The organism is Amycolatopsis sp. ATCC 39116 (genome assembly GCF_000231075.2).
In the GTDB taxonomy this organism is placed as follows: Bacteria; Actinomycetota; Actinomycetes; order Mycobacteriales; family Pseudonocardiaceae; genus Amycolatopsis_E; species Amycolatopsis_E tucumanensis.
The window spans coordinates 55060-109465 of sequence record NZ_AFWY03000019.1 but is presented as its reverse complement, the minus strand read 5'-3'; the positions used below and the strand labels follow the sequence as shown (position 1 = coordinate 109465).

Below are 54406 nucleotides of genomic sequence, written 5' to 3'. Positions count from 1 at the left end.
TCGGTGGTCCCGGCCACCACGAACGCGCGGGCTGGGCCGCCGAGGCGCAGGGTGGTGTGCTCGGCCAGGGTCGTCTGGGTCGGTGTTTCGAGACGGCTCACGAGCACAAACGGTACTGTCTGGCCTCATGGCATCCCGTATCGAGCACCGCGCGGAGTACCCCAACGGCGTCTCCGAGGTGTTCCGGGCCGAGACGAGCGAGGAGGCGCTGACCGCCCGCCTCGCCGAGATCGGCGGCAAGAACAGCGCCCTGCTCAGCCATTCCGCGGACGACAACGGCGCCAGGTACACGCTGCGACAGGGCATCGAGGCGGACAAGCTCCCGCAGATCGTCCGCAAGCTGCAGCCAGGCGACCTCTACGTCGACCGCGAGCACACCTTCACCCGCGACGGGGACGGCTACACGGGCACGGCGCGGGCCACGGTGAGCGGGATGCCCGGCGAGATCACCGCCCGCACCGAGCTGCGTCCCCGTGGCGACGGCTCGGTCGTCGAGACCCGCGGCGAGGTCAAGGTCAAGATCCCGCTGGTCGGCGGCAAGCTGGAGAGCTTCGTCGCGGGCGAGCTGACCAAGCTGCTGGCCCGCGAGGCCCAGTTCAGCCGCGAATGGCTGGCGCGCGCCCGGTAGGCGCGCCGACCCGAGGAACCACGAACCCCAACCGCCTGCGCCGCGTCGACCGCTGGCTGGCCGGCGCCCCCGAGGTGTCGGCCGCGCTGCGCCGCGCGCCGGACCCGCTCGTCGTGGACCTCGGGTACGGCGCGTCCCCGGTGACCACGGTCGAGCTGGCCGCGCGGCTGCGGCGGGTCCACCCGCGGGTCCGGGTGCTCGGGCTGGAGATCGACCCCGAGCGCGTCGCGGTCGCGAAACCCGCCGCGCGGCCCCCGTCGCTGGACTTCCGCCAGGGCGGTTTCGAGCTCGCCGGGACCCGGCCGAACCTGGTGCGCGCGTTCAACGTGCTGCGGCAGTACCCGGAGGACGAGGTCGAGGGTGCCTGGAAGCTGGTACTCGACCGGCTCGCCCCTGGCGGGCTGCTCGTCGAGGGCACCTGCGACGAGATCGGGCGACTGTCCACCTGGGTCACCCTGGACGCGGACGGCCCACGCACGCTCTCCTTGTCCTGCCACCTGGATTCGCTCGACCAGCCGTCCACTTTGGCCGAACGACTGCCGAAGGCGCTGATCCACCGCAACGTGCGGGGCGAGCGGATCCACGACCTGCTGTCCACACTGGACATCTGCTGGGCGACCGCCGCACCGCACCAGGCCTTCGGCGCCCGCGCCCGCTGGCTGGAGACCGTGCGGCTGCTCGCCGCGCGTGGCTGGCCGGTGCTGACCCGGCCGCGGCGGATCCGGCTCGGCGAGCTGACCGTGCCGTGGGCGACCGTGGCACCCGGAAGCAGGTAGGGACAACCCCACCAAAGTAGCGGGGGCGGCACGTACGGGCGTTCCCCGGGTTGTCCCTGATCTTGCCGGAAGTTGCTGGCTCAGGCGGTGTGCGCGGCGACACGATCGCCCCATGACCGCAACCCTCAGCAGGCAGTACGAGGCCGTCATCACGACGGACTCCGACATCGTCCAGGCGTGCCAGCGACTGCGGCACCGCGTGTTCACCACCGAGTTCGGCGCGGCACCGCACCCCAGCGGGCTGGACGCCGACGAGTTCGACGACGTGTGCGAGCACCTCGCCGTGATGCACGGGGGCGAGGTCGTCGGCACCTACCGGCTGCTGCCGCCCGGCCGGTCGGCGCGGCTGTACTCGCAGTCGGAGTTCGACCTGGACGGCCTGGCGCCGCTGCGGCCGCACCTGGTCGAGACCGGCCGGTCGTGCGTGCACCCGGACCACCGCTCCGGCGGGGTGATCAACCTGATGTGGTCGGCGATGGCGCGGTACGTCGTCGGCCACGGCTACCGCTACCTCGCCGGGTGCGCGTCGGTGTCGCTGACCGACGGCGGGGCCGCGGCGGCCGCCACGTGGGCGCTCGCGCAGGCCAAGCACCGCCCGCCGGGCGAGCTGCGGGTCGAGCCGCACCGGCCGTGGATCCCGCTGCCGCGCACCGAACGCCCGCCCAGCTACGCCCAGGTCCCGCCGCTGCTGCGCGGCTACCTGCGCCTGGGCGCGTGGGTCGGCGGGCCGCCCGCGCACGACCCGGACTTCGCGGTCGCCGACTTCTTCACCGTGCTGGCGGTCGACGAGATCGGCGAGCGCTACCGCAGGTTCTTCCTCGGGGAGAATTCATGAACCCGTGGGACGTGACTTCACCTTGTACCCCTCGCTGCGTCACCCACCGGCTGCCTGAGATCAGCACACTGCGGACCGTGCGACGGTGGCTGGCGCTGGGCTCGGTCCTCGCCGGCGTGCGGCGGGGGAACCTGCGCCCGCACGCCCGCGGGGTGCTCGACGCCCTCGGCGTCACCCTGGACGCGAACACCGACCTCCTGCGGGTGCCCGCGGGCACCGGCACCCTGATCGTGGCCAACCACGTGTCGTGGCTGGACATCGTCGCGCTGCTGGCCGTCGACCCGGTCGGGTTCCTGGCCAAGCGCGAGGTGCGCTCGTGGCCGGTCATCGGGTCGCTCGCGCAGGCCTGCGGGACCCGGTTCATCGCCCGGCGGGAGCTGCGGGAACTGCCCGCGGTGGTGGCCGGGCTGGCCGACGCGCTCCGCGCCGGCGAGTCGGTCGTCGTGTTCCCCGAGGGCACGACGTGGTGCGGCGGCCAGGGCGGCACGTTCCGGCGCGCCGCGTTCCAGGCCGCCATCGACGCCGGCGCGCCGGTGCGGCCGGTGACCTTCGCCTACTCCCAGGGCGGGCAGCCGAGCACGGTCGCGGCCTTCGTCGGCGACGACGCTCTTCTGCCGTCGCTGAGCCGCGTCGCGCGCGCCCGCGACCTGCGGATCGAGCTGACCGCGCACCCGCCGCTGGAGCCCGCCGGCGACCGGCGCGAGCTGGCCGCGCGAGCCCAGGACGTCGTCCGGTCCACCCGGGTCCCGGCGCATGCTTGACTTCCTGAACCACCTCGGTGAGCTGCTCCAGGGCGCCCTCGGATCGCCCTGGCTGTGGCTGATCGTGTTCGCGGTGGCGGGCCTGGACGCGCTGCTGCCGTTCATGCCGAGCGAGACGACGGTGATCACGGTCGCCGTGCTGCTCGGCACCGACGTGCCGAAGCTGGCGCTGCTCGCGCTGCTCGCGGCCGCCGGAGCGCTCGCCGGGGACTGCCTGTCGCACGCGGTCGGCCGGGGTGCGGCGCCCGCGCTGACGCGGTGGCTGCGCGGCGGGAAGCAGGACCGCTACGAGTGGGCTCGCGGACAGGTCGACCGCAACGCCGGGCTGCTGATCGTCGCCGGCCGGTACATCCCGGGCGGCCGGGTCGCGAGCGGGCTGGCGACGGGCAGCATGGGCGTGCCGTGGGCGCGGTTCATCGCGCTCGACGCGCTGGGCGCCGGGATCTGGGCCGTCTACAGCGTGATCATCGGCGCGATCGGCGGCGCGAGCTTCGACGGGCAGCCCGCCAAGGGGCTGCTGTTGTCGTTCGGCATCGGGTTGATCATGGTCGGTGTCATCGAGGTGGTGCGGCGGTTACGCTCACGGCATGCAGCACGCCGAGTACCTCGCGATGATCGAGGCGCAGTGCCGGGCCCTGCGCGCGGCCGCGGTGCGGACGGGACCGGAGGCGCCGGTGCCGACCTGTCCGAAGTGGACTGTCCAGCGCCTCGTCGACCACCTGGCGAAGGTCCACTCGTGGGTCCGGTCCGCGCTCGCCGATCCCACCGGCGCGAACGTGACCCGCGGGCAGCCGCCCGCCGACTGGACTGAACTGCTGTCCTGGTGGGACGAGCAGCTGCAGGGGATGCTCGCCGGACTTGCCGATCCCGCGGCGCCGGCGTGGCTGCCGTGGACCCGCTACGAGCAGACCACGCGGTCCTGGGCGCGGCGGCAGGCGCACGAGACGGCGATCCACCGGCTGGACGCCGAGCACGCGCTGGCAGGCAGCGCGGAGGCGTCCGCGGTTCCATCGCTCGTGTTCGACCCGGAGTTCGCCGCGGACGGCGTCGACGAGCTGCTCGCCTGGATGCTGCCGACGCGCGCGAAGTGGGACCAGTTCGACTTGTCCGGTTCGGTGCTCGTGCACGCCGCCGACGCCGGTCGCATGTGGCGGGTCGTGCTGCACCCGGGGCAGCCCGGGACGATCGAGCCGGTGACGGCCGCGTTCGAGGCCGACGTGACGGTCGCGGGCACCGCCGACGCGGTGTACCGGCGCGTGTGGGGGCGGCCCAGCCACGCCTCGGTGACCGGTGACGTGCGTCTCCTGGAGCCCCTGGCCGCGCCGTGACGGGGAGCGGCGGGGAAGATGGGGCCGTGTCCGAACGACGTTATGTGATCACCTTCGGCTGTCCCGACCGCACCGGCATCGTCGCGCGCGTGTCGTCCTTCCTCGCCGACGCGGGCGGCTGGATCGTCGAGGCCGCCTACCACACCGACCCGGACACCGGCTGGTTCTTCACTCGCCAGGAGGTCAGGGCGGACTCGCTGCCGTTCGGTGTGGACGAACTGCGGTCGCGCTTCGCCGAGGTGGCGACGTCGCTGTCGGCCGAGTCGAACTGGCGGGTCGAGGACACCTCCGAGCGCCGCCGCGTGGTGATCCTGGTGTCCAAGGAGGGGCACTGCCTGTACGACATCCTGGGCCGGGTCGCCGCCGGTGAGCTGGACGTCGACGTGCGTGCGGTGATCGGCAACCACGACAACCTCGCGGACATCACGCGGGCGCACGGCATCCCGTTCCACCACGTGCCCTTCCCTGCCGGCGACAAGGCGGAGGCGTTCGCCGAGGTGCGCAAGCTGGTCGACGAGCACGACCCGCACGCCGTCGTGCTCGCGCGGTTCATGCAGATCCTGCCGCCGGAGCTGTGCCAGGCGTGGTCCGGCCGGGCGATCAACATCCACCACAGCTTCCTGCCGTCGTTCATCGGCGCGCGGCCCTACCACCAGGCGCACCGCCGCGGCGTGAAACTGGTCGGCGCGACGTGCCACTACGTGACCGCCGACCTGGACGCCGGGCCGATCATCGAGCAGGACGTGATCCGCGTCGACCACGGCGACACCGTGCCCGACCTGGTGCGCAAGGGCCGGGACATCGAGAAGATCACGCTCGCCCGCGGCCTGCGGTGGCACCTGGAGAGCCGCGTGCTGGTGCACGGCAACCGCACGGTGGTGTTCTAGGCCGCGAGCACCGCGCCCGCGATCAGCAGCGTGTAGACACCGACGGCGGCCTGGATCGCCTTGGTGCGGCGGCGTTCCGGCGCGTGCCGCAGCAGCCAGGCCAGCCCGGGGACCACGAGGACCGCGTGCATCGTGACCGCGTGCACGAGCTTGAGCGAACCCGCGGTCGTGTAGGCGAGCTGCGGTTGTCCGCCGCGGGCGAGGGTGACGCCGTCGGCGATCATGATTGCGCCGACCACCATGGCCGCGAACAGCACGACGAGCCCGAACCGCAGGGCCAGCGTCATGCTCGGGCTGAGGTTCGTCGTCCGCCAGGCCGCCACGGCGAAGGCCAGCACGGTCACGATGATCACCGCGCCGCCCGCGGCCAGGCTGTAGGAGACGGCGGTGTCGAAGCCGGTCTCGAAGTTGAAGTGCGACGGCACCCCGCGCCAGACCTGCAGCGTCACCAGGGCGACCTCGACGACGCTCACCGCCGTGAGCGCGCCGAGGAGCGGGGTGCGGCGGCGGACCTGGAGGAAGCTCGTCGCCCAGGCGACGCTGGCCAGGGTGAGGCCGAAGGACAGGCCGAACGTCATGGCCTTGCGGTAGGACAGCGGCCCCTCCCACGTGGTGCCGCTCGCCACGAGGACCACCAGGTGCACGAGGCCGCTGGTGAACAGGACGGCGGCCACCACGTAGGCCACGCGCTCGACTGGCCGGGCGCGGGTCCAGAGGCTTTCGCGAAGTGCGAGGGTCATGCCGACGATGGTCGGCGTTCGGAGCTCTCGCGGCGTCTGCCTGGCAGCGTCTCTTCGCCGTACGTCGGCGGGCGTATCAGACGCGCACGAGCATCTTACCGGTGTTGGCGCCCGCGAGGAGGTCCAGGAAGGCCTGCGGGGCGTTGCGCAGCCCCTCGACGATCGTCTCCTCGTACTTGATCTCGCCGGAGCGGACCAGCGGCGCGACCTCCTCGAGGAACTTCGCCTGCAGGTCGTAGTGGTCGCTCACCAGGAACCCGCGGATGTCCAGCCGCTTGCCGATGATCTGGCCGAGGTTCCGGGGCGCGGCGGGCGGCTCGGTGGCGTTGTAGATCGAGATCATCCCGCACACGGCGATCCGCGCGTGCACGTTCGCCGAGTTGATGGCGGCTTCCAGGTGCTCGCCGCCGACGTTGTCGAAGTAGACGTCGATGCCCTCCGGCGCGGCCTCTTCCAGCTGCTTCGCGACCGGCGCGTTCTTGTAGTTGAACGCGGCGTCGAAGCCCAGGTCGTCGACGAGGTGCCGGACCTTCTCGGCCGATCCGGCGCTGCCGATGACCCGCTTGGCGCCCTTCACCTTCGCCAGCTGGCCGACGACGGACCCGACCGCGCCGGCCGCGCCCGAGACGAACACGGTGTCACCCGGCTGGAACCGCGCGATCTCGGTCAGCCCGGCGTACGCGGTGAGGCCGGTCATGCCGAGCACGCCGAGGTACGCCTCGCGCGGCGCCGCGCCCGCGTCGATCTTGGCCGCCTGCTTCGGGGTGACCACGGCGTGGGAACGCCAGCCGAAGCCGTGCAGCACCAGGTCGCCCGGCCGCAGGGCGTCGGTGTTCGACTCGACGACCTCACCGACCGCGCCGCCCAGCATCACCTTGCCGACCTCGTACGGCGGCGCGTACGACTTGGCCGAGCTCATCCGGCCACGCATGTACGGGTCGACGCTGATCTCCAGGTTGCGGACCAGGGCCTCGCCGTCGCCGGGCCGCGGCACCTCGACGTCGACCACGTCGAAGTTGTCCAGCGTCGGCGCGCCGTGCGGACGGGAGGCGAGCCGGATCTCGGTCGCGGTGGTGCTCATCATGCGCTCCAGTGGGTGTCGGAAGTGTGTCTCCACGGCTGCCAACACACTAACCGGGGCGCTGATTCCGCTTTGTGGCTGAGGCTACAGCCACCGCACCGAGCGGCGCGGCTAGACGAGCTCGGCGAGCTTGCCCAGCACCCCGTCGTAGATCCGGCGGAGCCCGGCCGGCGCGAAGGTCTTCTCGAAGAAGCCCCCGATGCCGCCCGCGCCCTGCCAGGTGGTCTCGATCCGGACGGTGCTGCGCTCGCCCGCGGGCCGCACCGTCCAGGTCGTGACCATGCTGGAGTTGGCGTCCGTCTCGACGAGGGTGCCCGCTTCCGGCTCGGACACACTCGCCGCGACGTCCCGCACCCGCTTGGAGGTGGCCTGCAGCTTCCACTTCGCCTTCGTGCCGGCGCCGGTGCCGCCCTCGACCACCTCGTAGTCGCGGTAGTGCTCGGTCAGGATCTTGGGCCGGGTCTCGGCGTAGTCCGCGACCAGCGCCCGCACCTTGTCGGCCGGTGCGTCGATCGTCCGTTCCGCGCTTGCGGTGACCTTCGCCATAACCCCTCCTGATCTGCTCGAACGCTGTCGCCCGCGACTCTATCGATCAGAGGAGGCCCTGCTGCGACAGCCAGTCCTTGGCGACGTCCGCCACCTGGTCGCCGTCCTCGTCGACCTGCTTGTTCAGGTCACGCAGCTGGTCGGTGGTCAGCTTCGCGCTCACCGCGTTGACCGCCGCGGCGAAGTCGGGGCCGCGCTCGTCGAGCACCTTCTGGTTCACCGCGGGCACGATGTTCTCGGTCGCGACGATCTTCTGGTCGTCCTCCAGCGCGGTGAAGTCGGGGTTGCCGACCAGGGGGTTCACCGAGTCGAGCGGGATCACCGTGACCGCGCCCGAACGCAGCTGCTCGACCCGCGGGCCGGACTCCTGGATGCTCGAGAACGTGACGTTCAGCTTGTAGACGTCACGGAAGCCGATGAAGCAGTTGGCCCGGGTGCCGCACTCCGGCGGGCCGCCCAGCACGACCTTGTCCAGCTTCTTCAGGTCGCTGATCGTCCGCAGGCCCTGCTGCTGCGCGAGATCGGACTTCACCACGTAGGTGTTCTTGTTCTCGGCAGGCGCGTAGTCCAGCAGCCCGACGCCGGACGGCTTGAACAGCTCGGCGAGCTTCGCGTGCTCGGACGCCGCGTCGTTCGGCGCCTGCTCGTTGAACCCGGAGCTGATCGCCGCGCCCTGGTACTCGGGGATGAACTGCAGCTCGCCCGACTTCAGCGACGGGTACACCAGCTCCCGCGAGCCGATGTTGAACTTCCGCTGGACCGGGTAGCCCTTCGCCTCCAGCGCCTGCGCGTACACCTCCGCCAGGATCTGGCTGTCCGTGAAGTTGAACGACGCCACCACGATCGGCGCGCCGCCCTTGCCCGGTGCGGCCGTGCCGCCGTCGTCCCCGCCGCCGCAGGCCGTGAGCCCGAGGACCGCCACCGCGAGAATCCCGGCCGCCCGCAGGCTCCGTGTCCACCGCATACCTGTTCACCCTCCCAGTGCTGTTCGTCGCCAGCGACCCTATCCGCGGGCACCGACAGAAACCACATAGTGAGATCGTCCGCCCGTCAGTGTCGGTCACCGCCCGTATGCTCGCCCGGTGAGCGAGTACGTGCTGGCCGCGACCGACCGGCCGCTGTTCGAGTGGCGCTGGGTGGAGCGCAACGCGGACGAGATCGCGCAGCGCCTCGGCGAGCACCTGGCGCTGACGGCGGCCGCGCTCGCGATCGGGCTCGTCGTGTCGGTCGCGCTGGCCGTGTTGTCGCTGCGCTGGCGCTGGTTCTACGCGGTCGCGCTGGGTGCGGCAGGCGCGCTGTACGTGATCCCGAGCCTGGGGGCGTTCGCGCTGCTGGTGCCGTTCTTCGGGCTGTCGTTCACCACGGCCGTGATCCCGCTGGCCACGTACACGCTGCTGATCCTGCTGCGCAACATCGTGACCGGCATCCAGCAGGTGCCCGCGGAGGTCCGGGAGGCCGCGATCGGCATGGGCTTCACGCGGCTGCGCCTGTTGCTGCAGGTCGAGTTCCCGCTGGCGCTGCCGGTGGTGATCGCCGGGCTGCGGGTCGCGGCCGTGACGACGATCGGGCTGGTCACGGTCACCGCGATGCTCGGCATGGGCGGGCTGGGCTTCTTCATCCGGCAGGGCATCCAGACGACCACGCCGAACCCGACGGCGATCATCGTCGGGATCGGGTTGTCGATCGTGCTGGCGGTGCTGGTGGACGCGCTGTTGTGGCTGAGCGAGCGGGCGCTGGCCCCGTGGGCGCGGAAGGCGGGGCGGGCGTGAACGCGTTCGAGCAGGCGCTGGACTGGCTGGGGCAGCCGGGCCGGTGGAGCTGGACCGACCCGGCCGGAATCCCGTACCGCACGCTGGAGCACCTGGGCTTTTCGGCGTTGTCGCTGGTCATCGCGGCCGCGCTGGCGGTGCCGCCCGCGCTGGTGCTGGCGCACTACCGCCGGGGCGCGTTCCTGGCCAGCAGCGCGGTGAACATCGGCCGCGCCATCCCGAGCTTCGGGTTGATCATCCTGTTCTGGTACCTGGCGAGCCGGTGGGAGGTGAACACGTCGTTCTGGCCGCTGCTGCTCGCGCTGGTGGCGCTGGCCCTGCCGCCGTTGTTCACCAACACCTACGCCGGGGTGGTGTCGCTGGAGCCGGAGGCCGTGGACGCGGCGCGCGGCATCGGGCACACCGAGGGGCAGATCATGCTGCGCATCGAGCTGCCGCTGGCGTTGCCGGTGATCCTCGCGGGCGCGCGGGTGGCGTTCCTGCAGCTGGTGGCGACGGTCGCGATCGGCGCGATCGTCAACGACGGCGGCGGGCTGGGCCGGTTCATCGTGGACGGGTTCGCGCAGGGCGCGGGCGGTTACGGCGAGATCCTGGCCGGCGGGCTGGCCGTCATCGTGCTGGCCCTGGTGTGCGAGGGCGTGTTCGCGCTGCTGGAGCGGTTCGCCGTGCCGCGGGGCCTGACGTTGTCGCGCCGGGCGACGATGTCTACGCGACCGGTTTAGCCAGGCCGTCGATCACCTCGGCGCCGGGCAACGACGCGAGCAGGTCGCCGGTGACCAGGAGTTTCCCGCCGCGGATGCCACTGCCGATGACGAGTTCCGGCGAGTCGGCGACGGCCTTGTCGACGAGAATCGGCCAGTCCGCGGGCAGCCCGACGGGCGTGATGCCGCCGTAGGCCATGCCGGTGAGGGCGACGGCCTCGTCCATCGGTGCAAAGGAGGCTTTGCGCACGTCCAGGCGGCGCTTGATGACGCCGTTGACGTCGGCGCGCGTGGTGGCGAGCACGAGCGCGGCGGCGAACCGGACCTCACCGGCGCGCTTCCCGGCGACGACGACGCAGTTGGCGGAGGCGTTCAACGGTGAGCCGTAGGCCTCGCAGAACGCGGCGGTGTCGGCGAGTTCGGGATCGATCTCGACGGCGCCGACGCTGTCGGCGTCGAGGGCGGCCAGTGCTTTGGCGACGGGCTCGGCGAGCAGGTCGGTGCGTTCGGCGGCCGGGTGGACGGTCAGCGTCCCGGCGATGCTCCAGGTCCTCACGCCGCCAGGATAGGGAATCGCCGGTTCACCAGTTCTTGCCGCCGCGCTGAACCTCGATCAGCCGCGGCCGCACGTCGACGAGGTAGACGAGGACGGCGACGATGCCGGCCAGCCAGAAGAGGCTGCCGGCGCCACCGAAGCCGAACAGCCCCATCGCGGCCGTGCCGGCGCCGGTGATGGCGAGCCAGATGGGCTTGGTCTTGCGGTCCGCGGCGTGGTAGGCGTCCGCGCGCTGGAGAAGGGCGTGCACGAACGCGCCGAGGCCCACCAGCGTGCCGGCCCAGCTGATGACCTGCATGATCCAGTACGCGATGAACGGCACGTCCCTAGCCTACGTCCCTTCGCCCCCGCCGTCGGATCCCCGGTGTCCAGAATGCCACGAACGCCCGGGCCCGTCACCGCCGTCCCCGGCGGGCCGCCCCTGGCTCACCACGCCGCCGAGCACACCGCACACAGCCAGCGGTTGGCCGAGCACACGCGGCACACCAACGAGCCCACGCACCGCCCAGCCCCGCTAGGCACCCCGTCACCACGAGCAGCCCCGCACAGCAAACCCTTCCTCGCCCACGCCCCACGCCCGGGGCAATCGCCACACAACTTCCCTCCCCTGAACACCCGCCCCCCGGGGCAACCGCCGCACCAACCGTCCCTCCCCGAGCACCCCCACGCCCCGCGGCAACCGCCACACAACAAACCATCCCTCCCCCCAAGCACCCCCCCGAAGCAATCGCCGCACAACAAAAGCCCACCGGCCGCGCCGAGCGGTGCTCGGCGCGGCCGGTGGGCTTTGCGAGTTGCCTGCGGTGGCTGCCGAGCCATGCGCCTCGCGCATGGTGGCCGCCCACCCGGGCGTGCGGCTTGGCCTACTTGGTCGTCTTCGGCGTGGTCGCGTTCGCCGGGCGCTTGGCCGGCGTCGTGCTCCGGCGGGTGGCCGGGGCCTTCGTCGTGGCGGTCTTGGGGGCCGGCTTGGCCTGCTCCTCCTTGACCTCGTCCTCGATCCGGTCCGCGACGTCGTCCGCCGCCTCGGCGACCTTCTCGCCACCGGCGCGGGTCCGCTTCGCGACCAGGCCGAGCACGTCCTCGACCTTCTCGCGCGCCTCGGTGCTCACCTCGCCGACCCGCTCCTGCGCGGTGGTCAGCGCCTCCTCGACCTGCTCGACCACGCTCTTCACGCGCGGCTCGGCCAGGAACTTGTCCCACGCCTGCTCACCGGTCTCGGCCAGCTTGTTGTACAGCTTGAGCGCGGCCTCGGTGTACTCGTCGATCAGCTTGCGCAGCTCGGTCGGGTCGAGCTTCTCCCGCAGGGTGGTCACCTCGGTCGGCAGCTCCTCGATGTTCTTCCGCGCCACCTCGCTGCCCTCGACGACCCGCTCGCGGGCCTTGCCCACGGCGTCGACCACGGCCTGGCCGGCCAGGTTGCCGGCGCCCAGGGCGGCCAGCAGCGGGGTGCGGAGCTGTTCGATGGCGGTCTTGGTGCTGGGCATTGTGCTCACTCCTTGGCGATGACGGTTGCTTGTCCTCGATCGCCGCCCGCCGCCGCGTTCTCCCGGCGGAACGACTCGTACACGTCGAGCAGGACCTGCTTCTGCCGCTCGGTGAGCTCGGCGTCCGCGCGGATCGCGTCGGTCACCGGTCCACCGTTGGGCAGGTCGAGGATTCCGGCCTGCACGTAGAGCGCTTCCGCGGAGATCCGCAGCCCCTTGGCGATCTGCTGCAGGATCTCCGCGCTGGGCTTGCGCACCCCGCGCTCGATCTGGCTCAAGTACGGATTGGACACTCCGGCGAGCTTTGCCAGCTGCCGCAAGGAGATCTTCGCGTTGTTGCGCTGCTGGCGGATGTACTCGCCGATCCCGGAGGCGATGTCGGCGACCTTCTCCACCGGTCCGCCCGCCGAATTCTCGTGGCCGTTGTCCTCCGACATGTCAGTCCATCTCCTCGCGACGATTCCAACGGTACGCGCGGGTGCTAGCTATTGCAAGCACCCTGCTTGCAACCATCGGGTGTTACTTGAGTCACCCGTTACGGTGGGGGTGTGCACAGCACGGCACGCCGCCGGCGCCAGCTGGCCGAGTCGCTGCGCCGGGACGGCATGATCACCGATCCGGCCTGGCTGGACGCGTTCCGGCGGGTGCCGCGGCATGCCTTCGTGCCCCGGTACTTCCTATCCCAGCCCGGTGGCTGGCGCGCCGTCGACCGCACCGATGGGGACTGGCTCGACCACGTCTACGCCGACCAGGTCCTGGTCACGCAGCTCGACGGCGATCCGAGCGCGTGGGAGCGCGCTCGCCGGGAGGGCGTGGTGCGTGGCAACCCGACGTGCTCGTCGAGCATGCCTGGGATCATGGCGGTGATGCTCGAGGAGCTGTCGGTGCACAGCGGGCACCGGGTGCTGGAGATCGGCACCGGCACCGGTTACAACGCCGCCCTGCTCTCCGAACGGCTCGGCTCGTCGCTGGTGTCCACAGTGGATGTGGACGAGGAGCTGGTGCGGCTCGCTTCGGAACGCCTGTCGCTGTGCGGGTACCACCCGACGGTCGCGGTCCAGGACGGCGCGGAAGGCTTGCCGGACGGTGCGCCGTACGACCGCGTGTTGTGCACGTGTTCGGTGTCGGAGGTGCCGATCGCGTGGCTGGAGCAGGCGACGCGCGGGGCGATCGTGGTGACCACCCTGAACCGTCCGATCGGCGCCGGCCTGGTGCGGCTGATCGTGATGCCCGGCCCGATCGCACGGGGCCGCGTGCTGAGCCGCGACGGCCGGTTCATGCCGCTGCGGGCGCACCGTCTCGCGGATCCGGCGTCGCTGCCGGAGATCGCCGGGCCCGCGCGCCCCACGGACCTGTCCGCGGAGGTGGTCCTGCACCCGTCGAGCCGGTTCGAGTTCTTCGCCGGGCTGGCGCTGCCGGGGGTGGTGCCGGTGTTCCGCGGCGAGGACGCGTTCCTCCTGCACAGCGACGGTTCCTGGGCGCGGGTGACAACGCACGCCGACCGAACGACGGTGGCCCAGGGCGGCCCGCGACGGCTGTGGGACCTGACGGAGGCCGCCTACCGGCAGTGGACCGCGCTCGGCAAGCCAGCCCGGCAGCGCTTCGGGATGACGGTGACGCCCCTGCACCAGGAATTCTGGCTGGACGACCCCGACGGCGACCACCGCTGGCCGCTGCAGTAGGTCACGTAGCCGCCGACTGGCCCGCGGCGCGCTCTGCCCCCGACCGCCCGCACGATACCGGGGCACTCCCCGCGCGTAACGACGAGGCCCGCACTCCGCGCACCCCAGAACGACCTCCGGCAACCAACACCCGACGCACCCCGCCAGCAACCACCGACAACCCAGCAGGCACACCCGCTAGCGATCACCGATACCCAGCGCACAGCGCACACCACGCGCCAACCGCCAGCCACGTCCCCAGCGGCGAGCACGCCGTTTGCCGGCTCCTACAGCCGAGCCCACAGCACCCAGCCCTCGGTCACTCCGCACCCAGCCCGACGGCCGCGACCACCGTCGGTCGTCGCGCTACGGCAGCCGGCTTTCGACCCAGCTCGCGACGTGCTCGACGCTCGCGTCGAGCGGCGCGGTCGTCGTGTCGACGAGGGTGACCGGCGGGTCGAGGGTGTCGGCGTTCTTGTGCAGCCATGTGTTGAACTCGAGCATCTCGGCGATGCGTGGTTCGTCCCAGCCGCGCCAGGCGGGGCGCGCCCGCAGCCGCCGGGCGAGCACCTCCGACTCGGCGACCAGCGCGAGGTAGTGGATCTCGCTGAACAGCGCACGCTCGGGCAGCGTCTCGAACTCCGGGGGCACCACGGTGCCGCACAGCACGACCGGCCGGCCGTTCTGGTGCACCATCGCGGCCATCCGCAGCCAGGTGCCCCGAAACGTCGGGTGCCCGTTCACGTCGTCGCGGAGGCCGGCCACCCACAGCACGTCCTGCTCCAGCACCATGACCCGCCCGCCGAGCCGCCCGACCAGGGCCGGGCCGACGGTCGACTTCCCCGCCCCGCTCGGTCCGGTCAGGGCGAACAGCGGCAACCGGCGGAAGGGCCAGCGGTGACCACACCGGTGGCACATCCGGACGTCGCCCTCCACGGCCGGGACCTCAGCCAGGTCCCCGCATCGAGGGCAGATGCGGGGATCCAGCATCGCTTCCGGCATGTGTCAGTCGAAGAGCTGCTCGAGGAAGCTCCGCTTGCGGTGACCGCGGTGGCCGTACGGGCGCGGCGAATCCGAGTAGTACCCGCCGCCCTGGTACGGCCGGGGCGAATCGGAGTAGCCGTGCCCACCCCGGTACGGCCGGGGCGAGTCGGTGTGCCCGTGGCCGCCGTACGGGCGCGGCGAGTCCCGGTACGGCGCGGTGTGCCCGGCCGCCCCCTGGTACGGCGGCGGAGCAGCGGCGGGCCCGCCGTAGTAAGCGCTCTCCGCGCCCACGATCTGCTCCAACTCGCCGCGGTCCAGGAAGATGCCCCGGCAGCCTTCACACTGCTCGATGTGGATGCCGTTCTTGTTCACGGTCCGCATCACATTTTGACACTTCGGACAAATCACGTATGCCACCCTACGCATGATCCGGCCCGCGGGGAGTGGGGTCCGCCAGTTTCCCGCCCGGAGCGCGTCATTCCGCTCGCAGCGCCTCCACTCTGGTGACCGCCCGGAGCGCGGGCAACGCCGCACCGGTCACCGCGAATACCAGGACCACCGCCGTCACGGCGGTGACACCGATGAAGCCCGCGTCCACGTGCAGGCTCATGTCCGCGCCCAGCAGCCGCACGAGGAGGGCGCCGGTGCCGATCGCCACCGCCACGGCGACCGCGACCCCGAACACCAGCGGGATCGCGTTCTGCCAGAGCAGTGACCGTCCCAGGACCGGCAGCGGCACACCTGACGCGTGCATCGCCGCGAAGGCCCTCCGCCGTTCGCTCAGCTGCCCGGCCAGCAGCACCAGCAGACTGACCGCCGCGATGACGAGTCCCAGCAGACCGCCGGTGTAGAGCAGCCTGTTGACCGCGGCCAGGAAATCGTTCCCCCCGCCGTAGTACTCGTCCTCGCTGTACGCCGTCGCCTGCCACCCGAGCGGCCCGAGCGCGGCCCGGACCCGGTCGAGGGCACCCGTCTCGCCTGGAGTGAGGAGGAGCTCGATCATCCGCCCGCCGTCCGGCAGGTGCTGGGCGCTCGCGGCTGCCGGCGTCACCGCCAGGCCGACACCGTGGGCGACGCCAGCGGTGCCGGGAGAGATGGTCGCCGCTTCCGCCGGGACCGTGAACGGCGTTTCGTCCACGGTCATGGTCGAACCTGGCTGGACTCCCGACCCGGCCACGACGTACACGGCGCCGTCGACACACCCGGACGTTCCGAAGAGGTGCTCCAGCACCGGGCACGGCGCGACCAGCGATTCCACCGGCCCGCCGGTCCCGGGGCGCGCCGCCAGCCGTTGGATCGGGTACGCGCCGACCAGCCCTGGCGTCCCCTCGAGCAGGCGCATCGCCTCCGCTTCGGCGTCGTCGGTCACGCTGAGGTTCCCGGTCCCGGTCCCGGTGGCGACCCGAGCGCGATCCGCGTCCGCGGCGGCCGAGCCGATCATCGTCTGCAGCGTGATGACCCCGGCCAGCACGACCACCACGCCTGCCACGACACGGTTCGGCGTGCCGCTGTCGAGCTGCAGCCGCCGGACGGCCAGTTGCCACGCCGGGCTCCCGCCCCGGATCCGCCGCACCACCAAGTCGGTGATCCACGGCATGACCGCGGGCACGCCGATCAGCAGGAGCGTCGACCCGGCGAGCAGGAACGGCAGGGTGCTGGCCGGACGGGACGACACTCCCAGCAGCTTGTCCGGCAGCAGAAGCACGACACCGAGCGCGATCAGGACCAGCCGCCACCACAGCCGTCTGCGCTCCGGCTTCGCGTTGCGCAGGACCGCGAGCGGTTCGACGACGAGCCGCCGCAACCCGAACCAAGCCGGCCCGACCGCGAGCACCGGGACGAGCAGGGCCACCACCACCCCCAGTGGCCAGCCCGGCACGAAGTCCGGGCGGAAGACGGTGATCCCCTCGAACTCCAGACCCGCGGCCGACCCGCGCACCGCGAAGTAGATGGCCAGGCCCAGCACGCCGCCGGCCAAGGCGCCGGCCAGCGATTCACCGGCGGCGATCCGGTGCACCTGCCCACGCCGCGCGCCCGCGAGGCGGAGCGTGGACAGCCGCCGCTCACGCTCCGCACCGCCGATCCGGCTCGCCGCGCTGAGCAGGACGAGCATCGGGATGAGCAGCACGACAACGCCGACGATCAGCAGGAAGACCAGCTGCGGGGACGAGGAGTCCGGTGCCCCGCCCGCCCCGAAACCGGTGACCGCGACTCCCCCGTTCGCGGCACGGATACCAGTGGTGCCGACGTAGGCGAACAACTCGTCCGGGCCGGCGAGCCCCTCCGGTGCGATGGTGCCGACCACGCGCCCCGGGAATCGCTGCTGCAGCAACGGGTCCACCGCGAGCCGCTCCGCGAGCGCCGGCGACAGGACCGTTTCACCGGCTTGCGGGATCGCGACCAGACCGGGTGGAACCGGCGCGTCCGGGCCGACGGCGTCCAGCCAGGTGATCGTCAACGTCCGGTCTCCCACCGGGGTGAAGTTGGAAGACAGGTACAGCGACGCGGGCCCGTCCACGGCCGCCGGTTCGCGCGCGGCGATTCGGTCGCTTCGCTCACTCAGGGCGTTGATCGTGCTCGCGAGCAGCAGGAGCATCGCCAACGACAGACCGATGCCGATCGTGGTCAGCACCAGGCGGGGCAGGTTGGCGCGGAACGTCCGGCCGCCCCCGACGGCCAGCCGGAAGCCCAGCGCGAAGTCGTTGAGCCAGCTCACCGGACGGCCACCCGCTCCGGTGTCCGGCCGTCCCGGACGATGACCTCGCGGTCGGAGTACGCCGCCACCCGCACGTCGTGCGTGACCAGCACTACCGCGGTGCTCAGCTCCTTCGCCGCCGCCACGAGCAGGCGCATCACGCGTTCGCCGTTGAGGGAGTCCAGCGCTCCCGTCGGCTCGTCGGCGAAGACGACCTTCGGCGTGGTGATCAGGGCCCGCGCGATCGCCACCCGCTGCCCCTGGCCGCCGGACACCTCACCGGGCCGCTTGCCGGCGAGGTCGCCGAGCTCGAACCGGTCGAGAGCCGCCCGCGCCGACGCCTCAGCCGGCTTGCGCTTCATCCCGCCCAACCGCAGCGGCAGCGCGACGTTTTCCAGGCACGACAGCTCGGGGACGAGCTGGCCGAACTGGAAGACGAACCCGAACTCGCTGCGGCGCAACGAAGATCGGTCTCCGTCGGACAGGCTCGCCAGGTCGCGCTCGCGGTAGACGACCCGGCCGTCGTCCGGCGGCACGATCCCGGCCAGGCAGTGCAGGAGCGTGGACTTGCCCGACCCGGACGGCCCCATGACGGCGACGATCTCCCCCGCGTCGATCTCGAAGTCGGCGCCGCGCAACGCCTCGGTGGGCCCGAACGACTTGCGCAGACCGGTGGCACTGAGCAGGCTCATGCCTTCACCTGCCCGGCGAGCTCGTCGAGGCGGGCCGCGGTCAGTTCGAGCCAGCGCAGGTCCGCTTCCAGGTGGAACAGCGCGTGGTCGCAGATCAGCGTGTCCGCGAGGTCGCCCTCGACTTTGCGGCGGGTCAGCTCGCGCATGACCTTCAAGTGCGCGGCGCGCTGGGTGTCGAGCACCGTCGCCGCGTCGCGACCGGACATCAACGCGAGCACGACCTTGGTGTACAGCGTGTTCTGCAGGTACGCCTCCGGCTTCTCCGGAGTGCTGAGCCACTGCTCGACGTCGGTGATCCCGGCATCGGTGATCGCGTAGCTCTTGCGCTCCGGACCACCGCCCGGCTCGACCCCGCTCTCGGTGACCAGGCCGTTGCGGAGCAGGCGCGCCAGCGTGGCGTACACCTGCCCGTAGTGCAGCGGCCGGTCGTGCCCGAAACGCTCGTCGTACGCGCGTTTGAGCTCGTAGCCGTGCCGGGGGCCCGCCTCGAGCAGGCCGAGAAGTGTTTGTCCGATCGCCATGGACAGGACTATACACACAGTGTAGAGTCGCTGTCTATACACCCGGTGTATAGCAAGAACCCCCAGCGCGAGTGGGAGTGGCAAGCGCTGGGGGCTCGAGCGGGCGATCCAGCGGTCGCCTCTCGGCGAAAGGCGCGACACGGCTCCAGCAGGACTGGTGTTCCGTGACGGCGAAGAGGTGAGGCCCGGGGGACACGGACCGGATCGGCCACCCGGTCCAGCAGCGCCCCTCGACTACTTGTTCCAGGAGGTCAGCAGGCACAGAGACAAAACGGGTGACCGGCCGGATCGGCGTAGACCCGGAACCTCGATGCGTCGTCGAGCATTTTCGCGCCCAGCGACAAGGCACGGCTGTGGGCCGCTTCGAGATCCGTCACGTCCAGGTCCAGGTGGAGCTGCTGCGGAACATCCTGCCCCGGCCATTCCGGCGCACGGTAGGACTCGACGCGCTGGAAGGAGACCCGGACTCCATCCAGACCGTCGAGGACCACCCAGCTGTCGTCGTCCACCTTCGGCTGCGGCAGGTCCAGCAACCGTGCGTAGAACCCGGCCAGCTCCACCGGATCCGGGCAGTCGAGAACGATCGCGCCCAGTTTCGGAACGGCACCCATGCGATTCCTCCAGCACTCGAACGGCCAGCAAGCGGATAACCAGTGAAAGGAGTATGCAAGTTACGCGACACGTCCGCAACCACCGTCCGGCTTACACTGGTGACGTGAGCTCGACGGACGTGTCCCTCGTGGTGGATTTCCTCAATACCCTCGACGTGGAGGACGACACTGATGTGCTCACGAACACAGCCTCCTGGCGCGCCTGGAGCCATGAACGCGGGCTGGAAGCGGGCCCGGTGTCCGCGGCGCGGTCCGCCCGCACGGCCCTGCGCGCCGCGATCGGCGACACCTTGGACGCGTCGCCGCTGGCGGTTCCGGTCACGATCGAACTGGCCGTCGGCGGGCCGACCCTGGTCACCCGCGACGCGGTCGGTGCCGTGATGGCCGCGGCCGCCAGGTTGGCGGTGCTCGGGCAGTGGACGCGGGTGAAGATCTGCCCGGCGGACGACTGCCGCTGGGCGTTCTACGACGAATCCCGCAACCGCTCACGCACCTGGTGCTCCATGCAGGTGTGCGGCAACCGGGAGAAGGCGCGCAGCTGGCGCCAACGCCGGGCCTGAACACCCGGTGGAGTTGCCCACAGCACACCTGTGGACAACTCGTCCACCTGTGGACAACCCGGAAAGATGCAGGTCAGCGCATCTGCTGCGCCGTGTCGGCTGCCGAAACACGCCTCCACCGTCCTGCGGGGCAGCCGGACGCGCTTGGCTGCCACCAGCCGGGCGTGGCATCGGCTGTCCTGACGCCGCGCCGTGCAGGGCGGAACCGTCGGGCCGCGGTAGGTCAGAACAGCAGCTGGGCCACGGTGTAGATCACCAGGCCGGCGAGTGCGCCGACGACGGTGCCGTTGATGCGGATGAACTGGAGGTCCCGGCCGACCTGCAGTTCGACCTTTCGCGAGGTCTCCTCCGCGTCCCAGCGCTCGACGGTGTCGGTGATGATCGTGGTGATCTCGGTGGAGTAGTTGCGCACCACGTAGGCAGCGGCGCCCTGCACCCAACCGTCGACCTTGCCGCCGAGGCCTTCGTCGGTCACCAGGCGCTCGCCCAGGTTCCGCAGGCCCTCACGGACGCGGCGGCGCAGCTCGCTCGACGGGTCCTCGGCCGCGTTGAGCAGCATGCCCTTCGCGGTGCTCCACGCCGAACCGATCAGCTTCTGCACGTCGGGGTGGTCGAGGATCTGCTGCTTGACCTGCTCGGCGCGGGCCATGGTCTCCGCGTCGTTCTGGAGGTCCTGGGCGAACTCGCCGAGGAACTTGTCCAGGGCCAAGCGCATCGGGTGGTTGACGTCGGTCTTCACGGCCCACGCGAACGACAGGACCTCGCCGTACACCTTGTCGGCCAGCATCGCGTCGACGAACTTGGGCGACCAGCTCGGGGCGCGGTCGGAAACCACGCGCAGCACGGTGGCGTGGTTGTCGCGCACCCACTCGTACGCGCGGTCGCACATCAGGTCCACGAGCTTGTAGTGCGCGCCGTCGGCGAAGACCTGCTCCAGCAGCTTGCCCAGCGGCGGGCCCCACGGCTGCTCGACGACCCGCCGCACCACCGCCTGCTCCATGACGGCCTGCACGTCCTCGTCCTTGAGCACCGTCACGACACCGCGCACGACGGTGGCCAGTTCGGAGGTGACCCGCTCGGCATTCTCCGGCTTGGCCAGCCACTCGCCGAACCGCCGGGAGACCTGGACGCGCTGCAGCTTGTCGCGGACCACGTGCTCGGACAGGAAGTTCGTGCCCACGAACTCGCCGAGGCTGCTGCCGATCATGTTCTTCTTGCTGGGGATGATCGCGGTGTGCGGGATCGGCAGGCCGAGCGGTCGCCGGAACAGCGCGGTCACGGCGAACCAGTCCGCCAGCGCGCCGACCATGCCCGCCTCGGCGGCGGCCCGCACGTAGCCGACCCAGCCCGGCCAGCCGGCCGACTGCGCCCACGTCGTCAACAGGAAGATCACGGTCGCGCCGAGCAGGAAGGCGAGCGCCACCAGCTTCATCCGGCGCAGCGCCCGCCGCTTGCCCTCCTGGTCCGGGACCGGGGGAAGGCCGATGTCAGCGGGGGTCAGTTGCTCCACGACCCCATTGTCCGTGAGGATCGGCCATTATGCGCGAACCAGCTCTCGTCCCCCGGCTGCGGCCGTTCACGTCGACCATCTTCGCGGAGATGACCGCGCTCGCCGTGCGCACCGAAGCGGTCAACCTCGGCCAGGGCTTCCCGGACACCGACGGACCGTCCGGAATGCTCGACGCCGCGAAGAACGCGCTGTTCGGCGGCGCGAACCAGTACCCGCCCGGGCCAGGGCGGCCGGAACTGCGAGCGGCGATCGCACGCCACCGGGCGCGCTACGGGCTGTCCTACGACCCGGACAACGAGATCCTCGTCACCGCCGGCGCCACCGAAGCCATCTCCGCGGCGCTGCTGGCGCTGACCGAGCCCGGCGACGAGGTCATCGTGATCGAGCCGTATTACGACTCCTACGCGGCGGCGGTCGCGATGGCGGGAGCGACCCGGCGGGTGGTGTCGCTGGTCGAGGGTGCGGACGGGCGGTTCGCGCTCGACCTCGACGCGCTGCGGGCCGCGGTCACCCCGGCGACGCGCGCGATCCTGGTGAACTCGCCGCACAACCCGACGGGAACCGTTTTCACGCGCGAGGAGCTGTCGGCGATCGCCGACCTGTGCCGGGAACGGGATCTGATCGCGGTCACCGACGAGGTGTACGAGCACCTGGTCTTCGACGACGCCGAGCACGTGCCCCTGGCCGCGTTCCCGGGGATGCGCGACCGGACGGTGTCGATCTCCAGCGCGGGCAAGACGTTCAACTGCACCGGCTGGAAGATCGGCTGGGTGTGCAGCAGCCCGGAACTGGTGGCTGCGGTGCGGGCGGCGAAGCAGTTCATGACCTTCGTGTCCGGCGGGCCGTTGCAGCCGGCCGTCGCGCACGCGCTCGACCACGAACTGCCGTGGGTGGAGTCGCTGCGGACCTCGCTGGCGGCCAAACGAGACCGGCTGTCGGCGGGCCTCACGGCGGCGGGCTTCAGGGTGCGGCCGAGCCTCGGCACGTACTTCGTGTGCGCGGACGTGCGGCCGCTGGGCTTCACGGACGCCGCCGAGCTGGCGTGGCAGCTGCCGGAGCGGGTCGGGGTGGCAGCCGTGCCGGTGAGTGTGTTCACGGACAACCCGGCGGAGTGGCGGCACGTGCTGCGGTTCGCGTTCTGCAAGCGGGACGAGGTGCTGGACGAGGCGATCGAGCGGCTGCACAAGCTGGCCTGAGCGCGGTTCGGGCCCGACGGAGGCGGCGCATCGGCGCGAATACCTTGCCCGGGCGCGATCGCGGGTGGGTGGGTGCACCGCGAGATCGCGGCCGGGCTCGCGGCCGGGCTCGTGGATGGGCATACCCGGGGGCGCACCGGGCGTGAGGCTGGAGCGCCGGACGGCTGTGGCCGGAGGGCCGAGAGGTCACAGCGCCGGGAGCCGGAGCGCCGGGAGACCGGAGCACCGGGAGACCGCACAGCACCGCAGGCCGTAAGGCCGCGGGCGAAGGGCCGCAACGTCCAGCGCTGGAATGCCCAGAGCCGCAACCGCGCGGCGTCGGGCCGGAGCGCCGGAACTGAAACGCCGGAATAGCCGGTCGAGCCAGCGCGCCAGCGAGCTGGTCGAGCCGGAGAGCCGGAGAGCCGGGGAGCCAGTCGAGCCGGAGAGCCGGACACGGAACTCCTGCACCCGGCGGCCCGCGGCCGGGTGTCGGCGCACTGCGCCTGCACCCGGCGGCCGGCGCAGTGCGGCGCCGGGCCCGGTGAGCCCCTCCGGCTCGCGCGCCGCCGTAGCGAGTCCAGTGCGCGGCCGCGCTCCTCCGGCTCGCACGTCGCCGCAGCGAGTCCAGCGCGCGGCCGCACTTCTCCGGCTCGCGCGCCGCCGGGCCCGGTGAGCCCCTCCGGCTCGCACGTCGCCGCAGCGAGTCCAGTGCGCGGCCGCGCTCCTCCGGCTCGCGCGTCGTCGTCGCGAGTCCAGTGCGCGGCCGGGCCTCCCGGGCTCAGGCGTGGTCGTAGCCGTGGGCTTCCAGGTAGCGGCGTAGGCGGTCGAGGGCTCTGCGGCGCGTCGGGCCGACGCTGCCGATCGCGATGCCCAGCTCGGCGGCTATATCGGCGTGTGTGGCTGGTGGATCTTGCATCAGGAGTTCCACCAGGCGCCTCTGGGCGGGCGGCAGCTGGGTCACCGCCCGATGTAGCAGAGCGTCCCGCTCACTGGCCAGTACTTGGCGTTCCGGGGTGAGCTCGTCGGGCCGGTCGCACTCCGCTGGGATCTCCCGCCGCCGCGACTCCAGCACCCTCAGCGCCTGCCGGCGGGCCGTCGTCGCCAGCCAGGCGGGTAGGCGGGCCGGCTCCCGGAGCTCCCGCAGCTGCGCCAGCGACACCCACGTGTTCTGGCAGACGTCGAACGCGTCGGCGTCGCCGAGCCGGTGCGCCCGCGCCACGCGCAGCACCACCACCGACAACCCGCGCACCAACGCGGACCACGCGCCCTGGTCGCCACGCCACGCGCGGGCCAGCAACTCGATCAGTTCGATTTCGGTCATTGCACCCCTCGCGATCACCGGTCCCGACTCAGATGGCTCGGCCTGCGCGGAAGCTCCCGAAAACCGCTGGTAGGCGAGAAGTTGAGTAAAAGTACGCACACGTTGCGTGATCAACTAACGAACAGACACACGGAAGGCGGAACCAGGGTTCCGCCGTACGGGGCTGGATCGATCGCTTTCGAGGTGAAACACTCGCCACCGGCAGGAGAAATCAGGCTGGGATCAGCACACCTGATGACCAGGCCGGAACAAACTTTCCGTAGTCGTTCGTGGACGGTGGTGGTGGCGATGCGCGACGCGATCAGCGCGCGCCACTCCGCGCGAACACTTCCGGTCGAACTCAAGCTGCTGCTCGCGGGCGGATTCGTGCTCGCGGGCTGGCTGCTCACCGCGGTCCTCGGCGCGCCATCGGCCGCCGCCGACGAGGCGCCGTCCGAACCGGACACCGTCACCACGCAAGAGCAGCCGAACCTCCTCGGCACGGTGACCGGACTCGTCGACGTCGTCACCGACACGGTGAACACCACACTTTCGACCGTCACCGACACGGCGGAATCGGCACTGACGACCGTCACCGAAACGGCTGACCAAGCGACGCAGCCGATCACCGGAATCGTCGACGAGACCGTTCAGACGATCACCCCGAAGGCGCCCGAGCGGTCCGAACCGGCCGACACCGGAACCGTGGACAGCGAGCCGGCCGTCACCGAACCGGCGCCCGCGCCCCCGGCTCCCGCCGAACCTCCCGCGCAGCCTCCCGCCGAGCCGGCCCCCGCGCCCGTGCACGCGGTCACGCACCACGCGCCCGCCGTCAAGCACGCGACAGCGCCGGCGCAGCACCAAGACATCCCGGATCCGGTGCGCGCGGACAACGCCCCGCCGGCTCCGGCACCCACCGACCCGGGTGATCCCGGCGTCGTCATCACCGTTTCCCACGACTCCGGCAACGGCAGCCGCGACCTGCTGGCCGTCCTCGGCCCGCGTGCCTCCGCAGCCCCGGTTCAGCCGATCGTGGGAGCGCTGACCAGCGGTTTCGTGGGTATGGGCACCGTAGCGGGCCTGCCGCCCACTTCGCCCGACTGACGCGAAACCCGTTCACACAGGCGACCCGCGTCCACAACAAGATCAACTAGCGGGCCCCTCCGCAGCACACCTCTGCCGCCCGAGGGCCGAATCCCAGTCTTCCCGACCGGCCAACCGCGCCTGGCCGGATCGGGCGCTGGTCCCGGCGTCGCGATGCCCCCGCGACGCCGGGGCCCCACCGGGCACGTGTCGAGAGCTTCCGCTCACCGCGCCGAGCAGAAGCCCGATGCGCGCCTAGCCGCGATGACCCGCCGGCACGTCGAGGGGCGGTGCCGGCGGGTCACCGTGGAGCCCGGCCCGGAGCGATCCGGGCCGGGCGTCCCGCAGCCGGTGCGCTGGACGTCTTCGCCGAACTTCCTCCCTGGAGCGGCGAACGGACGACCAGCGCACCGGCTGTTCTTCCGGAACCTGTCACGCCACCGGCAGGTCGTCGGCAGGCTGCACGCGCACCGAGGCCGCCCCCAGCGCCAGCCGGGTCACCGCGTCGGTCAAGCGATCCGCCGGCTGCGCGAACGGGATCCGCAACCAGTGCTCCAGCCCGCCTTGGGCGCTGAACCTCGAACCGGGCGTGATCTGCACGCCGTGGTTGGCCGCGGCGATCGCGAGCCGCGTGCTCATCGGTTCCGGCAGGCGGCACCACAGCGACAACCCGCCCGACGGCACGCGGAACCGCCAGTCCGGCAGCTCCCGCCGCAGGGCCTCGGTCAGCGCGTCCCGCTGGGAGCGCAGGACGGCCCGGCGCGCGGCCGGGTCCGGGTCGCCCGCGTCGAACAACTCCGCCAGCACCAGCTGCTCGAACACCGGCGACCCCAGGTCGGATGCGAACCGCGCCGAGGTCAGGCGGGTCACCAGGTCCTCCGGCGCCCGGATCCAGCCGATCCGCAGCCCGCCCCAGTGCGACTTGGACACGGTGCCGACCGTGATCGCCCAGTCCCCGGCGAACGCGGCCAGCGGCGGCGGCCCGTCATCCCCCTCCAGGTCCAGCTCGACGAACGTCTCGTCCACCACCGCATGCGTTTGCGTCCGGGCCAGCAGCGCCCCCAGCTCCGCCCGCCCGGACGCGTCGAGCCGGTAGCCGGTCGGGTTGTGGAAGTCGACGATCAGGTACGCCAGCCGGGGCGCGGTCTGGCGCACCGCGGCCTCCACCCCCGCCAGGTCCCACCCGTGCTCGCCGAGCGCCACCGGCACCGGCGTCGTGTGCGCGGCGCGGATCGCGTCCAGGGCGTTCGGGTACGTCGGCTGCTCGACCAGCACCCGGTCGCCGGGGTGGGTCAGCATCCGCAGCACCAGGACGAACGCGTGGTGCGCGCCGTTGGTGATCAGGATCTGCCCCGGCGAGGTGGGCAGGCCGCGCGCGGTGTAGCGGGCGGCGATCCGCTCGCGCAGGGACGCAAGGCCGGTGCCGGTGTAGCCGTGCCGCCCCAGCTCGTCGACGAGCAGCAGCCGGGCGCGGTCGACCGCGGCCATCACCCCCGGGGCCGCCGGCGTCGCCGCGCGGACGAGGTCGATCGCCTGCGGCACGTCCGGCGACACCGGCTCCGGTGTCTTCCCCCGCGGCTTGGTGATCCACGATCCCGCACCCCGCCTGCTGGCCACGAGTCCCGCCTCGCGCAGGCGGTCCAGCGCGGCCGCCACCAGGGTGCGGCTGACGTCCAGCGCCTCGGCCAGCTCTCGCTCCGAGGGCAGCCGGGTGCCGACGGGCAACTGGCCGTCGAGGACGCCCAGCTCGATCGCCGCCGCGAGGTCCGCGGCGCCGTGACGCGAACCACTTCGACGCCACATGCCGAGCACAAGGGCCAATCTGCGGGCCGAAATGCGACCAATGGGGTCCATGGCAGCCAATTATCCCGAATTGGCTCTGGTTATCCAGTCCAACTGGCCGCAAAGTGGTCGGCGTGACTGCAATCGATCTTCGGCCGGTGCGCGTCTCGGTCAGCCCCGCGCGCCGGCTCACCCAGCTGATGGGCGGTCTCGCCCTCTACGGCACGAGCATGGCGATGATGACGCGCACCGGGCTCGGCCTGTCCCCGTGGGACGTCCTCCACGAAGGACTGGCCGCACGCACCGGGCTCAGCTTCGGCACCGTCGTCGCCATCGCCTCGGTCGGCGTGCTCGCGTTGTGGATCCCGCTCCGGCAGCGCCCCGGGCTCGGCACCGTGATGAACGTGCTGGTCATCTCGGTGACCGTCGACCTGGTGCGAGCCGTCCTGCCCGACCAGCACGCACTCGGCTGGCAGATCGCGCTGCTGCTCGGCGGCGTCCTGCTCAACGCCGTGGCGACCGCGGTGTACGTCGGCGCCCGGCTCGGCCCCGGCCCGCGCGACGGGCTGATGACCGGGCTGGCCGCCCGCAACACCTGGTCCGTCCGCTCAGTGCGCACCTGCATCGAGCTCACCGTGCTGGCGGCGGGGTGGTTCCTCGGCGGCACGGTCGGCGCCGGCACCGTGCTCTACGCGCTCGCGATCGGGCCACTCACGCAGGCGCTCCTCCCCCACGTCACCTGGCGCGAGTCACGCTAGCGCCTGCCGGACCCGCCGCGCGTCCACGTCGAACCGGGCGAGGACGTCGGCGGCGGGTCCGCGCAGCGCGGTGAGCGCGAGCAGGATGTGCTCGCTCCCGAGTTCCTTGCCACCCAAGGAGATCACCTCCTTCAGGCACACCTGCAGCACCTTCTTCGACTCGTCGGCGAACGGGATGTGCCGCCGCTTCCGCCCGCCGCCGCCACCGGCGAGCGCGTTCGGCCCGTGCGCCTGCTCGACGCGGTCGAGGATCGCGTCGACGTCGATGCCGAACTCGCCGAGCGCCTCGGCGTCGGCCTCGGTGATCCCGCCGCGGCGGCGCACGCGCGCGGTTTCGGCGGCGACGTCGTCGAGCGCCACGCCGAACCCGGTCAGCAGGCGGGCCGCCTTGCTGTCCGGGAAGTGCAGCAGCGCGACTAGCAGGTGCAGCGGGTCGATCCGCTCCGAATCCAGCCGGATCGCGTCCTGCTGCGCCTCGACGACCACCTCGCGGGCGTCCGCGGTGAACTTCTCGAACATCACTGCCTCCCGTACTTCTTGTGCACGGCCTGCCTGCTCACGCCCAGCTCGGCCGCGATGTCCTGCCACGACCAGCCCTGCGCCCGCGCGCTGCGCACCTGCACGGCTTCGAGCTGTTCGAGCAGCCGCCGCAGCGCGGCCACGGCACGCAGGCCGACCTGGGGATCGCGGTCGCCGGCGCGGGCGGCCAGATCGGTTGCCTTCGTCATGACGTCAACCTACGTTGACACCACCACCTTGTCAACCAAGGTTGACGGCTAGGGTCGGACGGGTGATCCACGTGGCCGAACGGCCCGGCGTCGGCCTCGACGGCCGCCCGCGCCCCACCGAGGACCGGGTCGTGGTGCTGGACCGGGCCGTCGCGGTGCTCGACGGCGCGACCTCGGCCGACCCGGACCAGCCCTCCGGCGGCTGGTACGCCGAACGCCTCGCGGCGCAGCTCGAACGGGAACTGCCCGGCGATCTCCGTCCCGCACTGGCGCGGGCGATCGCCGCTGTCGCACGGGAACACGGCCTGCGCCCGGGATCGTCGCCGTCCAGCACCGTGGCGATGCTGCGCTGGGACGACGACCGGGTGGACGCCCTGGTGCTGGCGGACAGCCCGATCGTCGCGTTCGGACAGTCGGCCGACGTGCTCGCCGACGACCGGCTGGCCACCCTCCGCCGCGCGGGGCGGTTGCGGACGCAGCAGGCCGTGCGGGCGTTGCGCAACCGGCCCGGCGGGTTCTGGGTCGCCGAAGCCGATCCGTCGGCCGCGGACCACGCGCTGACCCGCAGCTGGCCGCGCGCCGCACTGGACGCCGTCCTGCTCGCCACCGACGGCGTGTCCTGCGGTGTCGACGACTACGGCTTGTTCACCTGGCCCGAAGCCCTGCGGCTGGCCCGCGCCCGCGGGGTGGACGCGGTGCTCGACACCGTCCGCGCGGCCGAGGACGGCGATCCGGACGGGACGCGCTGGCCGCGGGCCAAGCGCCACGACGACCAGGCGCTGGTGCTCGTCGAGTTCGGGCGACCCTAGGGGAAAGATCGGGGACTTCTCCGGATCTTCCGTGGGCCGCACAGCGGAAAGCTGCTTCCATGGGGATTTCCGAAAGAGCCCGGCCCTGGCTGCTCGCGGCGAACGTGGCGATCGGCTGGGGACTGTTCACCGCCTTCATCCTGCACGTGGTCAGCGGCCGCAACCCCGTGTCGGACACCCTGTCCAGTTACGCGCTCGCCGACGGCGGGGTCGGCCTGCTCGGCGCGAGCATGATCGCGATCGCCGTCGGGTCCGTCGCGCTGCTCGCGGCGCTCAAGGCCGCCGGCCACCAGCTGAGCCGGACCACCCAGGTGCTGTTCTGGGCCTGGTCCACCGGGCTCGTCGCGGCCGCGTTCTTCCCCGCCAGCTACCCGGAACGGTTCGACCCGGTGAGCGGCCAGATCCACGAATACGCCTGCGCCATCGCGTTCCTGAGCCTCGCCGCGCTGGGCTGGACCCTGCCCGCCGGCCTGCGGACCCACCCCGCGGTCGTGCGGCTGACACTGCTGACGCTCGGCGGTGTGCTGCTGTTCGGCGTGAGCTACCTGGTTCCGGGCGTGCTGCCCGTCGGGCTCAGCCAACGACTCGCGCTCGCCGCGGACGTCGGCCTGCTGATCACGATCGCCCGCGTGGTCGCGGTTCCGGCGCCGGTTCCGGCGAAACCGCGGGAGCGTGTATCCAGCTGACCCCCGGCGCCCTCTGTTCCAGCAAGGGCCGGGATGGTCCGGCCGAACTGGGGGCTTTCTGGGGGGAAAGACTTCATGACCGACGTCATCACGCAACCAGCAGCGACGCTCACCGGGCCGGGCTTCGGCCTCACGAAGTTCGCCGACCCGCTGCGGGTGCCGCCGCTGATCCGGCCGCACTCCTGGTGGCACCAGGACGAAATCACCGTCAACATGGTCCGCTCACGGGTCCGGCTGCACAGCCAGCTACCGGAAACCGAGGTGTGGGCCTACGAGGGCCAGTTCCCCGGCCCGACCGTGGAAGTGCGCAGCGGCAAGCAGTTGCGCGTCAGCTGGAGCAACGACATCGACGGCACCATCCCGGTGGTCGCCGTCCAGCAGCACGCCGAACTCGCCGACATCACCGCGCCGGTGCGCACACCCGGCTGGCGCAACCCGGACGGCACACCGCAGCCGGGCGCCGAGATCATCGACGGCGTGTCCGCGCTGCCCGCGTGGACCGTGGTGCACCTGCACGGCGCGCGCACCGGCGGCGGCAACGACGGCTGGGCGCACAACGCGGTGCTGCGTGGCGCGTCCCAGCTCGCGGAGTACCCGAACGGCCAGCAGTCCGCCACGCTCTGGTACCACGACCACGCGATGGCGGTGACCCGCTTCAACGTCTTCGCCGGGCTCTCCGGGATGTACCTGATCCGGGACGACGAGGAGGACGCGCTCGGCCTGCCCGCTGGCGACCGCGAAATCCCGCTGATCATCACCGACCGCAACCTCGACACCGATCCGGCCACCGGCGCCCTGACCGGGCAGCTGCTGTTCAAGATCCCGTTCATCACACCGGCCGGTCCCGACGGGCCGAAGGTGCCGATCCCGTTCACCGGGCCGTTCACGCTGGTCAACGGGGCTATCTGGCCGCACCTGGACGTCGACGCGCGCTGGTACCGGTTCCGGCTGCTGAACGCGTCGAACTCGCGGTTCTACCGGCTCAACCTCGTCGACGAGACCGGCGCGGTGAACAACGACGGCGTCCGGATCATCGGCACCGACGGCGGTCTGCTGCCCGCGCCGGCCGCGTTCCCGGCGGCGGGCCTGGTGCTGGCGCCGGCGGAGCGCGCGGACGTGCTGATCGACTTCAGCCGGTACCAGGGGCAGAACCTGACGCTGCGGGACACGCTGGCCGACCGGACCGAGCCGGACGTCATGCAGTTCCGGGTCGAGAACCGGGAACGGCACGACCAGTTCACGCTGCCCGAGGTCGTCTCGCGATCGTACGTGCGGCTGCACCACGGGACGACCGTGCCGGAGGACCACGACCACGTCTTCGTCGCGCTGGTCCCGCCGGGCACCGGGGGCGAGGCTCACCCGCAGATGTGGGAGCTGCAGGAGGTCACCGACCCGGCGGAGTTGCCCGCCCAGTTCCCGGCCGAGGGGTTCATCCAGCTCACCGATCCCGCGGACGGCGCGGTGCGCACCTTCCGGATGGTGGCGAGCCTGTTCGACGACACCACCACGTTCTTCATCGACCACGACCGGTGGGCGATCTGGAACTTAGTCAACCTGGGCGGCCCGACCCACCCGATGCACATCCACCTGGCCGAGTTCCAGATCCTGACCCGCCGCGCCTACCCGCTGGACGCGGCGGGGAACGTGATCGGGTTCGACCCGGCCGTCGGCGGGACGCCCGCGCCGCTGCCGGTGCCCGGTGACGGCAGGCCGCTGGAGAAGTACGAAGAGGGCTGGAAGGACACCTTCCAGGTACAGGCGGGCGAGTGGGTGAGCGTGGCCGGTCACCACACCGGGGCGACCGGCGAGTTCATGTACCACTGCCACATCCTCGACCACGAGGACGAAGGCATGATGCGGCCGTTCGTCGTGCACCCGCCCGAGGTGGCGCGGTTCCACGTCCACCCCGGGTCGTCTCATGGGGGCGGTCACTGAGGTGACCGGGCCGGCGGCGTCCCTGGGTGCGGGGCGCCGCCGGTTGCCGCGTCAGAACGCGGTGCGACCGCCGTCGACGACGATCGTCGTGCCGGTGACGTAGCGGGCCTCGGACGAGACCACCCAGGCGACGAGACCGGCGACGTCGGCCGGTTCCCCGCCGAAGCCGAGCGGGGTCTCCTTCACCAGCCCGACGGCGGCGGTGTAGTCCGGGCTGCGGCTGGTTCCGGTGGCGATGTCGCCCGGCGCGACGCCGACCACGCGGACCCCGTGCTGGGCGAGGTCGCAGGCCAGCGCCCTGGTCAGTCCGCCGAGCCCGGCCTTGCTCGCCACGTACGCGGGCACATCGCGCTGGGCCTGGAACTCCGCGATCGAGCTGATGTTGACGATCACGCCCTGGTTCAGGACGAGCTGGGCGAACGCCTCGCGGGCCAGGCGCAGCGGCGCCTTGAGGTTGGTGTCGACGATCCGGTCGATCAGCTCGTCGCTCGCGCTTTCCACCGGCCCGAAGGCCGCGTAGCCGCTGATGCCCGCGTTGTTCACGAGGACGTCGAGCCGTCCGAAGTGGCGCACGCACTCGGCCACCGCGTCCCGGCAGCCGCCGCCGGTGGCGAGGTCGTGCGCGCCGACCTGGATCAGTTCGGCGAACGGGTGTTCCGCGAAGAGTTTCCGGCCTTCGCTCGCGTCCTCTTCGGTCCGCTGGACCACGAAGACGGTCATCCGCTCGGCCGCCAGCCGGGAGGTGATCTCGGCGCCGATGCCGGTGGCGCCACCGGTCACCAGCGCCGTGCGTTGCGCACCCATCCGCCACCACCTCCCTGAAACGTGCGTTTCAAACTACAAGGCGAGGCGGAAGAGCGTCAACGGCCGCGGGTGCGGGCGTAGTGGGCGCGTGCCTTCGCCCGGTTGCCGCAGCGCGACATGGAGCACCACTGGCGGTTGCGCTTCGGCGAGGTGTCCGCGAACCGCAGCCCGCAATCGTGGTACGCGCAGATCCGGACCTCGGCCTCGCCGGTCGCCAGGTCGATCGCGTCCACCGCCAGCGCGCCGAACGCCCCTTCGACGGGGTCCGGCGCGTCGAGCCGCCGGTGCGCGACGCCGTCGCCGTCGATGCGCAACTGCGGCACCGGCGCGTTGCGCGCGTGCCGGTTCAGCAGGCGGACGTCGGCAGGCCGCCCCTCACCCCGCGCGACGCGGTCGACCGCCTCCCGCAGCGCGATCGCCGCCGCGAGCGAGTCCGGCGACGCGGGCGCCGGCCGGGGCAGCAGACCGGCGAGCACCAGCCACTCGACCAGCGTGGACGGCGAGGTCAGCAGCTCGCGACCGCCGCGGTGCCGGTCCCGGAGCGTGTTCACCAGGTCCAGGCACGGGCGGCCGCCGTCGAAAACCCACTGCGCCTTCACCGGGTCCAGTGTACTCTAACCCATATAACCGGTTAGGAAGGTGAGACATGGACTCGCACATGGCGACCGTCAACGGCATCCGCATGCACTACCGGCGAGCCGGCGAGGGTCCGCCGGTCGTCCTGCTGCACGGCTGGCCCCAGACCTCCTACTGCTGGCACCGGATCTTCGACTCGCTCGCGCGGGAGCACACCGTCATCGCGCCGGACCTGCGCGGCTACGGGCTCACCGACAAACCGCGGACGGGCTTCGACAAGCGCACCATGGCCGCCGACGTCTCGGCCCTGCTGCACGAGCTCGGCTTCGGCTCGGCGAGCGTGGTCGGGCACGACCGCGGCGGCCGGGTCGCGCACCGGTGGGCGCTGGACCGTCCGGACGAGGTCGAGCGCCTGGCCGTGCTCGACATCATCCCGACGCGCGAGATGTGGCGGCGGCTCGACGCCGGTGTCGGCCGCGGCTACTGGCACTGGCTGTTCCACCTGCAACCCGACCTGCCGGAACTGCTGGCAGGCAAGGACATCGCGGCCTACCTGGGGTACTTCTTCGAGCGCTGGACCTACCAGCGACAGGGCCTCGCCCCGGAGGCGATCGCCGAGTACGTCCGCGCGTTCTCCGCCCCGGGCGCCCTGCGCGCCGGTTTCGACGACTACCGCGCATCCTTCCCGGACGACGCCGAACACGACGACGCCGACGCCGGGCGCAAGCTCGCGATGCCGGTGCTCGCGTTGTGGGGACAGGCCGGACTGCTCGGCTCACTGCCCACCTTGGACATCTGGCGGGAGTACGCCGAGGACGTCACCGGCGAGGGGCTGCCCGAGTGCGGCCACTTCCTCGCCGAGGAACAACCGGAGGCGCTGCTCGCGCACCTCAAGCGCTTTCTGTGATCCGGAAGACCGGGAAGCCGGGCGCGATGCCGCGCAGCACCTCGTCCGGCGACCGGTGGTCGACGCCCTCGAAGAACCGGCTGACCTCCCACGCCCACCGCTTCAGGTAGGCGCGCAGGATCACCGGTTTTTCGTCGTCGGCCAGCTCGGCGAACCGGAACGTCTCGACGCGGCGCCCGACGCGCAGCTGACCCTCGCCCGCCGCGCGCAGGTTGCGCACCCACTGCGTCTGCCCGCGCGGCGCGACGAGGTAGCGCTGCCCGCCGACCTTCAGCAGGTTCACCGGCGTCGACCGGATCTCCCCCGACTTGCGGCCGCGGACCAGCAGCACCCGGCTGCCCGCCAGGCTCACACCCAGCTTGGTCAGGAACTGCACGGCCACGTTGAAGACGCTGTCACCCTTGCCGGGCTTGAGGTAGCGGTCCACCTGGGTTCTCCCTTCTGCGAGAGCGGTGCTCTCTGTTGAGATCAGTGAACACCTCGGCGGAGCGACTGTCAAGAGCGGTGCTCTCTAATTTGTTCGCCGCTCTCTCGCATGGCACACTCGACGGCATGCCAGCCAGCAAGACCGCGCGCGAACGGGCCCGCGCCGAACTGACCCGCGAGATCAAGGACGAGGCGCGCCGCCAGCTCGGCGAGGTCGGCCCGCACGGGCTGTCCCTGCGGGCCGTCGCCCGCGAGCTGGGCATGGTGTCCTCCGCGCTCTACCGCTACTTCCCGAGCCGCGACCACCTGCTGACCGAGCTGATCATCGACGCCTACAACGAGATCGGCGAAGCGGCCGAGCGCGCCGACGACCCGTCCGCCGCACCGCGCGACCGCTGGCTGCGCATCTGGGCCGCCACCCGCGACTGGGCGAAGCGGAACCCGCACGAATACTCGCTGATCTACGGCTCGCCGGTACCCGGTTACCAGGCGCCGCAGGACACGATCACGCCCGCCGGACGCGTGGCGCTGGCGCTGGTCCGCGTCATGGAGTCCGCCGACCTCGCGCCCGCGATGCCCGGCCCGCCGCTGCCCGTCGAGCTGGCCGAACAGGCACGCAAGGTCCAGACCGCGCTCGGGACGTCGCTCCCGGAGGCGGACCTGGTCCGGCTGATGACCGCGTGGACCCACCTCTTCGGCGCCATCAGCTTCGAGCTGTTCGGCCAGTACGCCAACACGGCGGATCCCGCGGACGCCTATTTCGACTACACGGCAGGGCAATCGGCCGCTTTCGTCGGCCTGCCGTGAAGGGTTTACGCGTTGTGGCAGACTCGTCGCATGGCGGCGGATGACGAGGTGCTGCGGGCCGTCGAGGGAAGCCTCGACCGGCCGTCGGCGGCCCGGGTGTACGACTACTTCATCGGTGGGAACCACAACTACGCGATCGACCGCGCGTTCGGCGACAAGGTCCGCGCGCGGCTCCCGCTGATCCCCGACTCCGCGGTGGCGTGCCGTCAGTTCCTCGGCCGCGCCGTGCGGTACGCGTCGAAGTCGGGGATCCACCAGTACGTCGACATCGGCTCCGGCCTGCCGACCGCGGGCAACGTGCACGAGGTCGCCGACGAGGCCCGCCCGGAGCACGACACCACCGTCGTCTACATCGACAACGAGCCGATCGCGCTCGCGCACTCGCAGCTGCTGCTCGCCGACACGGCGGACCCGGACCGCCACCACGCGATCGCGGGCGACCTGCTGGAGCCGGTCGACCTGTGGGAGCGGGTCGGCGAGACCGGGGTCATCGACTTCGAGCAGCCGGTCGCGCTGGTGATCAACGCGGTGCTGCACTTCATCAAGGACGAACAGCAGCCGCACCAGGCGCTGGACTTCTACCGCGAGCAGCTCGCGCCGGGGTCGTTCCTGATCATGTGCCAGCTCACCGACGAGAACCCGGCCGACGACGAGGAGCGCCGGGCGCTGGACGACCTCAAGGCCTACTACGAGACCACCACGAACCCCGGGCAGTACCGCTCGCGGGAAGAGTTCCTGAAGTTCTACGGCGACTTCGAACTGGTCGAGCCGGGGCTCGTCTACGCGCCTGAGTGGCACCCCGACGAGAACGCCCTGTTCGCCGACGCGCCGTCGAAGTCACGCATCCTCGCCGCGGTGGCCCGCAAGCCGTAGGGCCTGTCCTCAAAGCCAGATGAGCAGTGTGGCCAGGTCGATCATGCTCCGGTAGGAGGTGGCGGTCTTGTCGAATCGGGCCGGTCAACAGGATCGACAAGGGCCGTCCGTGGCCGTCGCAGGCGAGGTGGATCTTGGTGGTTGGTCCGCCGCGGGACCGGCGATGGCATGATCATGTGGTTCGCTGTGCCCGCCGCACGAGTGCGCTTCCCCCTGTGTGGGACGCGGTCATGCGGCGGGCGCCGGCAGCGTGCTGATGCGCCCGCACGATGCTGGAATTGACCGAGACTTCGCGGTCGAGTTCGTCAATCGCCTCGGCGATGACACGAACCCGTGCCACCAACGCGGACAGAGTGCCGGTGCGTGACCAGCGCCAGAACCGGTTGTAGACCGTCTTCCGCGGCCCATACCGCTCCGGCAAGTCACGCCAAGCCACCCCGGTCTCGGCCTTGAACAACATCCCATTGATCACCCGGCGGTCATCGACCCGCGGACGTCCCTTCGTCCCCGACGCCGGCAGCGATGGCTCGATCACCTGCCACTGCTCATCAGTCAGCTCGTGCCCACGCACCGCAACCCAAGATCAAACCAGGTCGAATCTCCAACTTTGAGGACACGTCCTAGGGGAGGTACTCGCTGAACCAGGCGGCCGCGAGCTGGGCGACCCGCTCCAGCGCGCCGGGTTCCTCGAACAGGTGCGTGGCCTTCGAGACGATCTCGATGTCGTACCGTCCGCCCAGCTCGGCGGCCGCCGACTGGTTCAGGCGCAGCACCTCCTCGTCCCGCGCGCCGACGATCAGCAGCGTCGGGCACCGCACCTGGGTCAGCGCGTCGCCGGCCAGGTCGGGGCGTCCGCCGCGGGACACGACCGCTTGCACGCGGTCCGGTTCGGCCGCCGCGGCCCGCAGCGCGGCGGCCGCGCCGGTGCTCGCCCCGAACAGGCCCAGCGGCAACCCGGCCGTCTCCGCGCGCCGGGACAGCTCGGCCATCGCCGCGCGCAGGCGTTCGGTCAGCAGGTCGATGTCGAACCGCCGGTCGCCGTGGTCCTCGTCCGGGCTGAGCAGGTCGAACAGCAGCGTGGCGAACCTGTTGTCCTGCAGCTCGCGCGCCACCGCGATGTTGCGGGCGCTGTGCCGGGAACTGCCCGAACCGTGGGCGAACACGACGACCCCGATCGCGTCGGACGGGACCGTCAGATCGCCCTGGAGCCCGGGGTCGACGGTGAGCGGAACGGTCATGACGTCTCCAGCAGTTCGATGACCTCGTCGTCGCCGGTCTGGCGGAAGTCGGCGTACCACTGCCCGACCGACCGGAAACCGTGCGGCGCCAGCAGGCACAGCACCTCGTCGGCGTCGCTCTTCAACGCCGCCGCGGCGTCCGGCGCGCACACCGGCGCGGCGAAGACCAGGCTGTGCGGCCGGTCCGCGCGCAACGCCCGCAACGCGGCCCGCGCGGTCACGCCGGTCGCCAGCCCGTCGTCGACCACCAGCACGTCCCGTCCGGTCCGCGGCTGCGGCGGACGTCCGCGCTGGTAGACCACGGCGCGGCGGCGAGCTTCGGCGCGTTCGGCCCGGCACACCGCCTCCAGCTGCGCCGGCCGCAGCCCGAGCATCGACAGCGACCGCTCGTCGTAGTAGGGCGGGCCGTCCGGGGTGACCGCGCCGACGCCGAACTCCGGCTGGCCGGGCGCGCCGATCTTGCGGGCGACCGCCACGTCCAGCGGCGCGCCCAGCACCTGGGCGACCGCGTGACCGACGACCACCCCGCCACGCGCCAGCCCCAGCACCAGCGGATCGCGCCACTCGCGTTCGGCGAGCAGCTCACCCAGCCGCAGACCCGCCTCGTGGCGGTCGCGGTACTCGTGTCGCCGCCTCATGCCACAGGTCTACCCCTGCCGGAGATCGTCAACCAGGCTCACCGCGGCGCTTGCGGTGCACGACCCAGGCCAGGTCGATCACCATCCCCACCGCCACCAGGGACATCAGCACCGTCACCCACCACATCTCGATCGTGGCGAACAGGACGGCGGCCCCGGCGGCGAGGAGGATGCCGATGGCGGCGAGCCAGATCCGCAGCGTCAGCGCGCTGTACGCCGGCGCGGCGCCACCGAAACCGGCGGTCGGATCGTGGTAGTCCGGCAGGCCCCGCTGGTACTCCTCGCGGCTGCGAGGCCGCTCACGCGGGATTCGCATGCTCCCCGGCTACCCGCCGGGCCCGCCGCGGACACGTGGCCGCCCTCACCCGGTCCGGCGACGAGCCGTTTGGCCGGCCGCGCACTGGGTTACCGTGGCCGCGAACCCCATTCCGCCAGGAAGGAACACCCAACGCCGATGAGGCCGGCCAAGCACCTGACCCGGCGACTGCTGCTCGTACTGGCCGCCGGGGCCCTGCTCGCCGCGGTGGTCGTCTACGCCGGCGGCGACGAGGCCGAGCAGCAGCCCCCGGCCGCCGCTCCGACCACCGCGCCGCCGCCGCAGCCGCGCATCGCCGCCGCCGAGGGGCCGGACGCGTGCGCCACCGTGATCGGCGAACTCACGCCCCGCCAGCGGCTCGCGCAGCTGGTCGTCGTCGGGGTCGACGCGTCCGACCCGCAGGGTGCGGCCGACCTCGTGCGCACCGAGCAGGTCGGCGGGATCTTCCTCGGCGGCAACGCCACCGCGCTGCTCGAAAACAAGGCGCTCGACCAGGTCCAGCAGGCCGGGCGGCTGCCGGTGTCCGTCGCGGTCGACGACGAGGGCGGCCGCGTCCAGCGGCTCGACGACCTGGACGGGTCGATTCCCAGCGCCCGCAAGATGGCCGCCACGATGACCACCGGCGAGGTCCGCGAGCTCGCGCGGGAACGCGGCCGGGCGATGGCCGCGCGCGGGGTGACCGTCGACTACGCGCCGGTCCTCGACCTCACCGACGGCGCCGCCGGCGACGTCATCGGCGACCGCTCCTTCAGCGCCGACCCGGACACCGCGCGCCGCTACGCGCAGGCCTTCGCGGCGGGCCTGGAGGACGCCGGGATCCAGCCGGTGGTCAAGCACTTCCCCGGTCACGGGCACGCGACCGGCGACTCGCACAAGGGCTCGGTGACCACCCCGCCGCTGGACGAACTGCGTGAGAACGACCTCGTGCCCTACCGCAACCTCGCCGACTTCGGGTCCGCCGCCGTCATGGTCGGCCACCTCGACGTGCCCGGCCTGACCGGTGGCGAGCCCGCGTCGCTGTCGCCCGCGGCCTACCAGCTGCTGCGCGGCGAGTTCGGCTTCGACGGCCCGGTGCTGACCGACGACCTCGGCGCGATGAAGGCGGTGACCCAGCGCTACCCGCTGCCGCAGGCCGTGGTGAAGGCCGTGCAGTCCGGCGCGGACCAGGCGCTGTGGTCCTCGGGCGGCCGGGTGACGACCGTGCTGGACGCGATGGAGAAGGCGACGGCCGACGGGACGCTGTCCGCCGAGCGGGTGACCGACGCGCTCACCACGGTCCTGCGCGCCAAGCACGCGTGCTGAGAAGTGGGGCGGCTGCGCCGGCCGGCTCCTCGACGCTGAGGGTCCGGCCGACGCAGCGGGATCTGGGGCGTGTCGCCGCGGGAAAGTCTACGTAACCTTCGCGGCGGCTCAAGGTCTCGTGTTCGGATCGAAATAGTCCCTGGTCAGGCGGCACCCTGCATGATCTCGTGCCGTTGCGGCCAGTGCGACCAGAACGCCCCGGTGTAACCGAGCTCGATGAGCTTGAGCAGGAACGGGTTGTCCGCGTAGTTGTTGTCGTCCTCGGTGATGCCGGGCAGGGTCGGCAGCATCACGCGGTGGTACTCCGACGCGGGCACCAGGTCCCACAGCATTTGCACGCTGTTCACCCACCGCCCGTTCGGCGACGCGATGGTCGCCGGGTCCTCCGGCAGGTCCGGCGACAGGAAGTAGACCGGGCGGAAACGGCCGTCGCGGTCGAAGGCGAACTGCCGCTCGTACTCGACGATCGAATCGCACATCGCCCGCGGCTTGAGCACGATCGGCTCGACCGCCGAGTCCGACTGCAGACCGGGCAGCGTGCGACGGCCGGCGCACTGCTCCGCCATCCGGATCCCCAGCGGCGAGTAGGGAAACGCGCGGATGCCGAGGCTGTAACCGGCGACCGCGACGTCCAGGTCGAGCGTGCGGCGGACCGCCTCGGTCATCGTCACCGCCGTCTCCCCCGGCATGCCGAGCAGGACCTCGACCATCACCGGCAGCTCGACCTTGGCGATCTTGGCGCACAACGCGCGCACGTCGTCGAAGGTGTAGAACCGGCGGCCGCCGCCGGAGACCTTCCAGCCGTCCAGCACGTCGTCGCGCACGTGGTCGGGCGCGAGGTTGATGCCCGCGCACCCGGCCCGCACGAGCAGGTCGAGCAGCTCGTCGTCGAACGGCGTCGGCTGCGCGTAGATCCACAGCTTCAGGTTGTGCAGCGGCGTGGAGTGGTCAGTGTCGCGGCGGCGGATGATCTCGCGGAGCACGTTCTTGCTGTGCGCGATGACGAGGTTGAACTCGCTGTCGGTCGTGTGCAGGTCGTACACGCCCTGCGCGGTCAGCGCCTCCATCTCGTCGACCACGCACTCCACGGCGCGGCGGGTGAAGTGGGTGCCCTTCGCGTCCGGCTCCACGCAGTGCGCGCACGAGTAGGCGCAGCCGTTCTTGGTGAGGATGTTGCCGAGCCCGCCGCCGCGGTAGTAGCGCAGGTTGTCGACCTTCCACGGCTCCCCGGACCGGCGGGTGTAGCTCGTGGTCGTGTTGATCGGCGAGGACAGCGGGCGGCCGCGGCGGCCGAGCCGCGGCACGACCTTCTCCACCCGCCCGCCGCCGCGGTTGACCAGCAGCCCGGGCACGGTCTCCGGCGGTTCCCCGGACAGCAGCGCATTCGCCAGGCCGACGATGATTCCCTCACCCGGCCCCTTCACCCCGAATGGAATGCCGAAATAGTCGACCAAAGCGAACGGCATCGAGGAAAAACCGACACCGCCCGCGATGATCGGGGCCGCGCTGTGCATTTTGATCTCGTCGATGATGGCGCGGTGGTCGGCGAGGAAACCACGTTGCTGTTGCGCGTAGATCGTGTCGGTGTTGCGCACCGTCACCCCGACCAGCATCGGCGTGTGGCTCGCGAAGTACTCGCGCAGCACGGTCCACCAGTCGTCCCGCCGGAACGTGAGGTCCACGACGTCCACATCGAACCCGTCGGCCTCCAGCGAGGTCGTCAGGATGTCCAGCGCGTACGGCGTGATCGGGGGATGGACGAGATTCGGGTTGACCAGTGTGACCAAAGACTTTCCCATGGGACTCCCACTCCTGCGCGAAAAAGAGCAAAACTTTCGCTGCAAAAATGGCAAAAGCGGGATGGGGAAATCAGGGGTTGTGTTTCACTGGCGCCGTCGCCACTGCTTCGCCGTGCGCGCGGCGGCACGCAACTCGTCCGGGGGCACCTCCAGCACCCGGCTCAGGTGGCTCTGCCAGTACGGGCCGGGCACGCGCTTGCCCCGCTCCCAGCGCGAGACCTCGCCACGGCCCAGGCTCTCGTTGCCCGAGACCGTGACGAGTTCGTCCGCGAGCTGGTACTGGGTCAGCCCGCGCTCGTGCCGCGCGGACCGGATCAACCGGCCGATCGGCATCGAGTCGCGGGCGGCCACGGCAGCGTCGGCGCTCATGACGCGGAAGCTACGAGCGCCGCCCCGCCGACACGATCCGTTCGGCGCACGGTTTTGTCCTCATCACGCACGATTCGCCCCTTCACAACTCCAGTAGACGTCCAGACCGTCTGTGCAACGTCGCGTTGGGTGATTCACCGAACCGCTCCCGGTAGGCCGCCGCGAAGCGGCCGTGGTGCATCAGCCCGTACTTGCTCGCGATTTCCCCGACTGTCGTGACCTCGACCTGAGCGGCCGACAACTCGTCGTGCACCCGCTGCAGCCGCACACCGCGCAGGTACTCGCTGGGCGAGCTGCCCAGCTGCTCCCGGAAAGCCTTCTGCAGCGCCCGCACACTCACCCCGGCCTGGTGGGCCAGGCTGCCCGGCGTGTGCGGGGCCTCCGGATGGCTGTGGATCAGATCGAGCGCCGCCCGCAGCGACCGCGAGGGCACCGGGCGGTCCCGGCCCTCGATCATCGCCGTGTAGTTGTGCGGCTGCGCGAGCAGCAACCCGGTGATCAGGTTGCGCTCGAACTGCTCGACGGCGGCCGGGTGGGAGAGCATCGTGTCGGGCTGGTCCAGCTCCGAGACGCCGTAGGCCAGCTCCCGGTACCAGCTGCGGCCGTAGCCGCGGGTGATGTCCATGCCCAGCCGGAACCGCACGGGCTCCGACACCGAGCCGCCGATGAGCTCGGCCAGGCGCGCCTCCAGCGCCGGCCGCTCGATCCGGATGACGAACTGGGCGCAGTCGTCGGACAGCCGCATCCGCAGCGGGTCGTCCGTGCCGACCACACCGGCCGTGTCCGGCGCGGAGTTGATCTGCTCGCGTCCGCACTGGACCATGCCCCGGCCGATCACCGGAGCCAGAACCACGTAAAAGGAGCCGAGCTCGCCGGGTTCGACGCGCACGTCGGTGCCGTAGGCGACCACCGCGATCGCCACGTTCTCCAGCCGCCGGCAGTTGACCTTGGTGTTCAGCCGCGGGTTGCGGCCGACGGTGTTCATCGAATGTGGGCAGAACAGGCGCCCCACCCGCTCGCGGGTCTCGTCGACGTCTCGCGAGTGGAAGAGCCGGTACTTGTCCAACGGCAGTACTGTCATGTCCCGGGCAGTCGAAAAAGATCAACGTACGGTGGCGCCGACTCCCATACACCTCCAATGCACCACTGTCCGTTGTTGGCCGTTCAATTGCTACCGACGAACGGGCGAATTTGCCATGTGCAATTTGCATCCGACGCGTCGGACCCCGGTTGATCAGGGGTTTTACTATTCGGCGGCCGGTCGCAGGACCGCCGTGAACTGTCGAAGGGCACCTCCCTGCTCGACGATGCGGTAGCCGGTCAGCTGGTCCGCCTTCGACCAGACGCCCTCGGCCACGTCGACGACGTGTTCGAGGTGGCTCAGGGTGTAGACCCGGCGCGGCAACGTGAACCGCACCAGCTCGCGCGGCGCGGGCACGTCCGGCCCGCCGTCGGGGTCCCGCCTGCCGAAGACGAGCGTCCCCAGCTCGGTCACCCGCACCCCGCCCGCCAGGTAGAGCGCGTTGGCGAAGGCGGTCGCGGGCAGCTGCTGCGGCGGGATGTGCGGCAGCATCGCGCCCGCGTCGACGTACACCGCGTGGCAGCCGGTCGGCTGCAGCACCGGCAGTCCCGCCAGGCCCAGCTGCTCGCCGAACCAGCGCGCGCACTCCGCGCGGTACCGCAGGTAGTCCGGTTCGACGACCTCCAGCAGCCCCTCCGCGAGCACTTCCAGATCGCGCCCGGCGAGACCGCCGTAGGTCGGGAACCCCTCGAACGCGATGAGCTGCTCGCGGGCACGGGCGGCGAGACCGGCGTCGCGCAACGCGATCAGCCCGCCGATGTTCGCCATGCCGTCCTTCTTGAGGCTGGCCCAGCAGCCGTCCGCGAGCTCGAAGACCACGCGGGCCACCTCGCGCGGCGACAGGTGCCCGTAGCCGTCCTCGCGCTCGGTCACCAGGTACGCGTTCTCGGCGAAGCGCGAGGCGTCCAGGTACAGCGGAACGCCGTGGGCGTCGCAGAGCTGCCGCACGTCCTTGACGTTGCGCACCGAGACCGGCTGCCCGCCGCCCGCGTTGTTGGTGATGGTGAGGACGACGCACTTCACGCGGTCGGCCGAGGTGCGCAGCAGGTCCCGCAGCCTGCCGGCGTCCAGGTCGCCGCCGAACGGGTTCAGCTCCCCCGGCGCGACCGGCACCGGCAGGTCGACCGCCTGCGCGCCGGCCGCTTCCACGCTGGCGCGCGTGCTGTCGAAGTGCGTGTTGCTGACCGAGATGTCGCCGGGCCGCAGCAGCAGGCCGAGCAGGATCCGCTCGGCCGCGCGTCCCTGGTGGACCGGCAGGATCTCGCCGTAGCCGGTCAGGTCGCGCACGACGGCCTCGAACCGCTCGAACGACCGCGCGCCTGCGTAGGACTCGTCGCCCCGCATGAGCGCGGACCACTGCGCGGCCGACATCGCCGCCGTGCCGGAATCGGTCAGCAGGTCGATGGTGATGGCACGGGCGGGCACGCGGAAGAGGTTCCAGCCCGCCGCCACGAGCGCGTCGCGGCGCTCCTCCGCGGTGGGGAACGGGATCGGTTCGACCGCCTTGATCCGGAACGGCTCCATGAAGGGCGGCACGGGCGGCTCCTCGCTGGTCAATTCGGACAACCAGACCAGCCTGGAGCGACCGCCGGGCGTGGCGGTAGGGGCCAGTTCGGGCTCCATGGTGAGCTGGGACACAATCGGCGCGCGAACGGGCCGCCCGGCCCGGCGACGGCGGAGGATTCACGTGTGGAAGCAGCGGCCGACGACGTAGGCTTCGCCTTTCAACCGCTCTACAGCCTGAACACCGGCGGCGTCGTCGGTGTCGAAGCCCTCGCCCGGCCCGCCACCGGGCGGATCCACGACCTCCTGCGCGCCGCCCAGCGCCGCGGACGCCTGGTCCACGTCGACGCCGGCCTCGCCGCGCAGGCGGTCCTCGCCGAGGCCACCCACGAGACGCTGCTCCCCCTGCACCTGAACCTGACCGCGCTGTCGGCCGCGGCGCCGCAGCTGGTGCTGGACCCGCTGCTCGAATCGCTCGGGCGCACCGGTCGCCGTCCACGGGAGATCGTGCTGGAGATCGGCGCGCCGTTCCACGGCGTCTCGCCGAAGGCGCTGCTCGCCGGACTGGAGCGGTTCGCCGAGCTGGGTTTCCGCCTGGCCTTCGACGGGCTCGGGTCCGGCGACCTGCCGCTGAACCTGCTCGCCGAAGCCGGCGTAGCCCTGGTCAAGCTCGACCGCACGACGCTGCGGCGGCTGCCCGGCGAGGCGGCGGCGGTCGCGCTGGTCGAGTCGCTCGTGCACTTCACCTCGCGGACCGGCATCCGGCTGGTGGCGACCGGGATCGAGGCCGAGGAGCAGCTGTCGGCGGCGCGGCGGCTGGGGGTGCGGATCGTGCAGGGCAACCTGTTCGCCCCGGCCCGCGCCAACGCGATGCCCTCCGGTCTGGTCACCGCGCCGCCTGGGCCCGCGACGCCGGTGCCGCTGACCAGGGCGGCCGCGCCGCGCGTGGACGACTTCCGGCACCCCGCGACGACGCTGCCCGACGACGCGACGTGCGATGAAGTCCGGCGGGTGCTGCTGGACCACGACGCGCCGAGCGGGATCGTCGGGATCGACCCCGCCGGACGGCCGCGGTGGTCGATCGACCGCGCCCGGTTCCTGCTGGACCTGACCGGCCCGTACGGGCACGCGCTGCACGCGAACAAGGCGGCCGCGCGGCTGGCCGACCCGCCGCGCACCATCCGCACCGGAGCGGGCGCGCTGGAGCTGCTCGACCTGGTCGCCGACGCCGACCTCACCCGCACCGCCGACGACATCATCGTGGTCGGCGCGGACGGCGAGTGCCTCGGCGTGGTTTTCGTGACCGAGATCGTGCGCGCGATGGCCGAGGCGAAGATCGAGGAGGCGGCCGCGCTGAACCCGCTGACCCGGCTGCCGGGCAGCGACACCGTCGCGCGCGAGGTGGACCGCCGCATCGCCGCGGGTCGGCCGCTCGTCGTGGCGTGGCTGGACGTCGACTCGTTCAAGCACATCAACGACACGGTGGGCTTCGCGGCGGGCGACGACCTGATCCGGGCGCTGGGGCGGACGCTGACGGATCTGGCGGCGAAGCTGCGCAGCGTCACGGTGAGCCACGTCGGGGGCGACGACTTCCTGATCGCCTGCGACATCGACGAGATCCCGGCCGTCGCGGACACCCTGCTGGGCACCCCGTGGACGGCCGAGCACCTGACGGTCACGGTCTCGCTGGCGACGGTCGTGTGCGCCGGCACGGCGGCGAAGTCCTACCGCGAGGTTTCCCGGCTGCTGGCGCCGCTGAAGAAGCGCGCGAAGGACGTGCCGGGGTCGAGCTGGGTGAACAGCTGGCCAGGCACCGACCGTTTCGAGATACTGCGTGGACAGGGCCACGACTCAATGCGCGTCCCAAATCAAGTCCGCTGACAATTGTGCGCCCGTTCTGGCTAACCCGCTCGGGTGACGACAGTGAACAACTGACGAATTCGGCGACCGTTTCGCATTTCGCCACCCGGTAGGGTGACAGTGCAGGCCTCTTCGTGATCAACCCCGTCATAGCGCGCACAGGCGCATCTTGGAGCAACCGTGAAATCCGCCCCTTTTAACGCCGTTCTACCTTCCTCCCGTGACCGTCCCAGAGTTCGATCCCACCGCGAAGCCGGGGTACATCTACGAGATGATGGCGGACCACCTGGAGGCCCGCATCGAGGCCGGTGAGCTGCGCCCGAACACGCCGCTGCCGGCGGAACGACGACTGGCCACCGAGTACGGCGTCTCACTCGGCACGGCGCGCCACGCGACCCAGATCCTCCGCGAACGCGGCCTGGTGTTCACCATCCGCTCAAAGGGCACCTTCATCGCCGACGAGAATCGGAGAAGGCGCCATCAAACGTGAGAGCTTCTCAAAGTAACAGTCGAAAGGCAATAGTCCTACACTGATACACCCACCTACTTCCGCACGAACAGTGTCAAACTAGAGTGCGGATGCACGTGCATTAGCATCACCGGTGTTGCTTGAGGAGTGATCGTGGTTCCCGATCTGCCCGCGAACCCGCTGTCGATCGAACTCACGCTCACACACAGCCGTTTTTGGTGGCAGATCGACGACGAGGATGAGCAGCCGGAACAATGGGACGCGTCAGCCGACGTCTCTGAGCTCGACATCTGCCCGGTTGACCTGCGCCACGTCGGGACCATCTCACTCGTTATCGCGGATTTGACGAAAGAGCGCAACCTGCTCGACTCGGTGGTACTCGGTGAGTGGGCACTGGAGTTCATCGCCGAGACTGTGATCGACCCGGACCAGGGCAAGCTCCACCCGGAACTGGACGCGCAGATCAGTCAGGGGCCGCCGCGAATGGTCATCCTACGGCGCGTCGAGCTCGTCGAGCCGTGGCGCGGTCACGGCTTGGGGGCCGCCCTCATTGCCAGCGCGCTGCGCATACTGTCGCCCAACGCCCGTCTCGCCGCTTGCCGGGTCTCGCCCCTTGATTTCGCCCGTCCCGGTTCGGATCGGATCGCTGCGGAACTCTCCAGCCTTCGAGCTGGCAACATGCTGGAGCGCATCGGGTTCCAGCGCTGGCGAGGTGTCCACCTCGTCGACTTGCGCGACGCAGCGCTGGTGGACGCTCGCATGGACTTACTGGACCAGTGGTGGCCTCGCCAGGACGAGGACTGACAGCCGCGCTAGACGGACGACCCCCGGCGCTGCGTCTGCTGCGGCGTTTCGCCGAACCTTCGCAGATACCACTGCTGGAACTGCTCGTTGTCCCGGAAACCCATCCGGTCCAGGGCAGCTGTGAATTCCCTGAGCCCGCCACCCGATTCCAGGAGAAGCGCGTGCACGCGGTCCAAACGCACCCCACGCAGGAACTCGTGCGGTAGACAGCCTTCGTACCGTTCGAAGGCCACCAGGAGATCTTTCAACCCAGTACCTGCCTCCGCGGCGTACTCGCTCATGGTTGTGTCCGCCACCGGATTCGTGCGCATGAGCAACTTCACGAAGTTCACGGTCTCGAATCCGACGACAGACCGTTCTCCTTCGGTTGTCGCTTCGCTGTGCTCATGGGACTGGTTGCGCAACAGCCAATCGACGAAGACGTGATCCGCATAGCGAGCGAACCTTGAGCGTCCCCCGACGAAGAACCGGTTGACGGTGGTCGCGAGCGTGTGCCCCGGATCGGCGACCAAGGCAACCTCCGGGCTGAAGGTGATCGTGTCGTTGGGCCAGAACCCCGCCAGACGCACGAGCCTTCCGTGCATGACGTGCTGCTCGATCCTCGCCACCTTCAGCAGGCAGTCTGCCTCCGGCGCGATGGCGAACTGCTGGTCCGGGGACACGGTTACGATGCCGCCTGGCCCGACATCGAGGTACGCGCCGCTGTGCCGGCACATGCATCGTCCCTGCAGGACGATCAGGGAGACGTAAGCGTGCCTTGGCGTGTTGAGCCGGGCAATGACCGGTGCGCCGTACGTCAGCATCGCCGACACCGCGCTGGTGCCGCTCCGAGTTCGCATGCGCATGTCGATCTCGACATGCTCGCCGGTCCGCCTCAGCTCGTGCTGTCCGAAGATCGGTTCGACGGCGGAGCGGGCCAGGGCGAGATCCCGGGTTCGGAAGTACGAGTCAGCCATCGTGCGTCCTCCTCATTGACGGAGCGTCAGGTCCGGCGTCTCGCCGAACGCGGCTTGGTACCAGGGGACGAAGGAGTGCACATCGAACCCCCAGCGTTGCGTGACTTCGTTCAGTGTGACGTCGCGGGGGTCAGCAGTGAGCAGATCACGCCGAGCGCGTTGCAGACGAACCCCCAACAGGTGATCAGCGAGGGTCGCGCCGCGGTGATGCTTGAACGCGGCCCTCAGGTGGCGCAGGCCTACGCCGAGGTCCCGCGCGACCGCAATCTCCGTCGGCGGCACCCCGGACCCCGTCTCGATCAGCTCCACCGCACTCCGGACCAGTCGTGCGGAAGCCGGCTTCACGGGCTCGTCGATCACCGAGCTGTAGTTGTTGTGCTGGACAGCGAGAAGCTGGAAGATCATCGCCTGCTCGAACCTGTCGATACGGACCGGGGAGACCAGCACCGCATCCCGCTTGTCCACACGTGCGACGCAATCCAGCAAGGACCTGTACCAGGATCGGGGCGCGCCGTAAGCCACGTGCATGCCCAGCTCGAACCGTACGGGCTGCCGGAGATCCTCACCGAGGAACCCCGTGAGCACGGTTTCGACTGCGGACGAGTCAATCCGGAGGAGGACCAGACAGCTGTCCGCCGTCAGGGACATCCGAAGCGGTTCCCGGGACGAGCTCACCACGATGCGATCACGAGTGGCCAGGACTTGGTCCTGGCCCGAGCTGACGGTGCCCTGTCCACGCAGGTGTGCCTGGACCACGGAGAAGGAGCCGGTCTCGCCCGGCTCCACGAGAACAGGTGCACTGTACTCCACGTAGTTGACCACGAGGTGGTGCAGCCTTGTCGAGTTCATCCGCGCGTCGAGGGGCCAACGAGGATCGATCACGTCGAGGCGGTGCGGACAGAGCACTCGCGACATCTCGTCCCTGACCTCGTCAAGATCACGGGACCGAAAGAGTGCGAACTGATCTAATGGTCGTTGTTGCATGATCTACTATTCATCGCGAAGGCGGATAATCGATCAAGGCCACGCGGTTTGCTCGCTTGACCCTTCTCAGCCATGAAGAACGAAGTTCAACGGCCTTCATAGTACTCACGGCGGAGCGGCGAACAAGGCCGCCCGGGGAGCAGAAACGAGTTTATTCCGCCGCGATCACGAGGAGTTCCGCGATGTGCACGGCACGTACGTGCGACTTTCGCTTGCGCAATCCAGTCCGCAGTTGCCGGAGGCAGCCCGGGTTCACGGCAACAACATAATCGAGGTTCGCCCGCTCAATCTCGTCGATCTTCGTTTCTAGAATCCTCTGACTGTCTCGCGGACGAAGGATCGAGTACGTACCCGCCGCACCACAACAAGTCGCCGCGGACGGCAGCTCAACGTACTCGGCGACGACACGGAGGAGCTCGCGAGGTTGACGGGAGACCCCGAGACCATTTCGCAGATGACACGAATCCTGCAAGGACACGCGCGCCGGCCGGTTCCCGATAGTCACCTGACCTTCCGGCACACCACTTTCTACCAGATACTCACTGAATTCCCTCACCCGATTCCGGCCCAGTTGGCGCGCGAGGTGGGCAGCGCACCCGCCGGAGGTTGTGACGATCACCCCACCAAGTCTGTCTCCCAACGCTTTCGCCATCAGCGCACCTGCCCAGGAGTCACCGTTGTGTGCGTGGAGCGCACCACAACAACCCTGGTCGGCCGGTACCGCAAGGGCAGGCACAAGCCGCTTCGCCGCCCGGGACACCTGCGGGAACAGGCCTCGCTCAGCACATCCCAGCATGAGCGAAGGCCCATCCTTCGTCGCCGAACTCCGTGCATGCCTGCGGAACCACCCCTGGGCCCGCACCACCCGGGTCTGGGCGACCAGGAACATCAAGAGCCGCGCACGGAGCGGAGCCTTGCTGCCCCGCCACTGATGATCGCGCCACTGTTCGAGCAGATCCCCGTACTGGACCCCGGCTGGGCACACCGGTTCACACGCGCGGCATCCCAGACAGTACGCGGCTTGTTCCACCAGTGTCGGGTCCTGGTCGTCGAGCTCCCCGGATTCCAGCGCTCTCATCAGCGAGATCCGTCCACGCGGCGAAGCCGCTTCCTGCCCAGTGGCCTGATACGTCGGGCATGCCGGAAGGCAGAACCCGCACGAGATGCACCGGGCCAGCAGCTCATTGTCGAAGATCATGATCCGAGCTTCCCCGGATTGAGGATTCCGGCTGGATCGAATGCCCTTTTGATCCGGCGCAGAAGTTCGACCTGTTCCTGCCCCAGACGTTCGCCGAGGAACGGCAGTTTCGCCGCACCAACGCCGTGCTCACCGGTGATGGTGCCATCCAGGCGAATGGCAGTGCGGAAGATTTCGGCGAAAGCCTTGTGCGCACGCTCCACGGCGTCGCCGTCATCGGGGTCGAGGACACACGTCGGATGGAGGTTGCCGTCTCCAGCATGCCCGAAAGTGGCGATCCGGATATCGAAACGGTCGGCGATCTCGTCGATGCGGCTCACCATTTCCGCCAGCCTGGGTCTGGGCACGCTCACGTCCTCGAGGATCGTGAGCGATCCGAGCCGCGACAGCGCCGGCAAGGAGCACCTGCGCGCCGCGAGCAGTGCTTCCGACTGGGCGACGTCCGGCGCGACCGTGACCTCGATCGCGCCGGCCTCCGTACAGATCCGCCGCATCCGGGACATGTTTCCTGTGACGACTTCGGCCGGGCCGTCGTCGCCGAAGAGCAACATCGCACCGGCCTCGCGTCGCAACCCCAGTCCGGTGTAGTCGTCGACGACGCCGATGCACTTCTTGTCGAGGAACTCCAGAGTCGCCGGAACGATCCCGTTCGCGATGATCTGGCCCACGGCGTGGGAAGCGGCCTCGAGTGACTCGAAATAGGCTACTCCGGTCAGTGTTTCGGCTGGTTTTGGCAGGAGTGCGACCGTCGCCTCCGTGATCACGGCAAGCGTGCCTTCAGACCCGGTGAGCAGGCGGGTCAGGTCGTAGCCTGCGACATCCTTCCAGAGCCGCCCACCGGTGCGGATCACCTCGCCGGTGGGGAGGACCGCCTCCAACCCCAGTACGTAGTTCCGAGTCACCCCGTATTTCAGGCCGCGAAGACCGCCCGCGCACGTGGCGATGTTGCCGCCCACGGTCGCGGTCACGCGGCTGCTCGGATCAGGCGCGTACAACAAGCCTCTGGCTTCGGCACACTCGGCGAGGCGAGCGGTCGTCACGCCCGGTTGGACCCGGGCGAGCATCTCGTCCGTGCTGATCTCGACGATGTGCGTCATACGGGTCATCGACAGCACGACCCCGCCGCGAACCGGAACGGTCGCAGCACACAGGTTCGAGCCCGCACCGCGGGGCACCACGGGAACTCCGCGGTCGCTCGCGAGGCTCAAGATCCGCGACACCTCGCTGGTGGTGCATGGGAACACCACAAGACCCGGCGGCTGGTGGAACAGCGGAGTGGCATCACGCGCGTAGACCGACAACTCCCCCGGCGCCGTCCGGACGTGGTCCGGCCCGACGATGTTGGCCAGCGCGGACGCGAAGTCGTGGTCCACGTGCGTCACGCCTGCCCGCACACAGATCGCTGCCGGCCGAGGCCGGTGATCTCGATCTCGACGACATCGCCGCTACGCAGGTACTCGAACCGCCCCGACAACGCAACCCCCTCGGGGGTTCCCGTGTTGACGAGATCACCCGGTTCGAGAACGAGGAACTGCGAAAGGTGCCAGATGATCTCGTCGACAGTGAAGATCATGTCCGAGGTCTTCGAAGCCTGGCGCGCCTCGCCGTTCACCCAGGACCGCAGCTCGAGCACCTGCGGATCCGGCACGTCGTCTGCCGTGACCAGCCAGGGGCCCAGCGGGTTGAAGGTTTCGCAGGACTTGCCCTTGGACCACTGTCCTCCGGGACGCCCCAGTTGGAAGGAGCGCTCGGACACGTCATTGGAAACCACATAACCCGCGACGCAACTCCTGGCATCCTCCGGCGTCTCGAGGTACCGCGCGCGTTTGCCGATGACAACACCGAGTTCGGCCTCCCAGTCGGTCTTGGCCGACCCGCGTGGGATCAGCACGTCGTCACGAGGACCGATGATGGTGTTCGGCGACTTGTGGAAGAGAATCGGCTCGCTAGGCGGCTCGTCGCCGGACTCCGCGGCGTGCGCCGCGTAGTTCTGGCCGATGCAGTAGATGGCCGACGGCCTCGCGATGGGCGGAGCGACCCGAAGCCCGCTTACGTCGATCTCGAACAACGCGTTGGTCTCCAGTGCTGCCCGCACTCGATCCGGTCCGCCTGAAGACCAGAACGCACCGTCGATCTCCGGGGTGATCGGCATGAGGTCGTAGTACCGGCCTCCCTGGCACACGACCGGGCGCTCGCTACCAGGCTCGCCCAGCTGCATCAGCTTCATCAACAACTCCGGCATTCAGGAAGTGGACGGACGGGAGTCGCCCGCGTAGGCGATGACGTCCAGTTCGAACTTGATCCGTTCGGTCAAGCAGTTCGTCAACGTGGTCCTGGCAGGTAACGGCGGCTGGAAGTACTCGGCGTAGATCCGGTTGTACTCCGGCAGGTCCTCGGCGCGTTGGAGGTAGGCGCCGACCTTGACGACGTCGCCAAGCCCGAGCCCGAGATTTGCGAGGATGCCGATGACGTTGTCGAAGGAACGTCGCATCTCCTCCTCGAACGTGCCGGGCACGATTTGCCCATCGGAGCCCACAGCCGCCTGTCCCGACACGAAGACGAAGCCACCGGCGCTGAAACTGGGGGAAAACCGCGACTTGTTGCCGTCGAGGCTTGCCCGCTTCGCGGCCGTCATCGACCGGCTCCATCACGGAGGGCAGCCTCGAAACGGGTCAGCGCTGCGTCCAGTTCGTCGCCGCCGTGGCTCGCGGACACGTACCAGACGCCTCTGCCGGTAACCCAGATTCCGTGCTCGACCAGCGATTTCGCCAGCCTTTCATAACGAGCGAGGTCGAGTTGCTGCAGCGACCGGTAGTCGGAAACGTCGGCGTCGCCGAACGACACGTGGAACGCCGCCGGCACCCCCTGCACCCGCAACGGCAGTCCGAATTCGACACCGAGGTCCCGCAGCCCCACGATGAGGCTTCGCGAGTGTTTGGCGATCCGCTCGTACGGCGGGTCCTCCAGCAGGCTCGTCAGTGCCGCGGTTACGGCGGCTGTCGCCATGACCGAGCTGTTGAAAGTCCCGGAGTGGTTCACTTCTCCGGTTCCGAAACGGCTCATCAGCTCGCTGCGCCCCACCAGAGCAGAAACCGGGAAGCCGCCTGCCAGCGCTTTGCCGTAGGTGGCCAGGTCGGGCGTGACTCCATAACGTTCCGCGGCGCCACCCAACCCCAGCCTGAAACCGGAAATGACCTCGTCGAAGATCAGCACCGCGCCGAACTCGGTGCACAGCCGGCGCACCTCTTCCAGGTAACCCGGTTTCGGCTCGATGACTCCAGCGTTGATCATGAGTGGCTCCATGATCACGGCCGCGATCCGGTGCTGTTCCAGCGTCTCTGCCACCTGGACCGGATCGTTCCAGGGCACAACCACGAAATCGTCCAGATGACTCTCGAGCTGTCCTGCGCTCGCGGTTCCCCAGTGACCGTCTCGCGGGCTCGTCAGGACGTTGTCCAGCCAACCGTGGTAGTGGCCCTCGAAACGCATTACCTTCGTCCGCCCTGTCGCCGCGCGAGCCAGGCGCAAGGCAGCCTGCACCGCCTCGGTACCCGAGACGCCGAACCGCACCATCTCCGCCCAACCCACAGTGCGGCAGACGAGTTCCGAAGCTTGCACCTCGAGCTCGTGCTGCCCTCCGAAGATGACGCCGTTCCGGCAGGCCTCGAACACGGCGTTGACGACAGCTTCCGGTGCGTGTCCAAGGAAGTTCGGGCCCTGGCCGAGCAGGTAGTCGACGAAGTCTCGCCCGTCGACGCTGTACAGCCAAGCCCCTTTGGCCCGCTGGATGAAATCCTGCGCGCCGCTCAATCGGACGTTGGAGTGCACTCCCCCGGGGGTTCGCAACTGCGCACGTTGCCTGAGCTCGGCGGAACGCAGGCACGTCCCCGGCGAGTCGTTGAGCATGGAAA

60 protein-coding genes and 2 pseudogenes (1 of these 62 cut by a window edge) are annotated in these 54406 nt (G+C 70.6%); 24 read left to right on the top strand and 38 right to left on the bottom strand.

What is annotated here, in order from left to right; translation table 11 throughout:
• A protein-coding gene (locus AMY39116_RS0320825) for a UDP-N-acetylmuramate dehydrogenase (RefSeq protein ID WP_027936101.1) crosses the window boundary here: on the bottom strand, positions 1-101 show its 5' end (the start). Its footprint begins 922 nt before the window's first position; only the first 101 of its 1023 coding nucleotides appear in the window; the start codon lies at positions 99-101; its stop codon lies off the left edge, out of view.
• Between the two features lie 26 nt (positions 102-127).
• On the opposite strand from AMY39116_RS0320825, the gene AMY39116_RS0320820 reads away from it, so the two are divergent.
• The 7 genes and pseudogenes from AMY39116_RS0320820 (at position 128) to purU (ending at position 5215) form a co-directional block, all read left to right on the top strand.
• Positions 128-628, top strand: coding sequence for a DUF2505 domain-containing protein (locus tag AMY39116_RS0320820; RefSeq protein ID WP_020419570.1), 501 nt, complete (start codon positions 128-130; stop codon positions 626-628).
• The gene (locus AMY39116_RS0320815; protein WP_020419569.1) at positions 607-1404 is read left to right on the top strand and encodes a class I SAM-dependent methyltransferase; all 798 of its coding nucleotides are present in this window, start codon (positions 607-609) and stop codon (positions 1402-1404) included. The genes AMY39116_RS0320820 and AMY39116_RS0320815 overlap by 22 nt, the downstream gene beginning before the upstream one ends.
• Positions 1405-1516: 112 nt before the next feature.
• Positions 1517-2239, top strand: coding sequence for a GNAT family N-acetyltransferase (locus AMY39116_RS0320810; protein WP_020419568.1), 723 nt, complete (start codon positions 1517-1519; stop codon positions 2237-2239).
• Positions 2240-2316: 77 nt separating this feature from the next.
• Positions 2317-3000, top strand: coding sequence for a 1-acyl-sn-glycerol-3-phosphate acyltransferase (locus AMY39116_RS0320805; RefSeq protein ID WP_020419567.1), 684 nt, complete (start codon positions 2317-2319; stop codon positions 2998-3000).
• Positions 2993-3463, top strand: a pseudogene (locus tag AMY39116_RS47585) (DedA family protein); the annotation flags it as partial. The gene AMY39116_RS0320805 and the pseudogene AMY39116_RS47585, both read left to right, overlap by 8 nt.
• 124 nt (positions 3464-3587) lie before the next feature.
• Positions 3588-4328, top strand: coding sequence for a maleylpyruvate isomerase family mycothiol-dependent enzyme (locus AMY39116_RS0320795; RefSeq protein WP_354956434.1), 741 nt, complete (start codon positions 3588-3590; stop codon positions 4326-4328).
• Between the two features lie 26 nt (positions 4329-4354).
• Positions 4355-5215, top strand: a complete 861-nt coding sequence (gene purU, locus AMY39116_RS0320790) for a formyltetrahydrofolate deformylase (protein ID WP_037322690.1) — start codon at positions 4355-4357, stop codon at positions 5213-5215.
• Here purU and AMY39116_RS43335 read toward each other — a convergent pair.
• From AMY39116_RS43335 to AMY39116_RS0320770, 4 genes are all read right to left on the bottom strand, one after another.
• Positions 5212-5955: a hypothetical protein gene (locus AMY39116_RS43335; protein ID WP_157358635.1), complete on the bottom strand. Its 744-nt coding sequence runs from the start codon at positions 5953-5955 to the stop codon at positions 5212-5214. The two genes, purU and AMY39116_RS43335, sit on opposite strands and share 4 nt — an antisense overlap.
• A gap of 76 nt (positions 5956-6031) precedes the next feature.
• Positions 6032-7039: an NADP-dependent oxidoreductase gene (locus AMY39116_RS0320780; RefSeq protein ID WP_020419563.1), complete on the bottom strand. Its 1008-nt coding sequence runs from the start codon at positions 7037-7039 to the stop codon at positions 6032-6034.
• Positions 7040-7147: 108 nt separating this feature from the next.
• The gene (locus AMY39116_RS0320775; protein ID WP_020419562.1) at positions 7148-7582 is read right to left on the bottom strand and encodes an SRPBCC family protein; all 435 of its coding nucleotides are present in this window, start codon (positions 7580-7582) and stop codon (positions 7148-7150) included.
• 46 nt (positions 7583-7628) lie between these two features.
• Entirely contained in the window at positions 7629-8546 is a 918-nt protein-coding gene (locus tag AMY39116_RS0320770; RefSeq protein WP_020419561.1) for an ABC transporter substrate-binding protein, read from the bottom strand.
• Positions 8547-8664: 118 nt separating this feature from the next.
• On the opposite strand from AMY39116_RS0320770, the gene AMY39116_RS0320765 reads away from it, so the two are divergent.
• Together AMY39116_RS0320765 and AMY39116_RS0320760 are read left to right on the top strand one after the other, a co-directional pair.
• Positions 8665-9351, top strand: coding sequence for an ABC transporter permease (locus AMY39116_RS0320765; protein WP_020419560.1), 687 nt, complete (start codon positions 8665-8667; stop codon positions 9349-9351).
• Complete coding sequence (locus AMY39116_RS0320760; RefSeq protein WP_020419559.1) at positions 9324-10073, top strand: ABC transporter permease; 750 nt, start codon at positions 9324-9326, stop codon at positions 10071-10073. Before AMY39116_RS0320765 ends, AMY39116_RS0320760 begins: the two co-directional genes overlap by 28 nt.
• On the opposite strand, the gene AMY39116_RS0320755 is transcribed toward AMY39116_RS0320760, so the two are convergent.
• From AMY39116_RS0320755 to AMY39116_RS0320740, 4 genes are all read right to left on the bottom strand, one after another.
• Positions 10057-10608, bottom strand: a complete 552-nt coding sequence (locus AMY39116_RS0320755) for a YbaK/EbsC family protein (RefSeq protein WP_020419558.1) — start codon at positions 10606-10608, stop codon at positions 10057-10059. The genes AMY39116_RS0320760 and AMY39116_RS0320755 overlap by 17 nt on opposite strands.
• Before the next feature lie 25 nt (positions 10609-10633).
• Positions 10634-10930 (bottom strand): DUF2516 family protein, encoded by a 297-nt coding sequence (locus tag AMY39116_RS0320750; RefSeq protein ID WP_017986361.1) that lies wholly within the window; start codon positions 10928-10930, stop codon positions 10634-10636.
• Between the two features lie 541 nt (positions 10931-11471).
• On the bottom strand, positions 11472-12092 hold the full coding sequence (locus AMY39116_RS0320745; protein WP_020419557.1) for a membrane protein: 621 nt from the start codon (positions 12090-12092) through the stop codon (positions 11472-11474).
• A gap of 5 nt (positions 12093-12097) precedes the next feature.
• Positions 12098-12529, bottom strand: a complete 432-nt coding sequence (locus AMY39116_RS0320740; RefSeq protein ID WP_020419556.1) for a helix-turn-helix domain-containing protein — start codon at positions 12527-12529, stop codon at positions 12098-12100.
• A gap of 111 nt (positions 12530-12640) precedes the next feature.
• Between AMY39116_RS0320740 and AMY39116_RS0320735 the strand changes: the two genes are divergently transcribed.
• Positions 12641-13774, top strand: a complete 1134-nt coding sequence (locus tag AMY39116_RS0320735; RefSeq protein WP_020419555.1) for a methyltransferase domain-containing protein — start codon at positions 12641-12643, stop codon at positions 13772-13774.
• Between the two features lie 345 nt (positions 13775-14119).
• Here the strand turns inward: AMY39116_RS0320735 and AMY39116_RS0320730 are convergent, their stop codons facing one another.
• The 6 genes from AMY39116_RS0320730 to AMY39116_RS0320705 all read right to left on the bottom strand — a co-directional run bounded on the left by AMY39116_RS0320730 (position 14120) and on the right by AMY39116_RS0320705 (position 19256).
• Entirely contained in the window at positions 14120-14743 is a 624-nt protein-coding gene (locus tag AMY39116_RS0320730; RefSeq protein ID WP_027936099.1) for an AAA family ATPase, read from the bottom strand.
• 15 nt (positions 14744-14758) lie between these two features.
• The gene (locus tag AMY39116_RS0320725; RefSeq protein WP_084506127.1) at positions 14759-15163 is read right to left on the bottom strand and encodes a zf-TFIIB domain-containing protein; all 405 of its coding nucleotides are present in this window, start codon (positions 15161-15163) and stop codon (positions 14759-14761) included.
• A 49-nt stretch (positions 15164-15212) separates the two neighbouring features.
• A complete protein-coding gene (locus AMY39116_RS0320720) occupies positions 15213-17453 on the bottom strand; it encodes an FtsX-like permease family protein (RefSeq protein WP_020419552.1) in 2241 nt (746 codons plus the stop codon).
• Positions 17450-18124 (bottom strand): ABC transporter ATP-binding protein, encoded by a 675-nt coding sequence (locus tag AMY39116_RS0320715; protein WP_020419551.1) that lies wholly within the window; start codon positions 18122-18124, stop codon positions 17450-17452. The genes AMY39116_RS0320720 and AMY39116_RS0320715 overlap by 4 nt, the downstream gene beginning before the upstream one ends.
• Positions 18121-18645: a PadR family transcriptional regulator gene (locus AMY39116_RS0320710; RefSeq protein ID WP_020419550.1), complete on the bottom strand. Its 525-nt coding sequence runs from the start codon at positions 18643-18645 to the stop codon at positions 18121-18123. The genes AMY39116_RS0320715 and AMY39116_RS0320710 overlap by 4 nt, the downstream gene beginning before the upstream one ends.
• A 251-nt stretch (positions 18646-18896) precedes the next feature.
• The gene (locus tag AMY39116_RS0320705) at positions 18897-19256 is read right to left on the bottom strand and encodes a VOC family protein (protein ID WP_020419549.1); all 360 of its coding nucleotides are present in this window, start codon (positions 19254-19256) and stop codon (positions 18897-18899) included.
• A 104-nt stretch (positions 19257-19360) separates the two neighbouring features.
• On the opposite strand from AMY39116_RS0320705, the gene AMY39116_RS0320700 reads away from it, so the two are divergent.
• Complete coding sequence (locus AMY39116_RS0320700; RefSeq protein ID WP_020419548.1) at positions 19361-19816, top strand: CGNR zinc finger domain-containing protein; 456 nt, start codon at positions 19361-19363, stop codon at positions 19814-19816.
• Between the two features lie 223 nt (positions 19817-20039).
• On the opposite strand, the gene AMY39116_RS0320695 is transcribed toward AMY39116_RS0320700, so the two are convergent.
• Positions 20040-21326: a DUF445 domain-containing protein gene (locus AMY39116_RS0320695; RefSeq protein WP_020419547.1), complete on the bottom strand. Its 1287-nt coding sequence runs from the start codon at positions 21324-21326 to the stop codon at positions 20040-20042.
• A gap of 29 nt (positions 21327-21355) precedes the next feature.
• Here AMY39116_RS0320695 and AMY39116_RS0320690 point away from each other — a divergent pair, with 29 nt between their 5' ends.
• Entirely contained in the window at positions 21356-22522 is a 1167-nt protein-coding gene (locus AMY39116_RS0320690) for a pyridoxal phosphate-dependent aminotransferase (protein WP_020419546.1), read from the top strand.
• Positions 22523-23282: 760 nt separating this feature from the next.
• Here the strand turns inward: AMY39116_RS0320690 and AMY39116_RS0320685 are convergent.
• Positions 23283-23825 carry an RNA polymerase sigma factor gene (locus AMY39116_RS0320685; RefSeq protein WP_020419545.1) on the bottom strand — a complete coding sequence of 181 codons (543 nt, stop codon included), beginning with the start codon at positions 23823-23825 and terminating at the stop codon, positions 23283-23285.
• A gap of 288 nt (positions 23826-24113) precedes the next feature.
• On the opposite strand from AMY39116_RS0320685, the gene AMY39116_RS0320680 reads away from it, so the two are divergent.
• On the top strand, positions 24114-24908 hold the full coding sequence (locus AMY39116_RS0320680) for a hypothetical protein (protein WP_235716180.1): 795 nt from the start codon (positions 24114-24116) through the stop codon (positions 24906-24908).
• Positions 24909-25319: 411 nt separating this feature from the next.
• Here the strand turns inward: AMY39116_RS0320680 and AMY39116_RS0320675 are convergent, their stop codons facing one another.
• The gene (locus tag AMY39116_RS0320675) at positions 25320-26741 is read right to left on the bottom strand and encodes a PLP-dependent aminotransferase family protein (protein ID WP_039791664.1); all 1422 of its coding nucleotides are present in this window, start codon (positions 26739-26741) and stop codon (positions 25320-25322) included.
• A 62-nt stretch (positions 26742-26803) separates the two neighbouring features.
• Between AMY39116_RS0320675 and AMY39116_RS0320670 the strand changes: the two genes are divergently transcribed.
• Positions 26804-27427 carry a YitT family protein gene (locus AMY39116_RS0320670; protein WP_039791675.1) on the top strand — a complete coding sequence of 208 codons (624 nt, stop codon included), beginning with the start codon at positions 26804-26806 and terminating at the stop codon, positions 27425-27427.
• Here AMY39116_RS0320670 and AMY39116_RS0320665 read toward each other — a convergent pair.
• On the bottom strand, positions 27419-27946 hold the full coding sequence (locus AMY39116_RS0320665) for a Clp protease N-terminal domain-containing protein (protein ID WP_020419541.1): 528 nt from the start codon (positions 27944-27946) through the stop codon (positions 27419-27421). The genes AMY39116_RS0320670 and AMY39116_RS0320665 overlap by 9 nt on opposite strands.
• Positions 27946-28155, bottom strand: a complete 210-nt coding sequence (locus tag AMY39116_RS0320660; protein WP_020419540.1) for a helix-turn-helix domain-containing protein — start codon at positions 28153-28155, stop codon at positions 27946-27948. Before AMY39116_RS0320660 ends, AMY39116_RS0320665 begins: the two co-directional genes overlap by 1 nt.
• Before the next feature lie 62 nt (positions 28156-28217).
• Here AMY39116_RS0320660 and AMY39116_RS0320655 point away from each other — a divergent pair, with 62 nt between their 5' ends.
• From AMY39116_RS0320655 to AMY39116_RS0320645, 3 genes are all read left to right on the top strand, one after another.
• Positions 28218-28964, top strand: a complete 747-nt coding sequence (locus AMY39116_RS0320655; protein ID WP_020419539.1) for a protein phosphatase 2C domain-containing protein — start codon at positions 28218-28220, stop codon at positions 28962-28964.
• A 59-nt stretch (positions 28965-29023) separates the two neighbouring features.
• Positions 29024-29650 carry a DUF998 domain-containing protein gene (locus AMY39116_RS0320650; RefSeq protein WP_020419538.1) on the top strand — a complete coding sequence of 209 codons (627 nt, stop codon included), beginning with the start codon at positions 29024-29026 and terminating at the stop codon, positions 29648-29650.
• Between the two features lie 75 nt (positions 29651-29725).
• Positions 29726-31585, top strand: coding sequence for a multicopper oxidase family protein (locus AMY39116_RS0320645; protein WP_020419537.1), 1860 nt, complete (start codon positions 29726-29728; stop codon positions 31583-31585).
• Positions 31586-31636: 51 nt separating this feature from the next.
• Here AMY39116_RS0320645 and AMY39116_RS43330 read toward each other — a convergent pair whose 3' ends face one another.
• Together AMY39116_RS43330 and AMY39116_RS0320635 are read right to left on the bottom strand one after the other, a co-directional pair.
• Positions 31637-32389, bottom strand: a complete 753-nt coding sequence (locus AMY39116_RS43330; RefSeq protein ID WP_020419536.1) for an SDR family NAD(P)-dependent oxidoreductase — start codon at positions 32387-32389, stop codon at positions 31637-31639.
• Positions 32390-32445: 56 nt separating this feature from the next.
• Positions 32446-32988 (bottom strand): ABATE domain-containing protein, encoded by a 543-nt coding sequence (locus tag AMY39116_RS0320635; RefSeq protein ID WP_020419535.1) that lies wholly within the window; start codon positions 32986-32988, stop codon positions 32446-32448.
• A 47-nt stretch (positions 32989-33035) separates the two neighbouring features.
• Here AMY39116_RS0320635 and AMY39116_RS0320630 point away from each other — a divergent pair, with 47 nt between their 5' ends.
• Entirely contained in the window at positions 33036-33872 is an 837-nt protein-coding gene (locus AMY39116_RS0320630) for an alpha/beta fold hydrolase (RefSeq protein WP_020419534.1), read from the top strand.
• Here AMY39116_RS0320630 and AMY39116_RS0320625 read toward each other — a convergent pair.
• Entirely contained in the window at positions 33856-34299 is a 444-nt protein-coding gene (locus tag AMY39116_RS0320625) for a nitroreductase family deazaflavin-dependent oxidoreductase (protein WP_020419533.1), read from the bottom strand. The two genes, AMY39116_RS0320630 and AMY39116_RS0320625, sit on opposite strands and share 17 nt — an antisense overlap.
• 125 nt (positions 34300-34424) lie before the next feature.
• On the opposite strand from AMY39116_RS0320625, the gene AMY39116_RS0320620 reads away from it, so the two are divergent.
• Together AMY39116_RS0320620 and AMY39116_RS0320615 are read left to right on the top strand one after the other, a co-directional pair.
• Complete coding sequence (locus tag AMY39116_RS0320620) at positions 34425-35105, top strand: TetR/AcrR family transcriptional regulator (protein ID WP_020419532.1); 681 nt, start codon at positions 34425-34427, stop codon at positions 35103-35105.
• Between the two features lie 30 nt (positions 35106-35135).
• A complete protein-coding gene (locus AMY39116_RS0320615) occupies positions 35136-35978 on the top strand; it encodes an SAM-dependent methyltransferase (RefSeq protein WP_020419531.1) in 843 nt (280 codons plus the stop codon).
• A gap of 82 nt (positions 35979-36060) precedes the next feature.
• Here the strand turns inward: AMY39116_RS0320615 and AMY39116_RS43325 are convergent.
• The 4 genes and pseudogenes from AMY39116_RS43325 to AMY39116_RS0320595 form a co-directional block, all read right to left on the bottom strand.
• Positions 36061-36549, bottom strand: a pseudogene (locus tag AMY39116_RS43325) (IS5 family transposase); the annotation flags it as partial.
• Positions 36550-36598: 49 nt separating this feature from the next.
• Positions 36599-37216, bottom strand: a complete 618-nt coding sequence (locus AMY39116_RS0320605; RefSeq protein WP_020419529.1) for a dienelactone hydrolase family protein — start codon at positions 37214-37216, stop codon at positions 36599-36601.
• Positions 37213-37854: a phosphoribosyltransferase gene (locus tag AMY39116_RS0320600; RefSeq protein ID WP_020419528.1), complete on the bottom strand. Its 642-nt coding sequence runs from the start codon at positions 37852-37854 to the stop codon at positions 37213-37215. Before AMY39116_RS0320600 ends, AMY39116_RS0320605 begins: the two co-directional genes overlap by 4 nt.
• A gap of 28 nt (positions 37855-37882) precedes the next feature.
• Positions 37883-38170, bottom strand: a complete 288-nt coding sequence (locus AMY39116_RS0320595; RefSeq protein ID WP_020419527.1) for a DUF6343 family protein — start codon at positions 38168-38170, stop codon at positions 37883-37885.
• 138 nt (positions 38171-38308) lie between these two features.
• Between AMY39116_RS0320595 and AMY39116_RS0320590 the strand changes: the two genes are divergently transcribed.
• On the top strand, positions 38309-39472 hold the full coding sequence (locus AMY39116_RS0320590; protein WP_020419526.1) for a glycoside hydrolase family 3 N-terminal domain-containing protein: 1164 nt from the start codon (positions 38309-38311) through the stop codon (positions 39470-39472).
• A 143-nt stretch (positions 39473-39615) separates the two neighbouring features.
• Here AMY39116_RS0320590 and tsrT read toward each other — a convergent pair whose 3' ends face one another.
• The 4 genes from tsrT to AMY39116_RS0320570 all read right to left on the bottom strand — a co-directional run bounded on the left by tsrT (position 39616) and on the right by AMY39116_RS0320570 (position 44257).
• Positions 39616-41271 (bottom strand): tryptophan 2-C-methyltransferase, encoded by a 1656-nt coding sequence (tsrT, locus tag AMY39116_RS0320585; protein WP_027936096.1) that lies wholly within the window; start codon positions 41269-41271, stop codon positions 39616-39618.
• Between the two features lie 84 nt (positions 41272-41355).
• On the bottom strand, positions 41356-41640 hold the full coding sequence (locus tag AMY39116_RS0320580; RefSeq protein WP_020419524.1) for a helix-turn-helix domain-containing protein: 285 nt from the start codon (positions 41638-41640) through the stop codon (positions 41356-41358).
• Positions 41641-41722: 82 nt separating this feature from the next.
• The gene (locus AMY39116_RS0320575; RefSeq protein WP_027936095.1) at positions 41723-42721 is read right to left on the bottom strand and encodes an AraC family transcriptional regulator; all 999 of its coding nucleotides are present in this window, start codon (positions 42719-42721) and stop codon (positions 41723-41725) included.
• 165 nt (positions 42722-42886) lie between these two features.
• Positions 42887-44257 (bottom strand): tryptophanase, encoded by a 1371-nt coding sequence (locus tag AMY39116_RS0320570; protein ID WP_020419522.1) that lies wholly within the window; start codon positions 44255-44257, stop codon positions 42887-42889.
• A gap of 153 nt (positions 44258-44410) precedes the next feature.
• On the opposite strand from AMY39116_RS0320570, the gene AMY39116_RS0320565 reads away from it, so the two are divergent.
• The 3 genes from AMY39116_RS0320565 (at position 44411) to AMY39116_RS0320555 (ending at position 47357) form a co-directional block, all read left to right on the top strand.
• Positions 44411-46105 carry a GGDEF domain-containing protein gene (locus AMY39116_RS0320565; protein ID WP_020419521.1) on the top strand — a complete coding sequence of 565 codons (1695 nt, stop codon included), beginning with the start codon at positions 44411-44413 and terminating at the stop codon, positions 46103-46105.
• Between the two features lie 199 nt (positions 46106-46304).
• The gene (locus AMY39116_RS0320560; protein WP_020419520.1) at positions 46305-46574 is read left to right on the top strand and encodes a GntR family transcriptional regulator; all 270 of its coding nucleotides are present in this window, start codon (positions 46305-46307) and stop codon (positions 46572-46574) included.
• A gap of 132 nt (positions 46575-46706) precedes the next feature.
• Positions 46707-47357 (top strand): hypothetical protein, encoded by a 651-nt coding sequence (locus AMY39116_RS0320555; RefSeq protein WP_020419519.1) that lies wholly within the window; start codon positions 46707-46709, stop codon positions 47355-47357.
• A gap of 8 nt (positions 47358-47365) precedes the next feature.
• Here the strand turns inward: AMY39116_RS0320555 and AMY39116_RS0320550 are convergent, their stop codons facing one another.
• From AMY39116_RS0320550 to AMY39116_RS0320525, 7 genes are all read right to left on the bottom strand, one after another.
• Positions 47366-48313 carry a helix-turn-helix domain-containing protein gene (locus AMY39116_RS0320550; RefSeq protein WP_020419518.1) on the bottom strand — a complete coding sequence of 316 codons (948 nt, stop codon included), beginning with the start codon at positions 48311-48313 and terminating at the stop codon, positions 47366-47368.
• Between the two features lie 12 nt (positions 48314-48325).
• Positions 48326-49228 carry an AraC family transcriptional regulator gene (locus AMY39116_RS0320545; protein ID WP_162146049.1) on the bottom strand — a complete coding sequence of 301 codons (903 nt, stop codon included), beginning with the start codon at positions 49226-49228 and terminating at the stop codon, positions 48326-48328.
• A 220-nt stretch (positions 49229-49448) separates the two neighbouring features.
• Entirely contained in the window at positions 49449-50495 is a 1047-nt protein-coding gene (locus tag AMY39116_RS45565) for a (Fe-S)-binding protein (RefSeq protein WP_084506125.1), read from the bottom strand.
• Positions 50492-51868, bottom strand: coding sequence for an FAD-binding oxidoreductase (locus AMY39116_RS0320540; RefSeq protein WP_027936094.1), 1377 nt, complete (start codon positions 51866-51868; stop codon positions 50492-50494). Before AMY39116_RS0320540 ends, AMY39116_RS45565 begins: the two co-directional genes overlap by 4 nt.
• Positions 51869-51873: 5 nt before the next feature.
• The gene (locus AMY39116_RS0320535) at positions 51874-52737 is read right to left on the bottom strand and encodes a fumarylacetoacetate hydrolase family protein (RefSeq protein ID WP_020419515.1); all 864 of its coding nucleotides are present in this window, start codon (positions 52735-52737) and stop codon (positions 51874-51876) included.
• The gene (locus tag AMY39116_RS0320530; RefSeq protein ID WP_020419514.1) at positions 52738-53130 is read right to left on the bottom strand and encodes a RidA family protein; all 393 of its coding nucleotides are present in this window, start codon (positions 53128-53130) and stop codon (positions 52738-52740) included. It lies immediately after the preceding gene.
• Positions 53127-54401 carry an aspartate aminotransferase family protein gene (locus AMY39116_RS0320525; protein ID WP_020419513.1) on the bottom strand — a complete coding sequence of 425 codons (1275 nt, stop codon included), beginning with the start codon at positions 54399-54401 and terminating at the stop codon, positions 53127-53129. The genes AMY39116_RS0320530 and AMY39116_RS0320525 overlap by 4 nt, the downstream gene beginning before the upstream one ends.
• Positions 54402-54406 lie beyond the last annotated feature (5 nt).

Excerpts from the sequence above, each read along its gene's own strand:
- AMY39116_RS0320600 (WP_020419528.1), bottom strand. The coding sequence starts at position 37,854 with ATGAGGCGGCGACACGAGTACCGCGACCGCCACGAGGCGGGTCTGCGG.
- AMY39116_RS0320810 (WP_020419568.1), top strand. The coding sequence starts at position 1,517 with ATGACCGCAACCCTCAGCAGGCAGTACGAGGCCGTCATCACGACGGAC.
- AMY39116_RS0320575 (WP_027936095.1), bottom strand. The coding sequence starts at position 42,721 with ATGACAGTACTGCCGTTGGACAAGTACCGGCTCTTCCACTCGCGAGAC.
- AMY39116_RS0320725 (WP_084506127.1), bottom strand. The coding sequence starts at position 15,163 with ATGCGTAGGGTGGCATACGTGATTTGTCCGAAGTGTCAAAATGTGATG.
- AMY39116_RS0320550 (WP_020419518.1), bottom strand. The coding sequence starts at position 48,313 with ATGGCTGACTCGTACTTCCGAACCCGGGATCTCGCCCTGGCCCGCTCC.
- AMY39116_RS0320795 (WP_354956434.1), top strand. The coding sequence starts at position 3,588 with ATGCAGCACGCCGAGTACCTCGCGATGATCGAGGCGCAGTGCCGGGCC.
- AMY39116_RS0320580 (WP_020419524.1), bottom strand. The coding sequence starts at position 41,640 with ATGAGCGCCGACGCTGCCGTGGCCGCCCGCGACTCGATGCCGATCGGC.
- AMY39116_RS0320660 (WP_020419540.1), bottom strand. The coding sequence starts at position 28,155 with ATGACGAAGGCAACCGATCTGGCCGCCCGCGCCGGCGACCGCGATCCC.
- AMY39116_RS0320820 (WP_020419570.1), top strand. The coding sequence starts at position 128 with ATGGCATCCCGTATCGAGCACCGCGCGGAGTACCCCAACGGCGTCTCC.
- AMY39116_RS0320685 (WP_020419545.1), bottom strand. The coding sequence starts at position 23,825 with ATGACCGAAATCGAACTGATCGAGTTGCTGGCCCGCGCGTGGCGTGGC.
- AMY39116_RS43335 (WP_157358635.1), bottom strand. The coding sequence starts at position 5,955 with ATGACCCTCGCACTTCGCGAAAGCCTCTGGACCCGCGCCCGGCCAGTC.
- AMY39116_RS0320680 (WP_235716180.1), top strand. The coding sequence starts at position 24,114 with ATGCGCGACGCGATCAGCGCGCGCCACTCCGCGCGAACACTTCCGGTC.
- AMY39116_RS0320605 (WP_020419529.1), bottom strand. The coding sequence starts at position 37,216 with ATGACCGTTCCGCTCACCGTCGACCCCGGGCTCCAGGGCGATCTGACG.
- AMY39116_RS0320740 (WP_020419556.1), bottom strand. The coding sequence starts at position 12,529 with ATGTCGGAGGACAACGGCCACGAGAATTCGGCGGGCGGACCGGTGGAG.
- AMY39116_RS0320525 (WP_020419513.1), bottom strand. The coding sequence starts at position 54,401 with ATGCTCAACGACTCGCCGGGGACGTGCCTGCGTTCCGCCGAGCTCAGG.
- AMY39116_RS0320780 (WP_020419563.1), bottom strand. The coding sequence starts at position 7,039 with ATGATGAGCACCACCGCGACCGAGATCCGGCTCGCCTCCCGTCCGCAC.
- AMY39116_RS0320545 (WP_162146049.1), bottom strand. The coding sequence starts at position 49,228 with ATGTCGCGAGTGCTCTGTCCGCACCGCCTCGACGTGATCGATCCTCGT.
- AMY39116_RS0320595 (WP_020419527.1), bottom strand. The coding sequence starts at position 38,170 with ATGCGAATCCCGCGTGAGCGGCCTCGCAGCCGCGAGGAGTACCAGCGG.
- AMY39116_RS0320590 (WP_020419526.1), top strand. The coding sequence starts at position 38,309 with ATGAGGCCGGCCAAGCACCTGACCCGGCGACTGCTGCTCGTACTGGCC.
- AMY39116_RS0320815 (WP_020419569.1), top strand. The coding sequence starts at position 607 with ATGGCTGGCGCGCGCCCGGTAGGCGCGCCGACCCGAGGAACCACGAAC.
- AMY39116_RS0320630 (WP_020419534.1), top strand. The coding sequence starts at position 33,036 with ATGGACTCGCACATGGCGACCGTCAACGGCATCCGCATGCACTACCGG.
- AMY39116_RS0320665 (WP_020419541.1), bottom strand. The coding sequence starts at position 27,946 with ATGTTCGAGAAGTTCACCGCGGACGCCCGCGAGGTGGTCGTCGAGGCG.
- AMY39116_RS0320615 (WP_020419531.1), top strand. The coding sequence starts at position 35,136 with ATGGCGGCGGATGACGAGGTGCTGCGGGCCGTCGAGGGAAGCCTCGAC.
- AMY39116_RS0320715 (WP_020419551.1), bottom strand. The coding sequence starts at position 18,124 with ATGAGCCTGCTCAGTGCCACCGGTCTGCGCAAGTCGTTCGGGCCCACC.
- tsrT (WP_027936096.1), bottom strand. The coding sequence starts at position 41,271 with ATGGGAAAGTCTTTGGTCACACTGGTCAACCCGAATCTCGTCCATCCC.
- AMY39116_RS0320770 (WP_020419561.1), bottom strand. The coding sequence starts at position 8,546 with ATGCGGTGGACACGGAGCCTGCGGGCGGCCGGGATTCTCGCGGTGGCG.
- AMY39116_RS0320620 (WP_020419532.1), top strand. The coding sequence starts at position 34,425 with ATGCCAGCCAGCAAGACCGCGCGCGAACGGGCCCGCGCCGAACTGACC.
- AMY39116_RS0320710 (WP_020419550.1), bottom strand. The coding sequence starts at position 18,645 with ATGGCGATCGGACAAACACTTCTCGGCCTGCTCGAGGCGGGCCCCCGG.
- AMY39116_RS0320650 (WP_020419538.1), top strand. The coding sequence starts at position 29,024 with ATGGGGATTTCCGAAAGAGCCCGGCCCTGGCTGCTCGCGGCGAACGTG.
- AMY39116_RS0320745 (WP_020419557.1), bottom strand. The coding sequence starts at position 12,092 with ATGCCCAGCACCAAGACCGCCATCGAACAGCTCCGCACCCCGCTGCTG.
- AMY39116_RS0320690 (WP_020419546.1), top strand. The coding sequence starts at position 21,356 with ATGCGCGAACCAGCTCTCGTCCCCCGGCTGCGGCCGTTCACGTCGACC.
- AMY39116_RS0320705 (WP_020419549.1), bottom strand. The coding sequence starts at position 19,256 with ATGGGTGCCGTTCCGAAACTGGGCGCGATCGTTCTCGACTGCCCGGAT.
- AMY39116_RS0320645 (WP_020419537.1), top strand. The coding sequence starts at position 29,726 with ATGACCGACGTCATCACGCAACCAGCAGCGACGCTCACCGGGCCGGGC.
- AMY39116_RS43330 (WP_020419536.1), bottom strand. The coding sequence starts at position 32,389 with ATGGGTGCGCAACGCACGGCGCTGGTGACCGGTGGCGCCACCGGCATC.
- AMY39116_RS0320775 (WP_020419562.1), bottom strand. The coding sequence starts at position 7,582 with ATGGCGAAGGTCACCGCAAGCGCGGAACGGACGATCGACGCACCGGCC.
- AMY39116_RS0320530 (WP_020419514.1), bottom strand. The coding sequence starts at position 53,130 with ATGACGGCCGCGAAGCGGGCAAGCCTCGACGGCAACAAGTCGCGGTTT.
- AMY39116_RS0320730 (WP_027936099.1), bottom strand. The coding sequence starts at position 14,743 with ATGCTGGATCCCCGCATCTGCCCTCGATGCGGGGACCTGGCTGAGGTC.
- AMY39116_RS45565 (WP_084506125.1), bottom strand. The coding sequence starts at position 50,495 with ATGATCTTCGACAATGAGCTGCTGGCCCGGTGCATCTCGTGCGGGTTC.
- AMY39116_RS0320535 (WP_020419515.1), bottom strand. The coding sequence starts at position 52,737 with ATGCCGGAGTTGTTGATGAAGCTGATGCAGCTGGGCGAGCCTGGTAGC.
- AMY39116_RS0320675 (WP_039791664.1), bottom strand. The coding sequence starts at position 26,741 with ATGGACCCCATTGGTCGCATTTCGGCCCGCAGATTGGCCCTTGTGCTC.